The organism is Symmachiella dynata, from assembly GCF_007747995.1.
GTDB classification, from domain to species: Bacteria; Planctomycetota; Planctomycetia; order Planctomycetales; family Planctomycetaceae; genus Symmachiella; species Symmachiella dynata.
In genome coordinates, this window is sequence record NZ_CP036276.1 from 6586140 (window position 1) to 6643810 (window position 57671).

Consider the following 57671-nt stretch of genomic DNA (forward strand, 5'->3'; position numbering starts at 1 on the left):
TTCTTATACACCCACCCCGCTGTGGGAGACGTCGCCGTCGTCGGTGTGCCCGACGCAAAATACGTCGAAGAACTCGCTGTCTGGATCCGCCTCAAACCCGACGCAACATTGACCGAACAAGACGTACAACAATTCTGCCGCAGTAGCCTGGCGCACTATAAGGTGCCACGCTACGTCAAATTCGTCACAGAATTCCCGCAAACAGTGACCGGAAAAATCCAAAAATTCAAAATCCGCGAAACGATGATCGCCGAGTTGGGACTCGATGAGTCTGAAACAGCGTGACTAAAAAAAATCACCACGGAGGCACGGAGGACACGGAGACGGGAAGAGGCTGTAGGCTTTAGTCTGTAGACCATAGGAACGAGTGGGATCTGCCTTTCTAAGGCCTACAGTCTAGAGCCTACAGACTAGATTCCTCCGTGCCTCCGTGGTGAACGATTCCACAACCAAAAACGAATGCCCCTTCCATGATCCTCGGCGACTTTCAACTCACCACAATCTCCGGCGGCGTTTTTCGTATTGATGCGGGGACGATGTTTGGTGTTGTGCCTAAGGTCCTTTGGCAACGCGTGGTCGATGTCGACGCGAATAACCTGATGACTTCAGCGACGAATTGCGTGCTGATCGAAACTGGTGAAAAGACAATCCTCATCGAAACCGGTTATGGGTCCAAGTTTTCGGAAAAGAAGCGGCGGATCCATGGGGCTGAGCCGGGGGATCCGTTGGTTGAAAATTTGGCTGCTCACGGCATCGGCGTCGAGCAAGTCGACATGGTGATCCTTTCGCATCTGCATTTCGACCATGCCGGGGGAGCGACGCAATTGGACGATCAGGGAAATCCGCGCCCGACATTCCCCAATGCAACCTATGTCGCCCAGCGTTTGGAGTGGGTAAACGCCACGGCAAATTTCCCCGAACTGCAAGGCGCGTATCCGCAGGACAATTTGTTACCCCTTGCCGCAGCGGGACAGTTACAGTTGATTGACGGTGACGTGGAGATCGTGCCGGGGATCCGCGCCGAGGTCAACGGCGGCCATACTGCCGGGCATCAGTCGCTGTTCATTGAAAGTGGCGGAGAAACCGCCGTGTTCATCGGCGACATCTGTCCCATGGCGGCGCACCTGCCGCCGCTGTGGTGCATGGCCTATGACGTCGACCTGCTACAAACACGCCGCGCCAAGCCGCAGCTATTGGGCCGCATCGCTGAGCACGGTTGGTGGGCGCTGTTCGATCACGACCCCGAAATCGCCGCTGCCCGTTTGCAGCGCGATGCCAAACGGGGATTCGCCGTCGCTGAAGCATTGCCGCAACTCTAAACCATCGCAGCTAAGCGTCTCATCCGATTGACCAACATGGGTGCCAGTGTTTCGCAAGTCGCGCACTTATTTGATCTCGCACTGGCGGAGCCAGTGGCACCCCAAATATCCGGGTATGAGATCGTGCTACGTTGTGAAAAATCGAGTACTGCTACCGCCGTTCTCGACGATCGGTACGCGGATGGCGGTGGCGCAGCGGGGGCACCAACCGGCATAAGCGTCGCCGGCGGCGTTGGGGTAAATCCGCTGATAGACGTTGCAGCACTTCAGGTGCACCGACAAAAAAGGGCGACCCGTGGCAGCGGATGGTTTTGGCTTTTCATCCATGTTGAGCCTGCGAGATTCAATGAAAACGAATTGAGGAAAGTCGCACGACGGCGTGGAATTGTGCCTACGAAAAAAGCCGGACTCATCCACTCGTCCGGCTCTTCACAGTGTCTCTTGGGGGTTCAGTCGTCTTGAGATTCTTCGTCGATATTTCGCATTTCTTCGAGAACGACCGGATGCCATTCCATGTCCCGATCATCAGCGGAGACAAAGTTTTGCCGTGCCCACGTCCGCAAGCGAAGCTCCTCTACGAAATCGACATCCACCATTGTAGACGAATACATCCTCAGAACCTTTCCGACTAGTGCGACTGAGTTGTGAAAGACCAACTGCCGAGCCGTGCTCGACGTGCCAAACTGCTAACTGTCGTAGCTATTATCGTACCGATTCCGCCTTCACCCACAACCCGATTCCAGGTTTTTCAATCCAATTTCTGGGGAATAATTGACCAACGATTTCGCCGATATTACCGGTTTTGTTGACCTTTTCGCCTTCAAAACCGACTTGGCGCTGCCCGACAGCCGCGTTACGCTCCGTGCCCAACCTCGAACACTGCAACACCCAACCACGGAACCGTTGCTAGTCAACGGAGATCGATATGCGGACTTTTAGCGAATTGGCTGCTTCACGGCGAGACTGGATTGATCGAATTCTCATCCCCTGGTGCAAGCAGGCCTGCCGCCGCGATTTGCTCGCCGCCCTGCAGGATTGGCCCAATATCGCTGGCAAGGTCGATGCGGATAAAACCCTCTGGTTTTGGGCCTGGAGCCGGTTTCCCGATCTCGTCCACGACGAGTTATCCGGGATTGATGAGACAGTCAACATCGTCGTCACGCTGAACGATGGAACCACCGCCGCTGGATTCCCCGACGCCCGCGAAAGCGATCTCGGTCAACTGGTACTGTTAGCGACCACGCCTGACGCGGCGAATCGTGTCGAACAACTGGGACCGTTCTCCATCGACGATGTCGTCTCGATCACACGCCAGTAGCCGAAGGATTGCTCCTACCGGCTGCGGGATACGTCCGCTGGATTAACTCCGGAAAAAGACCCGTTCGGCCGTTTTGCGGAGAATCCATTCGCGGTCATCGGCTGTGAGGAAATTGAGCTGTTTTTCGATCAACTCGATCGATTGCAGGTACGTATGGTCGACCACTTGAAACGGACAATCGGTAGCCCACATCAACCGCTCTGGCCCATACGCATCGTACACCTGCCGAATCATCGGACCGAGATCCTTATAAGGTGGCGTTTTCTTGCCCAAGGCGTAAAACGCGGAAACCTTGACCGTCACGTTTTTGTGAACAGCCATGTCGCACAGGGCGCGCACCTCGGCTTCGCGAATTTTGCCATCGGTGCCGATGCGGCAGAGATGGTCGATGACCACCGGCGTATCGGGAAATTCCCGGCAAGTTTTGTCCAGCGAAGGTAACGCATCCGTATCGATCAGACAGCACATATTCAGATTTCGCTTCGCGCCAAAAGCGAACATCTTCCGCAGTCCCTCGTTGTCCAACCACCGCTCGACCGGTTGGTCCTTGGGATAGATGCGAAAACCGGTCACGCCCTGTTTTTGCAGTCGGCCCATCCGGATTTCCGGATCCTGGGCGTTTTGGTCAATGACCGCGACGCCCACAAACTGATCGGGAAACCGTTCGATCGTGTCCAGCATGTAGTCGTTGTCGTAACCGTAAAACGACATTTGAATCAACACCACGCGATTAACCCCGGCGGGCTTCATCTGCGCCTGTAACTCTTCAACCGTAAAACTGGGAGGCTGCATGTTCGCCCGCCGGAACCCGGCCGCCAACGGATAGTGTGCGGTATCGGGTGTCCAAATATGCGAATGGGCATCGATGTAGTTCATAGCGGCAGCCTATTCTTCAGCACTCGTGTTGTGGAGATATTTTTTGCGGAAATAGCGATCAACCAACTCCGCCGGCGGTGGGGGCGTCATCAGGGTCACGACATAGACCGCAATGAACGAAACGAACAGCCCAATCACCACCGGGTCGAAATCGAAGAGTTGATAAGGGCGGACGTTCTGGAAGAAATCTTCAAACATGAAGATGCCCGCCACATACATCGACAAGTGGGCCACAAAGCCCGCCAGCATTCCCGAGATCACCCCAGGTGCGTTGGCCCGCGGCCAATACAGGGTGAACACCATCGGCCCCAAAAAGCAGGCTGCCAGTCCGCCGCCGGTGTAAACAATGATGTCCTGCAGATACTGCGGTGGATTCAGCGCGCCGAGCATGGCCCCCGATCCCACGACAAACGTGCAGGCATAACTCAGCAGTTTGACCGTCTTTTCCGACGCCTTGGGATTGATGTTCCGCTGATAGATGTCGCGCACCACGGCGGAGGAAATCATCAACAAAAAGCTGTCCACGGTCGACATGACAGCTGCAAAGGGTGCTGCCACCAGCAGTCCCGCCAACCACAACATTCCCACATTTTTCGTCAACAGAATCGCCATCTCGGGCATGATGCGATCGGTCGTCGAGTCCATACCGGGAAGCAAAATCCGTGCACAGCAGAAGATCACCACCAGTGGGAAATAGATGAACGAAAAATACAACGTGACTGTAAAGATCGACCGTCGCAGCGTTGTCGAACTGTTAAACGCCATCAACCGGACCATGCTACTGGGTTGTCCGGCACCGGAGATTGCCCACATAAAGAAAAACGAAATTGCCAGTGAAAGGGGCAAAAATCCGTTTGAGTTGCTTTTGTGCGGACCGGGACCGACGACATACACGCCCCGCTTCCCAGCTCCAAATTCGTATTCGCTGACCTCAATGTCCGCCAGTTGGTATTCCACCGGTAACTGATCGGTGACGGGATCGCGTTCCAATTGGCCGCTGATACGGGCGATTTCCTCGGGTGTGGTGATCTCGACGACATCCACTTCCTGCACCTGGGTTCCCCCTGGTGGAATCGAGGTGTTTTTAGAAACGCGAAATAACCGCTCTTGCTGATCTTCACCCGGAGCCTTCAGCCAAGTTTGTGCCTGCAGTACGAAACTGTCCTGTTGTGGCTCAGAGAGTTGCAATGTCACCGTCCCAATCCGGGGAGGCGTCATTTTTGCCATTTCCTCGGTGGCATGCTGCATGCCGCCCGCTTGCCAAATGGCCAAGGGCAGCATAATCATCACCCCGATGACCATCACGACCCCTTGCATTACATCGGTCCAGACCACCGCGTGAAATCCGCCATAGGTCGTGTAGATAATCACGGCGACCCCGAATGCGAACAAGCAAATCAGATAGCCAGGATCTACAGCAGCCAAAAACGGCACACCAGCTGTCATCGCATTCACACTGGCAGTCGCGTTGTGATAAAGTTCGACATCGCTCAACAACGTCGTCAGAATCGTCGCCCCGGCTTTGAATTGCGCCACCAGGTTGAAGGTCATGAAAAACACGATAAGCAGCGTGGCTAAAATCCCAAACGCCGCGCTGTGAAAACGATCGCGTAATACATCGGGTACCGTAATCGAACCGGAGATGCGGGCGACTTGGTTGATCCGCTTGCCCAACAACCCCATGGCACAAATCGGCACGACCATGTAACTGCCGATCCACAGCGCCAACGTCCACCCGTGGGAATAAATCTTTGATGGAAAACCGGTGAAACTTCCCCCCGAGGCACTCGTTGCAGCAAACGTTAAGGCAAATGCCCACACGCCCAAACTACGACTCCCCAAGAAGTATTCGCTCATAAAGCTTTTGGATTTGAGCAGTTGGTTCGACATTGCCGCCAACCCGAACACGGCCAGCGTATAGGCCAGAAACGTGTACAGGGCTGCATTGGAACCGGCTGCTAAAACCGGTGTGATATTTAGTCCGTCGCTCATGCGTTTGCTCCCTTTTGTTCCGCTTCCATTTCGGAGATTTCCTCAGCGAGGTCACTTCCTTCGTTTGCGACACCGAGGTCGTCGTCCTTCATGTAAAAGAAGCAGAACCAAATCGTAAACACATTCGAGAGCAGCCAAGGAACTAAGATTCCCCAGCAGACCCAGCTGGGAACACCCATGTAGGTCGAGAAGGTCTCCGGATTGAATTCCTCGTCACTCGGCGGATACCCATAGAGGTAGCAGTAGGGAACGGACCAAGCTAAGCAAGCGACCCAGACACCAAATATGATCCATGCCTCGCGGCGGGCATTGAGAAAGACCGGGTCATACGGTTGATCATCGCGAGCTGGCTCGCGGGAGACTGCATTCATAATTATTGTTGGTCCCCGGGACTCTCCTTGGTCGTAGCATCAATAGATTATCAAATGATGATTGTAATGACGCCGGCGCGTAGTTGCAAAAGGGATGAGGTTGAACTTTTTCGCCGAATGGCAGCTCGATCCTCTGCTGTGTTCATGGTTACTCCTAGCATGGCTGGCGGACGGATCGACACGAAAGGTGCATATTTTCAAGTTTTTTGTTGTCATAAGCTGTTATTGTGGTACAAACTACTGCACCTAGCGGTTGTCGGTTTTGACAATGACAGCATGATGTTGTGTCCCATGTGGCACTTCAGATACAAGGACAGTCCTGGAAAGAGGCTCTCCAAAATTGGTTGACCTCTCTCCGATTTCCAACCACGTCGCGATTTTTAAGGTGATGTCTCCATCGCCAATTGCAACGTAAATGAATTCGTTCTGCTCCTGCAAAACGAATTATTTTGCCCGGCTCGCATCGTCCTGCCATCCCGCAATGGGATTGTCCACTTTCTACCTATCTAGTCACCGCCGTTTCAGCGGTATTCCTAAAAGTAGTTTCATAACCCTCTGGCGCGTCTCACAGACACTGATCTGAAAGTTTCGAGAATAAGCGCAACCCGTTTTTGAAACTGGTTTTAGAAAAGTTCGCCGGTAATCTTCCGTAGCGTTCGACGATCATCACATCTCAGAGACAATCTCAACAAAGTTCAAGGATTGAACCTTTGGCGTAGGAGAACCGCATGAATTGCAATCTTTCACAGTTTCATGCGCCCCGTCCGGATTCAAAGTGCCTGGAATTACTCCAGAGCACCGCACCAGCCTCGCACCCGGATTGTGCTGCGATCTACCAAAAAATTTCAGGCATCAAGATCGAATTTGTTGCCTGCGAAATGTTTTCCGTTCCCGCCGCCCAGGAAAAAATTCTAGCGCCGGCCCCACTTGCCCAGGACACGGCCCATGAACGATTCCTGAACGAATCGGTCAAGAAACCCCCGTCCGGCATCCCTCCCTATCTGGCGAGTCTCTACGAGACACCGCTACTGACTCCGGAACAGGAATTCCACCTGTTTCGGAAGATGAATTTCTATAACTTCCGGGCCGCCGAGTTGCGTGACTCCGTCGAAGCCGCACCCGCCACTGCCACTTACCGGCAACTCGATACCATCGAAGGGCTACTGCAGCAGGCACACGCGATTCGCAATCAAATTGTGCAAGCCAACCTTAGATTGGTGGTTTCGATCGCCCGCCGTTTTGTCGATGCGGCCAATTCGTTCGAAGATCTCGTCAGCGAAGGAAACGTGCCTTTGATTCGCGCCGTCGAAATCTTTGACTACACGCGCGGCTACCGCTTCAGCACCTATGCCACTTGGGCGATTCGTAACAGTTTCGTACGGCTCACGCCGCGCAGTCGGCGGCGTTCGGCGCGGTATCTCACCGGGACCCAAGAGTTATTCGACGAATTCTCCGACGCAGGCATCAGCCCGACCGAATACGAACGCGAGCACCGTCAAATGACCACACTGGTCTCCAGCATGCTAGCCAGTCTCGACAACCGCGAACGTTCGATCGTCATGTCCCGTTTCGGCCTCGATGGATCGGGAACCAAAAAGAAGTTCCGCGAAATCTCCAGCCAATTGGAAATCAGCACCGAGCGGGTCCGCCAGATCGTCGCCCGCGCCTTGGCTAAACTCCGCACGACCCTCGCCGAATCCGGCAACGACTGCTTCGATCTCCACTAGTTGATTCGAGGTACAGGTGTGAGGAAATATAGCCTGAGTGAGTGTGCGGCTGTTGGTTATTTTCCGATTCTGAATCGTATGCTGTGATGATTGGAGTTGGGATCATCAGTCGTCCTAGGTGAAAAAGGTGCGTCGCGACGCATCCTGCGGGCTCAGCTTGTGACCTTTCAATTCCCTAGGTACGATTCACTGCGTGCTCTATTTCCTTTCGGCTACAGGTCATTTCTTTGTTTCGCAACGCCATGAACGACGATCGTCCCCACGCTGCCTCGCCGTCCTCTGCCCGCGCTGCTGCCGATTGGCGGAACCGTATCATCGTGATGGTCTTGATTATCGCGGGCTTGGCCGCAGTCAGATATGCCATTTACGTAAGCCAACAATCTCCCAGCAACGAGAACCTCAAACGGGCCACGCTGGCGTTGTTGAATGAAGATTACAACGCCGCCGAACGTCATGCGAACCTAGTGCTGGACGATCAACCGCATTCCGGCCGGGCACTACTGATCGCCGGTGAAGCGGCCGCCAAACTCCGACGTTATGGCGATGCGGTCAATTATTATGGGCGGATCCCAGAACAGGATCCGGCAGCCCCACTGGGACTTTCCGCCGCGGCCGACATCCTCCTCAAGAGCGGACAACTTTCCGAAGCAGCGGCGCGGCTACGTCGTTTGATTTTGATCGATCCTGCCGATCATCGCGCAGCACGGCAGATGGCCTTTGTGCTGGATGTCTCCGGGCAACGTTGGGCCGCGGAACGGTATCTCTTTCAATTGGTGCGAACCGGCAATGCCAACTTGGACGAACTGTTGCTATTAGGCGACCGCCGCACGTTGCTCACCCTACCACGTGACGAGGAAGTCGATGACTCTCGCTCCGCGGTCGATCCCTTCGTCGTACTAGCACTCGCCAAACAGGCGGTCCGCCGACAGGAGTGGGACGTTGCAGAGCCATTGCTGCTGGAATTGATCGTCAACTCTCCCAAGCTGATCGAAGCCCATGCGCAGTTGGGAATCCTGCGGCAGGAATTCTCGCCATTAGCCGCTTGGCAGGCTTGGCAAGCGGCGTTGCCCTCCGAAGCGGACCAACATCCTGATATTTGGGTCGTGCGAGGAAATCTCGCCGTACAAACCGGCAACATACAAACGGCTGCCCGTTGTTACTACGAAGCGCTGCGCCTGGATCCGAATCATCGTCAGGCAAACTACCTGCTGGGCCAAACATTGACCTCCTTGGACCGCGCCTCCGAGGCAGCACCGTTTTTTAAACGCGCCGAACTGGTGCAACAATTGGAACAGGTATTGTTTGAGATCTACCACGCAGCCGACCGCACCGCCGATCCGGAACTGTTGCGCCGTGCGGCCGAACTCAGCACAGCGGTCGGCCGTTATTGGGAAGCGTACGAATGGGCGAACCATGCCGTGGCTGCCGGTGCCCCGTTGTCGTGGGCGACTCCTTTTTTGGAGGAGACTGAAGTCGCGTTGAATACGATTCCCCCCCGAACCCATCGCCCAGCGACACCGGTTTCTGATATCAATCTGTCGGAATACCCGTTGCCCCAGAGCGATGCGACGAACCCCACCGAGGATCGCCGCCCGTCGCTGGCCAACAGTACCGCCACGATCACTTTCGCCGATGTCACCTCAGCAGCCGGCATCCACTTCACGTATTTCAACGGAGGGAACGCCGCTCAAGAAACGAAAAAGATGTACGAATTCACCGGCGGCGGCATCGCCGTGTTGGATTACGATAACGATGGCTGGCCCGACATCTATTTCACACAAGGCTGCACCTGGCCGCCGGTTGCCGGCCAAACCGAATATCTCGACCGCCTGTATCGCAATCGCGGCGACGGCACGTTTGAGGATGTCACCGCTGCTGCCGGGATCGTCGAAGACCGTTTTAGCCAAGGCGTCACCGCGGGCGATTACAACAACGACGGCTACACCGATCTCTACGTTGCCAACATCGGCCGCAACCGTCTCTATAAAAACAATGGCAACGGCACGTTCAGCGAGGTCGACGACTCAATCGTTACCCAGGACGAGGCCTGGACCACTAGTTGCGCAATCGCCGATTTCAACGGCGACGGCCACCCAGACATCTATGCCGTCAACTACCTCACCGCTGCGGACATCTACGACGTGGAATGCGAGTTCCCCTCCGGCTATCGCGGACTATGTCCGCCACAACGATTCGAGGGACAACAAGACCGTCTGTTCCTCGGCACCGGCGACGGGCAGTTTCGCGACGCCACCGACGAGACTGGTATTGGTGTCCCCAACGGAAAAGGTCTGGGGCTATTGGTCGCTGATTTTACCGGGAACCAACGACTGGACATCTTCGTCGCCAATGACGGCGTCGCCAATTTCTTTTTTCGCAACACCACCCCCACCGACAGCCAGAAATTACACTTCACCGAACAAGGACTCGCCTCGGGGACTGCTTTGAATTTCGAGGGGGTTGCCGAAGCTGGTATGGGCATTGCCTGCGGAGATGTGAATGGCGACGGGCAGCTCGACTTGTTTGTCACCAACTATTATCAGGAATCCAACACGCTGTATCTGGGTCGCGGCGCCGGATTTTTTGAGGATGCTACCCGCCGCGCCGGCTTGCATATTGTGAGCTTGCCGTTTCTGGGATTCGGTACGCAGTTTCTCGATGCCGACCTGGATGGTGACTTGGATTTAGTGATCGCCAACGGCCATGTCGACAATCCCCCCGGCGACCCCAAACCGTATCACATGCGTCCGCAACTCTTCCGTAACGACGGCGCAGGCCGGTTCCAGGAATCGGCAGCGGAAAACCTCGGCCCCTACTTTCAAGCCGCACATCTCGGTCGCGCTCTGGCTAAGATTGATTTCGACGGCGATGGCCTGGAGGACATCCTCATCTCTCATCTCGACGCACCGGTCGTGCTGCTTAAAAACACAACCCAGCGTCCCGGCAACTCCCTCCGCCTCCGCCTCCGTGCGACCGGGTCCCCCGTCGACGCCTTGGGGGCAACCGTCATGGTGACCGCGGGTAAAAAAACTTGGCAACGACAACTCACCGCTGGCGATGGATACCAAGCCAGCAACGAACGGCAACTCGTTTTCGGCCTGGGCCGGCACTCGACCATTGATCGCTTACAAATCCACTGGCCCTCCGGCCATGAACAAGTCTTCACGGACATCGCTGTTGGTCAAACATTAGAAATCACTGAAGGCGAAGCTCCCCAACCGATCGCGCGAAAACGTCCCGCGGTTGAAACGGCCAAGTGATTGTTCACAGTGCGCCCCGCCGAGCGCACAAAAAAACCGCTTGCAACTGCAAGCGGCGTTTCCACGATTGTCCCAGCGCGACTACGACGGCGAGAAGCCCAAAAATATCCCGGCTACAATGGGAGCGATCGACGCGATTTGCAACAAAAACGGCCGGCCAGCTTTGTTCCAATGGATGACCAAAAAGAACAACGACACAAACGGCAGAAACAAACAGCCCAAGCCCCACAGGATGTTTTCCGAAAACGCTTCAAACAAAAACCAAAGCCCGCCGACAATGCTGCCCAGCATGCCGAGATAAAACAACGTCATTCCCAAGATTTCCATGCGATGTTCCTAATTGATTAAGAGCTGGAGAGATTTGCCTAGCGAAGCGAGAAAACGGCGCAGCATCTCCTCGCACAAGTCACGCTGAAACGTATGTCGCGGGAGCGTATCCCGCAGAGTTTTTGCGGGATTGGCACGTCACCTCACGGAGGCGAGGAACGGTTATGCGGAATTTCCCGGCAATGCGGTATCAATTGTTGATAGCTCTCGTCAGTCCGGTGGCTGCCTGCCGCAGCCCGAAAGAATTTGGCCGAAGGCCATGTAGACCGCTGGCAATGCGGTCTTGTGAATTTGGCCGTTGGCCAAATCGGCCGAATGGATGTTTAGTTGAATTTATTGCCGGGTTGTGCGACCTCCACGATTGATTTGGGAAGCACTTGTCTTCGCGCGAAGGGGCCCCATAGGTCAGCAATCACAAATATCGATATACAACTCCTTCGAATTCCCGTATATCTAAGGATATGTCAGTAGCGAGCGCCGCCCCGAAACTTCCATTTGGATGAGGAAGAGATGCTGATTAAAACCAAGCGAAAACTGTTATGGATCGCGCTGATCGGCACGATGCCATTCTTAGTTTTTACGATGATTTGGGGTCTGTTCCTATTGAACTGTTTCAACCCCATGCAACTCGCTTTCATCTCAGATTTCGAGATCGAGAATAAAACGCAACAGCCTATCTGGGTCACACCGGTGGGGACATTCAACTCCGGCATCAAGGCTGTGTTACCGCAATCAATGGCGGCTTTCCCAGCGATTCCCGCATGGCATTCTCGTGACCTACCGATCGCTCCAGGTGCGCGCCGCCGTGTCTACTATGATTGGGACGACATTAACTTTTCGGAAATCGTTGTGCGTGACGCGGTCGGTACGGTCGCCGTACAGCTTGTTGATGCCCACCCGCCCACAAAAGATTACTATGCCAACAAAATGGATCTCTATGAGATATCCGACATTGGAACACTTCCGACACCAACTCCCGCTGTGACGAAAGCCGTTTCACCTCCGCCACACCAAACTCTTTTTTGGACTCTTGCCGTGTGCGGGCTGTTAGCCCCATTTCCCTTAATCTGGATCCGGCGACAGTTTCGACGCTTGCCAAAAATGCACGCGTCACCAATCAGTTGAAACTGCGGCGTCGGGAGAACTGTCGATGTTAGTGCTTACCCGCGAGGTGGGGCAAAAGGTGATGTTCAATGGCGACATCGCGGCAACGGTGTCGGTCATCGGACGCGACTTTTGCGACGTAAACATTAGTCATCGCGATGGTCGCCCGATTAGCAACGTGACTCTTCGTATTGGGATGAGCCGCCAGGAATTGGCGCACGGCGTGTGGGGTCACCTTGTCAGACTGACAGCTCAGGAAAAGGCTCATTTCGCTTTTGAAATTCCTGAAGGAGTCACGTTCGCACGCGAAGCATAGGGCCGGACGATCAGATGCAGCCCGGAATAATTTGGCCAAAGGCCTCTTTCCACCTTAGCCTCGGCAACGCCCCAGGTGGAAGAATCAATGGTCCCCGTTTGGCCGAAGGCCATGTTCAACGCTGGCAATCCGGTCTGATGAATTTGGCCGGTGGCCAAATAAATGTTTGGTTGGGATCGCATTCCTGGGACGATGCCCCAGGCTAGGGTGTCGAATGGCCGTTGGCCATTCTTTGCATGGAACGCCTGATGTGCTAAACGACGTGCCTCACACATTATCAAATGACATGTTCATTCCCCGATACATCCGCCGCAACGGAACTGGTTCGACGACCTAAATACTCGCCCATCAACATACAACACGGCGATGTTCCGGTGCGGAAAATCATCGGCTGCGGCGGCGCGATCTGGGCGAGGGATTATCGCTATCAGTGAGCGTCACAGTGACACCGGTAGACGCGCAAATCAACGCGTAACAACCATGAAGAACAGGCGAATCGACGACGCGCTATGTGCAGAGAAGATTGGCTCGTAAACCGCCGCTGTTGGTCGCCATGGGGCGTGGACAGCGAAAAACGATGGTTTTTCCCTGTTTTCTGCGGGAAAAAGGCGGAAATTCGTGTGAGTGTACATTGACAACTTGCTTGCACGAGACTTAACTACTACACCAATGACGCTTGATATTGCGGGCGCAACGGCGAATTGGCCTTGGATGGGCGAGTGGAATTCGTTGCCGTGAAATCAAGACAAATGAGATTACCCACCAGTGTTGCGGTATCCGCTTGACCCCGATGGAATAGGAGCAAACATGGCGAAGAAAGCAGCAACCCTGAAGCCGTTGACCAAGACCGAGATCCTCGCTTCCTTGGCAGAATCAACCGGCTTGACGAAGAAGGAAGTCGGCAGCGTTCTTGAGGAACTTGGCAGTCTGATCGGTTCGAGCCTTGGCAAAAAAGGCCCGGGCGTGTTCAACGTTCCCGGCTTGATGAAGGTCAAGGTTGTCCGCAAACCGGCCACCAAAGAACGCGAAGGCATCAACCCCTTCACCAAAGAACCACAAATCTTCAAAGCCAAACCAGCACGCAACGTCGTCAAGATTTTGCCGCTCAAGGGATTGAAGGACATGGTCTAAGCGACCGTTTGGCAACGTGCCAAACTACGGAATCAACCTGAAAGCCCATTCCGCAACGCGGTATGGGTTTTCTCTTTGGACTGCTGCAATCGACCGAACAGGAACGACTCATGCCCAAGCCGCTGGTGGTCATTAATGTCGTCGGACTGACGCATGAACACCTCGGTCCGCACACTCCCAACATCACAGCGCTCGCTGCCGAGGGATTTGCCCAACCCATGGGGACGGTCCTCCCCGCCGTCACGTGTTCCGCGCAAACCACGTTGCTCACCGGGCTATTGCCCCGCGAGCATGGGATTGTCGGCAACGGCTGGTATTTTCGCGACCTCTCCGAAGTCTGGTTGTGGCGGCAGTCGAATCGTTTGGTGCATGGTGAGCGGATCTACGAAGCAGGCCTCCGCCGCGATCCCGCCTATTCGACCGCCATCATGTTTTGGTGGTACAACATGTACGCGCGGGCCAATTGGTCCATGACGCCCCGTCCCAGTTATCCGGCGGATGGCCGCAAGGTCTTCGACTCGTATAGCCAGCCGCCGGAGTTGCGCGACCGTCTGCAAGAAAAGTTCGGCGTGTTTCCCCTGTTGCGTTTTTGGGGAGCGGGGGCCGACATCACCAGTTCGCGCTGGATCGCCGAGGCCTCCGTCGAGGTGATGACCACACACAGCCCATCACTCACGTTAGTTTATCTACCGCATCTGGATTACAACCTGCAGCGACTGGGACCGGACGACCCCGCTATCGCTGAAGATTTGAAACTGGTGGATGCCGAAGCGGGCAAGGTGATCGACGCGGCCCGCGCCCGCGGCGCGGAGGTCGTGGTCCTTTCGGAATATGCGATTACATCAGCACAAAAACCGGTCCATATCAATCGCGTCCTGCGCGATTCGGGGTATCTGCAAATTCGCATGGAGCCGCTTGGCTGGGAAACGTTGGACTGCGGAGCCTCCCGCGCGTTTGCCGTCGCCGATCATCAAATCGCACACGTCTATGTGGAGCGTCCCGAAGATATTCCCACCGTCAAAAGTCTGCTGCGCACGACCGACGGCATTGAACTGGTACTGGACCGGGAGGAGCAAGCAGAGTTCGGCATCGACAACGCTCGGTCGGGAGAGTTGGTAGCCGTCGCTGCGCCGCAGGCATGGTTCACCTACTACTTTTGGCTGGATGACGAGTTGGCACCTGACTACGCGCGAACGGTCGACATTCACCGCAAACCAGGCTACGACCCGGTGGAACTGTTTCTCGATCCGAAACTGCTTGCGCCCAAATTGCGCATCGCCTCCCGGCTACTCAAGAAAATGCTCGGCTTCCGTTACTACATGGATGTCGTCGGACTGGATGCAAGCATCGTCCGCGGCACGCATGGCCGACTCCCCACGCCTGGACGCGAAGCTGCCGAAGCTCCCGTCTTTATCAGTTCGTCCAAAGCAATTGAACGCAGCGATATCCCCATGACAGCTGTGAAGCAGATGCTGCTCGACCTGCAATTCAAATAGTGCTCTGTTGAAAGTGAAACAATAACGCGCCGGGTGCCACTGGCAGCTTGCCCGCCAGTGCGTTACAGAGGCAATTTCCCAAGCAAACCGGCCGTTCAGAGCAGCATCACTCGTAGTTGTACTTCACCACCCAGGGGTCCTTGGTCTGCTCCTGAAACGTCCGCAGCTTCGCCTGCAACTCTCGCAGCTCATCCGCATAAGCGGGATTGTCCGCGAGGTTCTCGATCTCTTTGGGATCTTCAGCGATGTTGTACAGCTCGTGACGTGGGCGATGCAGATAGGCATCGACGCTCCGACTGCCATAATAGGAATCCTGCCGCTTGAGCACGCCTTGCCACGTCAGCGAGTCATGCAGATCCGAAGCGAACGGAAACGGCAACTGGTGCGCCAGATTCAACACGTACTTAAACTTTTCGGTGCGAATCACCCGCATCGGATAGTACATCGTGATCTCGTGAAACGTGTGCGACCCGAACACCTGATCCCACCCCTCAGGTTGTTCCTCCTCCAACACGGGTAAGAACGAGCGGCCATGCAATGGGTAATCTGGCCCAGCTGCTCCGGTGAATTCGAGAATCGTTGGCACCAGATCGACCCAACTCACCATCGCCTCGGTCCGCACGCCGTGCCGTTTCTGATCGGGAGACCGCACGACCAAGGGTAGATTCATTCCTGGGTCATACAGATTCGTCTTAGCTCCGGGGAAAGGGATGCCGTTATCGCTCAGATAAATCACGAGAGTATCGTCCGCGTGCCCCGTGTTCTCTAAAGCCTGCATCAACCGCCCCAGACCTTGATCGGCGCGATTGACCGCTTGGTAGTACTCGGCCAACTCCGCGCGCGACTCCGGGCTGTCGGGCAGATAGTGCGGCACGATGACGTCGTCGGGGGAGACCTTGTTTTCCTTCACGCCAGGATACTGCCGGTTGTTTGCAAAACCGACGCGGGCACGGTGTGGATCCGCTGTGCAGAAGTAAAGGAAAAACGGCTGGTCATCTTTTTCACGGATGAACTTCTCCGCATTTTCCGCCATCTGCACGGTGCTCCGCGCGCCGCCGTTGAGTCCTTTGTTGGCATACGTCTCGAAGTGATACGTCGCTTCGGGCTGCACGTGGTACTTGCCGATTGAGCAAGTGCGATACCCCGCCTTGGCCAACAGGACCGGCAGGCTTTTCACGAATTTCAACGTATGGAAATTGTGGTAGCTATGTTGATGCCCGTATTGCCCGTTGGCGTGATTGTGCAATCCACTGAGAATCACCGACCGGCTGGCGCTGCAACTGGCGGTCGTGCAAAATGCCCGAGTGAACAATGTCCCCTCAGCGGCCAGAGCATCAAGATGTGGGGTGGCAATTTTATCGTTGCCATAACAACCCGCATCCAATCCTTGATCGTCTACGACCATCATCACCACGTTACGTAGCGGTGCAGCGACAGCGGTCGAACAGCTCAGCACAATCGTGATTGCAACCGCGGCGATCAATCGAAGCATGAACGGGCCTTTCCAAAAACCTGACGGCAATAATTGCTCGCATTGAATGGCGGTAAGTTTCCTACTGAGTCGAATGCGATCACAGTTTGTCCCCCAAAATGGGTGCCACTGCTGGCTTGTCCAGCAGTGCAAATAGCACAACTAGTAAAACACTGCTGGCAAGCCAGCAGTGGCACCCGATTACCGGGCAATTTCTAGTTTTTCGAACGATTGTTAGCCGTTCGGCTTAAGCGTTCAAACGTGCTGAAATCTCGGCGACAACGTCGGCCAATGGAATTCGAGATTGTTCCAACGAATCGCGATCCCGCAGTGTCACGGTGTTGTCCTCGGCCGTTTGGCCGTCCACGGTGATGCACCACGGTGTGCCGATTTCGTCTTGCCGTCGATACCGCCGGCCGATGGCCGCCTGTTGGTCGAACGTGCAGGCGATGCCGGCTTGTTTCAGATCGCGATACAGCGCAGCAGCCGTTTCGGGCATGCCGTCTTTTTTGATCAACGGAAAGACGGCGACCTTAATTGGGGCCAATTGCGGATGAAATTTCATATACACCCGCGTTTGCATCTTGCCCTTTTCGTCCGGCTGCTCGTCCTCTTGATACGCTTCGCAGAGAAACGCCAAGGTCGCTCGGTCCGCACCGGCGGCCGGTTCGATGACGTGCGGGACAAATCGCTCACGGGCCTGATCGTCGAAGTACCGCAGGTCCTTGCCGCTGCCGCGATATTTCGGTTGGCCATGCTCATTTTGTTCGACAACCAACTCTTGGTTTTCATCGAGCACCAACTTGCCTTCCATGTGAGAACGCAAGTCAAAATCGGCGCGGTGTGCGACGCCCTCCAGTTCGCCATATTCGCCATCGCTGAGGAACGGATAGGCATATTCGATATCCGCAGTCCCCACCGCATAGTGCGCCAACTCTTCGGGCGTGTGATCCCGCAAGATCAGACGATCCCCCGCCAGGCCGTATTTCACATACCACTCGTACCGTCGGTCGCGCCAATATTCGTACCATTTGCGTGAATCATCCGGATGGCAGAAAAACTCCATTTCCATCTGTTCAAATTCCCGCGAGCGGAACGTGTAATTCCGCGGCGTGATTTCGTTGCGGAAACTCTTGCCAATCTGGGCAATGCCGAAGGGCACCTTGACCCGGCCGCTATCGACCACGTTTTTGAAGTTCATAAAGATGCCCTGCGCCGTCTCGGGCCGCAAAAAGGCGGTGCCTTCTTCACCCGCCATTGCGCCGACGGTCGTCTTGAACATCAGATTGAATTCGCGGGGGGGCGTCAATTCACCACGACATTTTGGGCAACCGGCCGCCGGTCCCCCCAGAGGCGCTTCGTGCAAATACTCATCCAGGCTCATCGTCACCTGTTCGCACTCAATATCGTCGCCAAATTCCTTTTTATATTGACCCACCGCTTGATCGAGCCGTTTCGACTGAGTTTTGGACAACCCGGTGCCTGTTTCCGCATCGACGATAAACGTTTCACAAGCGACCGGTTTTTTATCACCAGTGACTCGCCGAACCGCCACCGTCACATGATCCACGCGAAAACGGCTTTTGCATTCTTTGCAGTCGACCATGAAGTCGTGAAATAGATCGTAATGCCCCGAGACCTTCCAGACCTGCGGATGCATGATGATCGAGCAATCCAAGCCGGTCATCGAAAACGACGACGGGGCCCCCTCCAGCACGCTCAATTCGTCGTGCCGCGTAATCATATCCTTCCACCACGCCTCTTTGACGTTGCGTTTCAATTCCACGCCGAGCGGACCGTAATCCCAAAAACCGTTCAGCCCACCATAGATCTCCGAAGACTGAAAAATAAAACCCCGCCGCTTACAGAGGGCGACAATCTTGTCCATTTCCTTGGCCATGCTGATCTTTCTGTCTCGAAATCGTTTGCTACGCTGATGTACGGCAGTGGTCCACCACGGAGGCACGAAGCTACAAATAGGCTGTAGACTTTAGACCCTAGGCTTTAGGAAAAGCATAAAATGCCAACCCTAAAGCCTACAGCCTAAGGCCTATAGTCTAGTTTGCTCCGTGGTGAATTTTGTTTGTTTAAACGGCCCCAGCCCACATTCTAGTGCGGTCGGGCGGATTCACAAGCACTCGTTGGCGGGTGGATTAATTCGCTGGTTTCAAACCGGAGGGCAGATGCCACAGCGAGTTGAAAACGTCGGCGAATACGGTCTCTTCCTGGTATTGGTCGCCCTCTTCGTCCCGCGTGAATTTTTGCACGGCAATATCTCCCAATCGCGGAAACAACCAAGAATTGGAAGATTTGAAATCCTTTTCGTGCATCGTGTGGCCGGAATTGATGACAACGTAGCGCCGCGGGTTCAACGGGTTGGGATAGACCAACGACAGCCCGTGCAGGTTCGGGTCATAGTCGACACCCTCGACCGTAATTTTGTCCTCAGTCCATTGAACCGGTAGTTTGGCAAGCACTTTTGCCAATAGGGAATTCGAACCGGGATCGCCAAAGAGCACCAGGTTTTTGTTCGCGATCATCTCCTCGGTGACCTGTGTGTCGTCGACGATGAGCACTTTGCCCCGCAGCCATTTGTCGAACTCCGCTGAAAACCGGTCCAGCGTCCAGGTGGCCCAATCATGATTCGCTTGCGACCATGGCTTGCCGGTACCCCGCACGCAGACAAACGGTTCCATAAAGGCGTCATCAATCGGGCCTTGCAGATCGTGGCGTTTGTGCAGATCAGGATTTTCCGCAAACCTTGCCGCTTGGTCCGCGGTCAGTTTTCGCCATTGCCCCTCCTCGAGAACCAGCGTCGCCCAAACCACTTCGTCGGTTTGCGGCGGCTCGAAGCTGATGGAACTGCCGTCGATGATCAGATTCGGCGAAATACGGGGATCAACTCGCAGCGCGCTGACGTTGGTCGTGGTGACCTTCAACGTGTCGTCGGCAACGATTTCGGAGGTCACAGTCGCCGGTTGATAAACCAGCGGCATCTCCTCAATCGTCAGCCATTCGCAACGATTGTATTTCAGCGAATAAGTAATGAAGCGGATCTCCTTTTGTCCCGGCAGTGCAGGGCGGCCTGTTTGGGAATGCAGGCGATGAAACTCCATGAACTTCTTCAGGCTCTCCGGATCAAACTTGTGCCCCATCCCCGGGCCGATCAATTGCGCGATGTTCACCCCATACTTCTTGGCGGCTGCCACGCACATTGTGCTGGCGAGCAACTGCGCGTCCTTTTCGCCGCCATAGGTGATCACCGGCACATTGTCGGCATTGAGCGCATAGTCGACGGCATCATAAATGTGCAGCAGATAATGTTGATGGGGTGGCCGGAGTTCGGTTTGTTTTTGGTACGTATAGAAATCCACAAACCCCGCACCCGCTCCCACGGAGGACCACAGCGACGGATGATGCAGGCCCAAATGCCATGCGCCCGCTCCCCCCATCGAAAACCCCCACAACGTGATGCGGTTGTCGTCGATGTTGTAGCGGCTTTTCACGTCGGCGATCGCCTCGAACACATCAGTCTCACCCGCCCAGCGATAGGCGTTGTTGGTTCGCCCATAGACGTCGAGTTGAATCCAATCCTGCCCACTCTCCGGCGGACGGTTGTCGTGTTGCTTGATGAATGAGACCTCATTCATCCGGCCATTGCGGCCGTGCAATTTGACGTACAGCGGCCATGCTTTGTTCGATCCGGGGGTATAATTCTGCGGCATTGACAAAGCATACGGTTGGACCGACTCGTCCACACGCGAAACATAACCCCGCGCCGTCGTGCCGATTTTGGTCATCCAAGGCGATTTGCCTGCTGCCAGTTCACGGACCCGCTGTTGGCCTAACTCGAGCACCGCCAACGTCTGTTTGGCGTAGTTCTCACGATAAAACTCACTGTGCCGCGCGATCCAGTCCGCCGCCTTAGAATAAATTTGCACATCAGCCATCAATTGCGGACCAATTTTTTGCGCATCGAGTTCAGCAATGCTCTTGTCCAATGCCGCCCGTTGTTCGCGGATCTTGGCGAGATCCTCATCCGATGCGGACTGTGCGAAAAGCGGAGACGCCGCTGCGACAACTAATAACAAAGCGATTAGCAGCCCGCGGACCGAACGTATTTTATAATGGTTCATCATGTTTGTTTTCGTCAAATTCCCAGGTGATCAATTAAACAGCCATTCCACTAAGAGCCGGATCCCTCCGCTTCAAACCCGGCCTGCTTATGCGCGCCGTCACAAAACGGCCGGTTCGCCGTCTGTCCGCAACGGCAGAGTACAAAATCAGCGCGGTTGCCGACGTCGATTTCGTTTCCTTGTGAATCAACCAGCTTGACCGGTCCACTGACCAGATACGGTCCGCGATCGCGAACCTTGATGGTGACCGATTCCGGCATCGACTTGTTCTCTTCGCCGAGATTACTCATCTTGGATGTCTTCAATCCGTTTTCGGCAAGCATCGATCTCCCGTTCCACGCGAGCGACCTCATCCGGTTCATCCGTCTGTTTTCGTGCAGATGTCAGGACCTGTTGTAGCTTGGACAATTTTTTACGCTCGACGTCCAACTGTTTCTTCTGCTTCTTATTCAAAGCCATCGGTGATGCCTTCTTGGCAAAATTGTGATCAAAACGAACACCCTGTTTTTTGACGTGCTGCTTTGAGCAGTTCGGTTCACAACACGTTGCTTCAATTCTAACACCACAGACGACTTAGCTCCACACCCCCGCTCCAAGAGCTAAGGGCGGCCCGTTCGCATTTTCAACCGGCCATTGGTATCGTCGTAAAAAACATCCCCCCGTTGACGTTCGGGAGAAACCACCATGCTTGTCGGCTATGTCAGCAACGAACGCTATGTCGCACTGTGCGACGTCGCATTGGAATTCGCCAACGATTCGATCACCCTGCAGGCTCGCTCCTCCGCCACCGGAGCCATCCATGCCGACATCCCGCCGGGAACCTACCAGGTCGCCCTCCAGCATCCCGGCTACGGGTCGAAGCGGGTCACGATGACTGTCAATCCAGACCAACCGTATCATTTCCGGTTGCTCACAGATTGTCTGTTGGGCTACATGTGGCCCAAAGCGGCCGCTGCCGGGGAAACCTCGGAATTTCGTGTCCATGCGGTCGAAGAGTACCGCCTGGAACTGTGGCGGTACGGAGCGGAGAAACAATTCATCCGCCGCATTGGCACCTTCGATGAACATGGTCCGCGGGCCACGATGCAGATTACCCCCGACGGCGACTACACACAAACCGGTGTCCAGTGGAACGACCAGGGCTACAATCGCGTCGCCCAAGGCCAACACCTCAAGGCTCCCGATCATAGCGGACTGTACTACTTGCACGCCCGCACGAAATCAGGCGACTTTTTTTCCTTCCCATGGGTCGTCTCCCCGGCGAAACCAAAATCCGCTGTCGCTGTGTTAGCCAGTGACTTGAACTGGAACGCCTACAACAGTTTCGGCGGCCGCAGCAATTACATCATGCCGGACGAATTTCCCGCCGTGCCGATCGTCAATTCCCGCCAAGAATTGGAACGGTATACCCGCGCGGACCATTTCAATTATGGCAGCGAAACGTATCAACCGTTGTCGCTGGATCGCCCCGAACCGTACAACCACATCGACGAACGGGAACAACTCGCCGATCCGGTCGAAAGCCGCCAAGGCTGCCATCTCGCGCCGACGGAATGGCGGTTTTTAGGGTGGATGGAACAGCAGGGACTCGATTACGACCTGTACAGCGAAAGCCAATTTCATTTCGATCGCTTCAACCTAGATGACTACCGCACGTTAATCATCACCACGCATCCGGAGTATTGGACGCGGCACATGTACACCACGCTCAAAACCTGGGTCTACGAGCGGGGCGGGCGGCTGATTTATCTCGGTGGCAACGGTCTGAATTGCGAGGTGGAGTTCCAGGGGGACGACCATCGCGTTGTGCATCACAACGGCGTTTGGCATCACCCGCCCATACTCGTCGAGCATTTCGGCACCCCGGAGATGCCCTACGAAAGTCGCATGCACGCGCGACTGGAATCCGAGGCGAACCTGCTGGGTGTCGTATTCACCTTCGACGGTGCCATGGGAGCAGCCCCCTATCGCGTCGTCGACGAGACGCATTGGTGCTTTGCGGGGACGGGCCTAAAAAACGGGGACACCTTCGGCCACGAAAGTCAAAACCGCCGCGTTCCCGGCGGAGCGTCAGGGCACGAAACCGACAAGGTCTCCCCCAGTTCGCCGAAGAATTTGAAGATCCTCGCTCAAGGGACCAACCCAGGTGCCGGCGGGGCGCACATGATTCATTATGAAACTCCGACCCACGGTGAGGTCTTTTCAGTCGGCAGCATCACTTGGCCGGCGAGCCTGCTGATGGACGAACAGGTCTCCACCATCACCGCCAACGTCATCCGCCGCTTCGCACAGGCGTAAGTCTTTGCTGCCGGTGTAATATAAAATTAGCCACAGATTGAACACAGATCAAACACAGATTTTGTGAGCCGTTCATCCAAGGTAAGGTTGCCCCCTCATTTGGATCAACGCGCGTCGCCCCCCTAAAAAATAACGGGACGCACACCCACTTTTTCTCTGCGTTCTATCCGTGTTCCATCTGTGGCTAAGAATTCAAACAGCTAACGGTGGCCATTAGTGCCAAGTGCCGTCTTTGCCGAGTTGAATCTTGTACTTCGCGGCCGGGTCGCCCAGGTCGAGTTTGTCTCCCACTTCCCATGCCGGTCCGGTGGAATAGGAATTGACTCCCCGCGGCGGGTAATGGATGCGGTCCAGATTGACGTGCGGACGGTACCCATATTCGTACCAGGCTCGCTGGTCCAGCCAATAGGAATCCAAATCTTGTTGCTTAACAATGGCTCCCAGGTCGCGCCGTCCCAGAATATTTTCTTTACCGGTGACGTTTTGAGCATCGCCGAAAGCGCCGGTGACGTCTTGCGCATCGGCGGTCGCAGCCAACGGCGCGACGGCCAAAATGCCGGCAATCACCCATTTGATTTGCAGAATATTTCGCATTGAACTTCTCCGAAAAGGTGTCTTTTTCAGTTGAGTTGATTTTGCTTATCAGAAACTCGAAAGCAGGCGTTATTTTTTCAACGCTTTGACTTCCGCCCGCAATTCTTGAACTTCCTTCAAAACAGCCTGCATGGTGATTTCCAGGCGTTGATTCTGTTCCATCAACCGCCGGAACATTTCGGCGTTCATGTCTTTGGCACTGACGCCGGCGAATTTGGCGGAGTTCGGATCGCGCGGGTCGCGGCGCATCATCTCGTGGATATAACTTTCGTGAAACTCCCGCAAGCTCCCCACGATGGCGGCCAGCTGCACTTCGTTGTCCCCACGCATCACCGTAATCGTCAACGCGGAACCCGGTTTGGATTTTTCAACAGCTTCGATCAGCATTTTGGGTGATGTCAATTTTTCATCGCCCACACTGACAATTTTATCGCCAACGCGAACCCCCGCACCCGCAGCCGGACCACCCGGAAAGACCTTCTTGACCAGGGCTCCCCCTTCAGCTTTCTCATCCAGCACCACACCGATCCAACCAGCGCTGGGCGCTGCTGCAGGTTTCGACCCCTTGTCGGCCGCGACACCCGTTGAACTTTGCCCCAAAGCCAGTCCCAAGAGCACCAGCAAGGTTGCGGCACCACCCCATTTGAGCATTGACATCATTGACTCCTAACCTCGATTAGTAAGCTTTAACCTGGTTTTCATGAACAAAAAGACCTGTTTCGCCCCGATTCTCCACCAGCAGTGAAGTCAATATACGTCAAAAACGTGGTCTGGGCGATGTTTGAAATTGTATCCTACTTTACGGCGTTTTGCAGCAGTTTTCTTTGATTCTTCCAATGCGCAGCCGACTGCAGGCCCGTCTGGAAAGTCTCTGCAGGCGCATGGGCTCAATGCGATTTCCAGAACGAGGGCACAAAGAGGACCAGAATTGCGAACAATTCCAACCGTCCCAACAACATACAAACGGTCAACAGTAATTTTCCCGCCCCGGAAAACGCCGCATAATTTTCGGTGGGACCGACCACCCCGACACCGGGACCGATGTTGTTCAGCGTAGCGGCAACGGCGCTGGCACAATCCAACAATTTCTCCGCTCTATGTGGTCGATGTTCATCTGCCATTTCCTCGACGGTCAATGTCGTATCGCGCCATTGGTCGTCCGTTTCGATCGCCGCCAGCAACATCCAACTGCCGATGTAAATGGTGAGAATCAAACAGAAATAAACCAAAACATCATGCCGCAACGAATTGTCCAACGTGACCCCCGCAATTCGTAATGGCCGCACCACATTCGGACGAAACGCCTGCTCGATCTCCAACCGCATGATCTTCGCAAACAATACAAAACGAATCACTTTCAGCCCGCCCCCGGTCGAACCGGCGCAGCCTCCCACAAACATCAACAACAAAAGCAGGCCCTTGGAAAATTCGCTCCACCGATCGAAGTCATCCGTACCAAACCCGGTGGTTGTCATGATACTGACGACTTGAAAACTTGCGTTACGAAATGCATCGAGCACACTTTGATAATGCTCGATCCAAAGCAAATCCATGGTCAATATTATCGTGGCGACAAAAATGATCGTCAGATAGGCGCGAAATTCCACGTCGCTAAAGAGAGGCTTAAATCGCCCCCACCACCCCTCGCCGTACAACGGATTCCGACGGTGTAAGGTGACGAGATAAAACAACGTAAAGTTGGTCCCGGCGGCAATCATAAAAACGATGATCGTGTATTCAATCAGCGGACTATTGAACCCGCCGACACTCCCATTGAGCGTACTAAACCCGCCGGTGGCCATCGTGGCAAACGTATGGCACAGCGAGTTATAAATGTCCATTTTTTGAACACCGGACATTCCTTCCAACTGCAGGATGCCGACCAAGATGGCGCTGAGAACGACGTAGATCACCCACATCACGATCGCCTGTTCGCGGACGCGGGGCCGAACCGATTCAGAAATCGGTCCAGGGACCTCCCGCCGCATCAGCGCCTTACCCGCTGCTCCCAGTTGGCCCAGGATGGCGACGAACAGCACGATGATGCCCATCCCCCCCAACCAATTCGTAAAGCACCGCCAAAACATGATGCAGCGCGGAATCTCCGCAGGGTCTTCCAATTCCGTCAGCACTGAGGCTCCGGTCGTCGTAAATCCCGAAACCGACTCGAAGACCGCATCAGGGATCGACATCGGCGTCTCGGCATCCCGCATGGTGCCGGAGAATAAGTAAGGCAACGCGCCCAGCAATCCAGCCAAGATCCAGCCCAGCCCCACGATCGCCAGGGCCTCTTTGCGTAGAATCGTGCCGTGTTCTTTCCGCCCTAGGAACGAGAGTGTGCCCCCCACTCCCAAACTGACGGCAATCGCCGAAATCAGTCCCCAAAAACCACGGTACTCAAACTCCGTCGTCTGGCCAAACTCGGGAAAAGCCCAGGGCAAGCTGAAGACCATCGACCCGCCGACCAACATCGCCAACAAGCCCAGCATGCGACACAGAAGCAGCCAATTCATAGAAGTTGATCTGTCGTAAACTGAGTAGTTGAAATACCGAAAGGCCGTCCGCAAGCAGGCAACCGTTTCCGCCTAAGCCGCAAAGCGCAATAGTTTAACCGGTCGCCAAGCATCACAACAGCCTCGCTCACAAGCAGAGCCAGCAGGCCACGAATCCACGCTGAATTCGCAGTTGTTGCTGCATTTTCAGCGATTGATTTCGTATGATTCGCAGAAAAGTGGCCGATCCGTCGAAAATGAAAGCAAACCGTTATGTCTCCCTCAGCCCTATTATCCGCCGAGCAATTTGCCGATCGCAAGTTCGATTTTCCCGAAGGAGGACGCTGGACGGAGTTGCACGCCGGCGAAGTCGTCACGTTGTCCCCTCCCGATGAACTGCATGGCAACGTGGTGCTCAATTTCACCAAGGCACTCGCCACACATGCCCAACAAGTCCAAGACGGCTATGCCTGTTTCGAATTGGGCCTGATCGTGGCCCGTGCTCCCGATACCGTCTACTGCCCGGCAATCAGTTACTTTCAATCAGGCGAGCGCTTCGCTGAATTGGAGAATCTCGTCACCGAGACCCTTCCTGCATTGGTCGTGGAAATCGCCTCCACAAACGATCGTCGACGCAATATGGCTGCGCGGATTGAAAACTATCTGAACTGGGGCATCGGCCACGTCTGGTTGGTCGATACCGATAGCCAAGAAATCCACCTTTTTCAACCCGGCATTTCCCCCATCAAACTCAGCAGCGACGAAGTGCTACACGGCGGAACGGTCCTCAGCCAATTCCGCAGTCGCGTCGAAGACCTCTTCGCCAAACCCGCATGGTATTGAGAAGAAGCCGTAGGGCAGGCTCCCGCCTGCCACCGCTCAACATTTCGATCGCAATTGCAAGCAAACATCACACACAACGTCCACGCGCATCCACCGGCCAAATCTCAACCAGCGTGTCGCCCCGCACACAATGATAATGGTCAAAGAGATTCACTGTCGGATCACAATGCGACGTGACACACAACACTTGGTCCCCCACGGTCGCCCGGTACGCTGCATCGGCATACAGCAGGTGGCCATGTTCGTCACCGCGAAATTCGTATTCCGTATCCAGCGGCGCGCCGGCGGCGATCGCCGGTTTCGGACCACGGGGGAAGAAGCATTTGTAACCCGCGTCGACCGTGGCCAATCCAGGGTGATTGGCGCTGACGATGGTCGCCAGCACAAACAGGCTAGTCTCGAATTGTAAACGTTCCTCCGGCGAAGCCGCGACCGCGTTGTAGTCGGAGTCCATGAACAAATACGACCCGCATTGCAGTTCGTTGAACACATCCAACGACGCATCGAACTCAAACGTCCCCGTGCCGCTGCCTGTCACAATCCGCGGTGTGAGGTCAGCGGCATCCAGTGCGTCGCACACGACACGCAACTCAGCATTCGTCGCCAGCGCCGCCGCCCGCCGCTCGTCGTATTCGATAATGTGCTGTAGTTGCCCCGCATAAGCATGCACGCCGTGATACTCCACGCCGTCGGTCTCGCGAATCAATCGCGCCAACTCAATCGCCGATGCGGGACTGGCAACCCCCATACGGTGAATGCCCAAGTCGATTGCGACCAACACTTTTAAGACCTGCCCAGCAGATTGTGCTGCCGCAGCGAGATCCCGTACGTTTTGCGGTTGATCGGCCACCACCAGCAAGTCGTCCGCCTGCGCGTTGATCGCCAACAGCCGTTGAATTTTCCTCGGCGCGACGAGCGGCGATGTGATCAGTACATTTCCGATCCCCGCACCAACCATGACTTCGGCCTCGCCCAACGTCGTACAACAAACGCCAACGGCTCCGGCAGCAATTTGCCGCCGCGCAATTTCGACCGACTTGTGCGTCTTTGTATGAGGCCGCAATGCATGGGACCGCCCGGCAGCGAAATCCGCGAGTTTTTGCAGATTGCGTTCAAAGACATCCAGATCCAACAGCAAGATCGGAGTCTCCAGCAATTCGCGCGAACCGGCTTGCCCGATCAAATCGGCGTTGGGTAAATCAGCACTGGTCAAATTGGGCATGGGCATAGGGCCTATCGGGATTCAAAGACGATGTGAGTAGCGCACCCAAGATAGCGGGCAGACCTCGTCGGAATCAACGACCAGCCGCCGCTATTGATAAAACCCACGCCCCGCCGCCGCCAACGCTTCGATCTGCCGTCCCGCCACATACCGCGGCCCTAACCGCCGCAGCGGACGCAGCATTTCCAGAATCGTCGCCATGCCCACACCATCGGCCCAACGCAATAATCCGCCGGTCGCTTCGGGAAATCCAATGCCGTGAATCAATGCCTCGTCGATATCGTGCGGACTGGCAACCAGCCCTGCTTCCAAAACCAACTCCGCCTCGGTCAGCATCGGCAGAATCAGCCGCGCAGTCAATTCGTCGCGGGAGAACGCGCGTCGTTCGCGGCGCCGTTCATGAATCAACTGTTCTGCAGAATGTGAAAGGGTCCCACCGCCCACATTCCCGTCGTATTGAAAAAAGCCACTGCCTGTCTTTTGGCCAAACTGTCCGGACTGAAACAGCATCAACAACAGTTCCGATGTCACAACCCGTTCAGGAAATGCGTCGTAAATCGTGGTCCCGGCTCGCAAGGCAACGTCGATGCCAATCGCATCAATCGCTGTGAGCGGTCCGACCGGCATGCCGAACCCGGACGCGACGGATTCAATCGCACCGACCTCCGCCCCTTCTAATAACAACTCCAACGCTTCATTCAAGTACGGCGTCAGCAGCCGATTCACGACAAAACCCGGACTGTCACCCACCACCACCGGACGTTTACCAATCGCGCGAGCATAGTTGATCGCGACGGCAATGGTTTCATCGCTCGTCTGTTCGCCACGCACAATTTCCAACAACATCCGCTCCGCCACCGGATGACAAAAGTGCAGTCCCACGAAATTCTGTGGTCGTGCTAATTTCGCCGCTATCTCGGTCACGGGAATACTGGAGGTATTGGAGGCAAAGATCGTCTGCTCATGAGCCAGCGGCTCGAGTTTTTTAAAGACACGACGTTTGACCGGCAGCCGTTCGATAACCGCTTCAATCACCAAATCCGCCGCCGCCAACTCTTCCGCTGCTTGGCTGCCGCGAATCAAATCCGGGTTCACTTGCGTTTGAAGATCAGCAACACCATGGGCGAGCGCATCCTCCGAGGTATCCGAGAGTGTCACTGCGATTCCGTGCTGCGCATTGGCCATGGCAATGCCGCGCCCCATCACTCCCGCCCCGATGACTGCGGCAGTGTTGATCGCGCGCGTTCCTGCTGCATTCGTACCGCGATGTTCCGCCAGTCGTGTAATCCAGGAAGGCGATTCCGCAGTGCTGAGAAATTCGATGGGCATGGCGTTGTCGCTTTTTATCATCCGAATTCTGGGTGACACTGGCGACTCGTCCGCCAGTGCAAACTAAGTTTGACGTGGATTACACCGAAATGCTTATTGGTAAATCGCACTGGCGGGCAAGCCAGCAGTGGCACCCGTTCAACAGCAGCTTGATCGTTAAGCAGCCCAGCGGACGGTGGCGGTGGATGAGGCTTCGTCGAAGCGTGAGAGCACCAGGGCCGCGTTTTGGCCGCCAAATCCGATGCTGTTGCTCAACACGTGTCGGCAATCGATTTCACGAGCGATGTTGGGGATATAATCCAAATCGCATTCCGGATCAGGTGTCGAATAGTTGATCGTCGGGGGGGCGACACCATGTTTGATTGCCAACAAACAGACCGCTGCCTCGATCGCGCCGCACGCGGTGGTCGCGTGTCCTAGCATGCTTTTTGTGCTGGAAATCGGCACCGAATGCGCCTGACGGCCAAAGGCCCGTTTGACCGCTAATGTTTCGATCTTGTCGTTCAGAACCGTGCCGGTCCCGTGCGCGTTGATGTAATTGATGTCCTCGACATTCAGTTCCGCTTCGTACAACGCCCGTCCAATCGCTGTCGCAATGCCGCGACCATCGGGATGGGTATCGGTCACACGGTAAGCGTCTTGCGAGGACCCATAACCGTCGACCTCTCCCCAAATCTCTGCTCCGCGCCGCCGCGCGTGTTCCAATTCTTCCAGGACGAAGACGGCTGACCCTTCGCCGATCACGAAACCATCCCGCTCCCGATCAAAGGGACGGACGGCTGTTGCCGGATCGTCGTTCCGGGTACTCAACGCAGAGAGCCGTTGAAAACCGGTTACGCCAAACGGATGTATCGTGCTGTGCGACCCACCGGCCAACATCACATCTGCATCGTCCCGACGAATCAACCGGGCCGCTTCACCGATGGCTTGCGTACTGGAGACGCAAGCGGCGATGCAATTGAAATTGGGGCCTTGCGCGTCGAACAACGATGCCAGATGACTCGCCGGCAAGTTCGGTTCATATTCACATTCTGCATGGGGATCAAAAATCCGCAGCGCCGTGCTATTGAATTCGCTGGTTGTATCTCCGCCAACCGTGGCTCCACTGATCGACTGTGTGAACCGGTCAAAATCCGCAAAGGCCTCGCCGCAACCTAAATAGACCCCCATGCGCACCGGATCAATCCGGGATGTCTCCAGCGACGCAGACCGTCCTGCTTTGAGACCGGCACCAATAGCGAATGTCGTCTGTCGCGGACAATGTTCCCATTGCCGTGGGTTTTCGCCGACATCCCACAAATCCCAATCACGAACTTCGGCCGCAATCCGCACGGGAAAATTATCAGCATCGAACAACGTCAACGGCCCAATCCCCGATCGGCCGGCCGTTAATCCCTGCCACAATTCCTCCGTGGTCGCCCCCAGAGGGGTCACGCAACCAACACCGGTGATCACAACGCGTCGTTTCATGCCCATGCTTCCATTCCTGGACCCGCAATCCATTTCTCCCTTTCCCACCAGGAAAGGGCCGCTTCGATTCTGACCCCCTCTCCCTCTGGGAGAGGGCCGGGGTGAGGGCCGCACAACAACTGACTTCCCCACCCACTAAAAAAACTTCAATCACAAGCCCCCACCGCCAAACAACTCGCTTGACCCTGGGCGACGATGCTTAGATTCACAAAACTTTCCCCCGCCTCACAATCGGTCGAACGGACCGGCGCGACCGGACATTGCGGGTCGGGTTCTTCATAATTCAACACCGGAAACAGTCGCCCTTTTTTGAGCGCCAACAAACTGGCCACCAACTCCAAAGCGCCGCTACCGGCACCGGCATTGCCCGTGTTGCTCTTGGCAGCCACGACCGGTAACTTCGATGTCCGATCGCCGAACACCGTGCGAATCGCCGTGGCTTCTTCAATATCCGAGCGATGTGTGCTCAACCCGTGTGCGTGCACATGGCCGATGTTGTCCGGCGATAGATGCGCTTTTCGCAGTGCAGCACCAATTGCGTTGGCCAAAGCCTTATCCCGCTGCGCCACCCGGCCCGGACTGACCACACAGGACGAACCGACACCCAGGATCTCGCCAAATATCGTGGCGCCGCGATCCAGAGCAGTATGATATTCCTCCAACACCAACGCCGCCGCCCCTTCGGCAATGACCGCTCCCTGCCGAGCGCGATCAAACGGCCGGCAGACGGCATCGGGATGTTGTGTGTCGAGTGCGACTTGCCCTTCGAGTTCCGCATGCAATCGATTGAACGGCAGAATCGTCGTGCCGGTGGCGCCGCTGACCATCGCATCGGCAGCGCCTTCTTGAATCGCATAACACGCCTCAGCTACCGACAGGTTTGCCGCTGCTTCGCGCTGCGTGATTGAATTGTTCGGACCGCGCAGATCGTTGTAGATCGCCATGTAACAAGCAGGCATGTTCGGCAAACATTTCAGTAACCACAACGGCGCAATCTGATCAAGCCCTTCGCGCCCCCACCGCTGAAAATCAAAGCCCGCCGCATCGCTGCACGCACGGACGCCCGCTTCGAAGTCCTGCGGCATCATCGAGACGTTGCCCGCACCAAAACAAACCCCAACACGCTCCGGCTCATAACCCACGCCCAGCAACTCGCTGTTATTGAGCGCCTGTTGCGCGGCTGCGACTCCCATCTGGGTTTCGCGGTTCATCAGTTTGAGCGCTTTGCGGATGGTCTTTTTGAGGCCCTTTTCCAGCGGACCAAAATCATCGATCGCCCCTGTGAAATCTCGGGCGACCCCGGCACACATGGGGACCTGCGGCGAGGGTTCTTCAGCGACAATGCCGCTACGGCCATCGACGAGCGCTTGCCAGAATTCGTCCACCGAATTACCAAGCGGACTGACAACTCCCACGCCAGTCACCACGACGCGTCGTTTCGTATCAAAGGCGGAAATCACGTATGCATCCTTGCATGAATTGCCGCGAAATGGGAAAGGGAAATCCCGTTACTTTCGAGAGGCGGAAGAATACGGAAATGCCCCTTTTCTGTCGAGGCGAGTTTTGAGTTGATCGCTGCCCGTTTTGAGATATTTTGAACCGCCCCACACCGCCGTCCGTTGGCTATTTGGCGGCGGCGGTCCAACGTGGTACAGTCGCAAAAAGTTATCTCATTTCTCATTCACTTCACGACAGCACGAAACCATGAACTCCTACCGGGCGTGTCATTGTTGCGGACTGATTCATAGCTTGCCGGATTTGGTTGCCGGGCAAGTCGCCGCCTGCACGCGCTGTCGCGCCACCATCTGCCGTGCGGGAAACGAGCGACGCTCAGCGCAGCGTACCGCAGCTGCTGCCTTGGGCGCGTTCGTGCTGTTTTGGCCGGCGATCTTTCTACCAATTTTGGAAATCGAAAAACTCGGCCATCATCACGAATCGAGCCTGATCGGCGGCATCATCGAATTGTTCGCGCACGGCAATTTCTTCGTCGGTGGAATCGTGTTGTTGTTCTCTGTGATCTTTCCACTGACCAAAATTGTCATGCTGCTCGAATTGAGCTTGCTGGAATCACTGCAGCGCAAACACAAGGCGGTCACCTACCGCATTATGGAGACGGCTGGTAAGTGGAGCATGATGGACGTGTTGTTGTTGGCATTTCTAGTGATGTTGGTCAAATTGGGCAGCCTCGTCGAATTTCATTTCGGTCCCGCCGTGTTTGCGTTCGTCGCTTGCGTTGCCATGAGCATGCTGGCCTCCTTATCCTTCGATCCACATGAAATCTGGGAGGTCAGCGATGAGTGAACAGCCCGCAGACACCAATCCGTCCTCTGCTCCGGAAAAATTTCCTCAAGCAGAAATTCGCGACGCCGCCCATTCCTGGTGGCGCCGCGCCGCTGCCGGACATCTGTGGTGGCTAACCGCTGCTTGCCTGATCTTGGCCATCTATTTGATTGTCGCCACCGTTCGCGCGCGGGGACCGGAGATTGCGATTCATTTTCAACAAGGACACGGCATTAAACCGGGGGACCTGTTGCGACATCGCGGCATTGCCATCGGCGAAGTGACTTCCGTTGAATTAGACAAGGAGCTGTCCGGTATTACCGTCCGCGTTGCGATGGAGCCCCGCGCCATCGGCCTAGCCCGCGCTGGAAGCCGTTTCTGGATCGTCCGGCCCCGCATCAGCTTGGGACGCGTGAGTGGCTTGGAAACGGTTGTCGGAGCCAAATATATCGGCGTCCTGCCCGGTCCACCCGATGCAGAAAAACAAGTCGAATTCACTGGCGCCGAGTCGCCGCTAATGATGCTGGACACCGAAGTCGTCGACATCACGATTCGCTTTCGACAGGGATACGGACTCTCCGTCGGTGATCCGATCAAGTACCGCGGCATCGAGGTCGGCGAGGTGACCGCTGTTGAACTCAACGAGGATCAAAACGGTGTGGATGTGGCGGTGCGACTCTTGGCCAACGCCAGCCGTTTGGCGCGCGTCGGCAGCCAATTTTGGGTCGCCCGCCCCGACATCGACCTGACCGGCATCCGCGGCTTGGAGACGGTCGTCAGCGGCCGGTATATCGCTGTGCTCCCTGGACCGGAAGAAACGGAACCGTTGACAGTCTTCCACGGCTTGGATTCCGCCCCTCCTTCCAGCGAACGGGAACCGGGTGGATTGGAAATCGTCCTTTACACCCCACATCGCGGCGGCCTGCAACGCGGGGTGCCGGTGATGTACCGCGGCATCCGCATCGGACACGTAATGACTGCCGGCCTCTCCAGCGATGCAACCACCGTCGAAGCCCGCGCCTATATCCAACCCGCCTATCGCGAACTGGTGCATGAAAAAACCGTCTTCTGGAATCAAACCGGCATCGATTTCCATTTCGGCGTCACCGGTGTCGACTTCAAAGCCGATTCGCTCTCCAGCGTCGCCCTCGGCGCGGTGGCGATGGCCACGCCCGATTCCCCGGGCCAGCGCGTCACCACCGGGCATCGGTTTTTCTACCATGCCGAGGCAAAGGACGAATGGCTGACATGGCAACCCAGCATCCCGGTCGGCTCCGCCTTGCTCCCCGAAGGCATGTCCCTGCCTCAACCATTGCGGGCAACGTTACTATGGCAGGAGCGGACTTTGGGAATCAAACGTGACCAAGAAAAGCTTGGCTGGGTGCTACCATTGGCCGACAATCGACTCATCGGACCGACGGATCTTCTCACCCCCACTGCCGATGCCGTCGAGAAACAAGCCATACTAGAGGTCGCCGGCCAAAAGTTAACGATCACCGCTGACACAACCCGCAGCCACGGTGCACTGGCGGAAATCGCTGTCGACAAATCATTCCCCACCGCCTGGCCAATCGACCGCCTTCGCGCCCCTACGGCCATCGAAGAATGCCTGATCGTCGGGGCGACTCAGGAAGACCGCATTCCCCTCCCTGCAGCGCGGCTGGAGGCAGAGGAAGGAAATTGGAAAATCGATCCCTCGCTCCCCATCGATCCTGACTGGCACGGAGCCAGTGTCTTGGCCGTCAGCGACGGAAAACTGATCGGTGTCTTAACAATCAATCAAGCCAGCGCCCAAGTCACACCACTGACTGAAAAGTTGGTCTTCAATGACCCGTAGTCAGTGGCTAGTTAAACCATCAATCGCGCAGATGAAACAACCGGCGGAGCGCGTCCATCAGACCGTGCGGGGTGCCTTCGCGGGCTTCTTCTTTGAGTGCTTCCAGCGGCGGGTGCAGGAGTTTATTCACCAGCCGGTTGACCCATTGCTCCACGATTTTGCGTTCGCGGTCGTCCATGTCGCCCAACCGGCCGAATAGCCAGGCGAGTTCTTCGTCGGTCACATCCCGCCATTTTTCGCGCAGGTTGCGGATGATCGGTCCAGTCGCACGGTGGTAGACCGCATGCATGAACTCGTCGGTCTCTTCATCGATGATTTTCTGTGCTGCGGCAATCTCTTTTTGGCGGACTTTGCGATTGCGTTCGCAGGTCTCTTCCAGATCATCGATACAATATAAAAACACGTTGTCATCGATGTCGCCCACGGACGATTCAAAATCGCGTGGCGCGCCCAGGTCGAGAATGAAGACCTGTTTGTATTCGCTCTGCTGGCGAACAGCGGCAAACCGCTCGCGGGTTACGATGGGACGATCCGCGCCGGTAGTGCTAACGATAATATCCGCCGTCGCCATCAACCGGTCGAGTTGGTCATACTCCACGTACGTGCCACCCCACTCATCGGCCAACTCCCTTGCGCGATCGACGCTGCGATTCACCACCACCAGTTCGCGAACCCCTTCCTCCTTGAGATACCGCAAGGTTTCGATCGCCATTTCCCCCGCCCCGATCACCAACACCTGTTTGTCGTCGAAACGGTCGAAGATGCTTTTGCCGAAATCCCCCACAGCCACGCTGGCAATCGAGATCCGTCCTTCTGCCAAACCGGTTTCGGTGCGGATGCGTTTGCCGACCTTTAAGGCCCGCTCGAACATCGCGTTGGCCATTGGCCCTGATGCCTGATTGACACGTGCGGTGGCGTAGGCTTCGCGAACTTGGCTGACGATTTGTGGCTCCCCCACCACCATGCTGTCGACACCCGAAGCGACGGAGAACAAATGCCGCACCGCATCGGCCCCGGTCCGTTCCAGCAGATTGTCGAAGAACTCGTCGACTGGAATGGCATGAAAATCGGCAAAGAAACCGGCCAGTTGTTGGTGGGTGGGAATATTCTCTTTGGACTCTTGGGCGGTATAGAGCTCGACGCGGTTGCAAGTCGACAGCACGACGAATTCCGAATCCGGAAATTGGGAACGCAGATGGTCGTAAGCGCGGACCTTCTCCTCCTCCGAGATGGCGAGCTTCTCGCGCAACGTCAGATCCGACCCTTGGTGGCTACAGTAGACAACTTGCAGGTTCAACGCCGGCTCCAGAATTTCATCGTAAGTGTCGGCCGCGCCGAACACGCCTTGGGTTCGCGTGAGTTTAATCGCATCATTTGTTGCAGCTAGCTATGCCAACTGTCCATATTCAAGACCTGCAAGCCCACGATCGTGAGTAGCAAAAATCCGCAGCCCCAGATCGTCATCCATGCGACCTGTTTTCCCGCCGCTGGTTTGGCACGCAGCAACCAGCCAAACAGCACGGCCATCACCAACCAAACCACGCCGTAGCCGATAATCACCGGATCGAGAAACTGCACCGGTTCAGGCGTCCTTTTGGAATACAGCCCCAATCCGACACCTGTCAGCATGCCAGCGGTCAGCAGCGGAAAGCTCAGCATGACGCACAGACGATTCCATCGCGCTAGCCGCGCTAAACTGGGCATGCTCAACCCGGTCGTCTGACCATGTTTGCGTTTGAGACGTCGATGCTGCACCAGATACATCATGCCAATCACAAAACCGATGGTCACCCCGCCGATTCCTATAACAAGTAATCCGGCATGCACCATCTTCAGGTTTTGTTGCGACGCCAATAACGGTTTGGGAGCATCCCCGACCAGATACGTTGCAGCCACAACCAATAACACCACCGGCAGGATAAAGACGCCCCATGCCGATGTCTCATCCAAAAACGTGAAGACCAAGTAGAAAAGCACCATCAACCAGGCCAGCACCAGCATCCAATCTTGTTGCGATCCAACCAACGGCGGCAGGTTAGTCGCCCGGCTCCTCACGAGAAGATAGATCGTATGCGCGCACAAACCGGCAGCAGCAAAAAGCAACACGAACAACCGGTTCGCTTTACTGCGGCCCCATAGTCGTGTGGCTTCTAGCACAAACGCCACCAGATAACTGGCGAGGAAACAGTAGATGCCGACATTCGCAAAATTCATAATGTCCGATATCAAATCGTTGAACCGGTTTCGTGTGGGACCGTAATCGTCGACCCCGTTTCTGTTTGCACTCGACTGACCAGCTGCTCATTCCAAACTGCGCTCTTTAGGCGAGTTATGCCTCACAATTCACGCGAGGGAAGGTCACCGGGGGTAAACCCTGTGAAAATCGAATTGATTCTTCACATTTATTGATTATACGATAACGCCCATGGCTGAAACAACTTGGCGATCCGAGACGACGCGGAAAACCATCCGATAGGGAGACATCCGCTTCCCGGCGGGATAAGGCGATGGAACACGACCTCGCGATTATATTCGCAGCCACAATCATTCTCTCATTGCTACGATTGTTGCCCGAATTCCGCATCTGGATCACACCAGTCGTCATTCGCTGTTCCGGCGAAACTCTCAAAGGGCACGAGCGGTCAGTGGAGTACTACTTCCGCACGGTACTGGATTACCCAGGAACCTTGACGGTCACCGGGCGGCACACACAAAGCGGACGGCTCAAATTGCGGTTTCGCGGAAAGATTTCCGATAGCGACCGCCAACTCGTCTCAGCCTTTCTGACCGCAATCACCTACTGACCGCCTTGCTAGCGCGGTCAGGTCTTCTCGAAAACGCCAGCCTAGCTCCGTCCCTCATAGGCGAGTCCGTCGATGAATTTTCGAGCGGCGATGTAGTCGGCGCTCGGCATGCTGGAAACTTGTTGCTTGAGCGTTTCTCGCATGGAAGCCGTCGTCGACTTAATCTCATCGCTCGTCTGCGATCCCACGGCGCCACCTGTCAACGTGAGATGTTCAAAGAGGTCGTCAAGTTTGGCGCGGTCTGCTTCAAAATCGGGCGTCTGCAAAACTTCTGGCCAGAGAATCTTACCGGTGACTGAATCAAAATCGTCAGGACCGAGCCCCTGATACCGGGGACCGGAATTGGAGCTTTCGAGGTTCGAACGGTTCTTCGCGCGCCGTTCCGCATCGCGTTGATATTCCTCTTCCTTTTGCTGACGATACCGGTCCTTCATTGCCCAATAGGTATCGGCCGCCTTTTTATTGTTTTCGATATTCTTGGTGCGGGCCTCTTCGCGCGTCAATTGTGCTTGCGCGTTGTCTTTGTTCGCTTGGCCTTGGGCGCGAATCACTTGCGACATTCCCTCACCATAGCCGCCGGCAACAGTACTGGCGCCGGAATTCCAACCCCAGCCTCCATATCCGTAACCGCCATAACCGTAACCGTAGGGCCGATACCACCGCGCACCTCTACCGACCCGCACTCGATATTGGGCTTCCGCGGAGTTTTCACTCCAGAGCATGGCAACGCTCGCAACACTGGTCGCGAGCAGCAAAACGAATGAGGTACTTTTCATTGGGCCTCTCCCAGAGCGATACGGTCCGAATTCTGTTTTCGAAATCCGCTGGCGAAGTCCCCGGCGAATGGAAAAAACAGGTTTCCTCCGACGCATCCCTGATTGTGAAAATCAGTAGATCGCCGTCAACTTAATTTTTCACAACACTGAAATACGTGAAAACAATACTGTAAATTGGCGCGTCGCTGAGTAGAATAAACACACACCGTTTACGTATACATATTATGGAACTTTGGCGGCCAAGGCAATCACCTTACTTCGGATTTGGCAAGCGGAGCGAATAATGAGACGATTTTTGATGTTTGGCGTCGTGGCGATCCAATTGGCAGCCTGCAGCGTCTCGCACGCGGAAGAAGCCAGTATTGCCGACTTGTTACGCGATCTGAAATCACCAGAGCCCTCCGTGCGTGCGGCTGCGGCCATCGAACTCGGCCAAAGGCCCAACGTTCCGCCGGAAGTCGTTTTGCCCCTAGCGGCTGTGCTGCGGGATAAGGACCGCACGGTGGTCGAAGAAGCCCTGATTGCCATCCAACGCATCGGCCCCGAAGCGCGGGCCGCTGTTCCCACGCTCATTAGTCTCCTCAACAAGGAAGATCCCGCCCTCAATCACGAAACCCTGCACGCCTTGGCGGCCATCGGACCGGCGGCGACAAAAGCGATACCGGGGATCCAAAAATTCCTGGATAGCCCCAACAAACGCTTGAAAATTGTCGCCTCCATCGCACTGTGGCGGATCAATCCCGAAGACACAGAACCGCTGCAAGCGATTCTTCCCGATGCCATCGCCGCATTGGGTTCGGGGGACGAACACCTATCCCGCCAAGCGGTGCGACTGTTATCAACCATGGGACCAGTCGCTGTTGCCGAACTGGTCAAAGCTGTGGAAGCGGGAGACCCCGCCGTCTGCTGGCGGGCGAGTGATGCGCTGGCCAACATCGGACCAGATGCCCAAAGCGGCGTGCCCGCTTTAGCAAAACTGGCTGCGGCTGAAGATGAACGAGCCTGTTGGCACGCCATTCGCGCCATCGGCGAAATCGGTGTCGCTTCGCCCGTGGCTGTAGAAAGCTTGACGACGGCACTCACCAATGAATCACCCATGGTCCGCGCGCATGCCGCGACCGCTTTGGGAAAACTGGCCCCCGATTCCAGTTCAGCAGTGCCGGCACTCATCAAGGCTTTGTCCGACGACGAGTTGAGTGTTCAAATCAGTGTCGCCGATGCTTTGGGAATGCTGGGACCCGATGCCGCTGACAGCGCCGACGCATTGGTTGTCGCCGTGCAAACCGAGGAACCAGCCGTCGCTATTCACGCAGCCAATGCCCTCTCCCAGATCGGCGCACCGGCAGCACCGGCCGTCGCTAAATTATTAGCCGATGAAAACTCACGGCAGTTGGCCGCTATGATTCTCGGTGAAATGGGACCCGGCGCGAAACCGGCTGTTGACAACTTGATTCAAGCAATGGATGAGAAAAACGAAATCGTCAAACGAGACGTGATCGTTGCCTTGGCACTCATCGGTCCCGATGCCAGCCCGGCCTCGGACAAACTCATTGCCCTGCTGGACGATCCCGACGCCGCCGCGCGGCCGGCCGCCGCATTTGCTTTGGGAAAAATCGGTGCAAAACAAGCGATTCCCATTTTGGAACGGACCGCCATCGTCAAAGACAACGACCGCCTCCGCCTGGCTAGCGCTCACGCACTGATCACATTGGATCCGAACAACGACAAGTACATTCAACTCGCCGTCCCCCGCTTGACCAAAGCTCTTTCCAGCGAAATGCCCAGGGTCCGACGGGAAGTGGCTGCTGCCTTGGGACGTATCGGCGCGAAAGCGAATTCAGCGGTTCCCAAACTGTCCGAACAATTGGCCATCGAAGAAGACGAAATGGTCCGCGATCAACTGTTGGTCACGTTAGCCGAACTCGGCCCAGCAGCCGGTCAGGCTGTTCCCACGATTGTCGGTCTGCTAAACGATGATAACACCGCCAATCGCTATACCGCTGCATTCGCTCTGGGTAAAATCGGCCCCGACGCCAAACAGGCCATTCCGGAATTGCGAAGAAACCTCCGGGAATCTGACCGCTTTCTGCGGTTGGTCAGCGCCTGGGCCTTGGTGCAAATCGAGCCGGACGATTCCGATATCGGTCGTGAGGCTGCTCCCATTCTGCGGACCGGTCTCGATCACGCGAACGCGCAGGTCCGCGTGCAGGTGATCAATGCCCTGGCAGAAACCGGGAGAACCGATCCGTTGGTCATGCGGGCCCTTCGTAAAGCGGCCAAAAGCGACGACGAAAACGTCCGCAAAGCCGCTCAAGACGCTCTCAAAAAACTCAAAACCGAAAAATAGTACCGGCATCCGCCGCGTTCTGACATGATTTGATTCCACCTCCGGCGCTGCCGGGGGGCGGACTCTTTTCTTTCCCCCCACCGTGCCCCGCCACATTCCACACAAGCCGAATTGTTGACACTATGACGACGTCCATCCAGTTCCCCGGTGAAGAACACTCCAACGAAAACCGCGCCACGGTCGATGCCTATCAACCAGCCGCGCTCAAGACATTCACCCCCAGCCAAGCCGTGCTCGCCAAATCGGCCGGTTGTTTTCACTGGACCCCCGAAGGCCGACGGCTGTACGACTACTCCTCCGGTGTGCTCGTCTCCAACCTGGGACACAACCCGCTGCGTTGGCAACAAAGTTTCGCCCGGCATCTCGGCTGGTCGCCGGAACACCTCACTGCTCCCACAGCCAACGCCGACCAACCCGATACCTTCTTCGAAGCGCTGCCGCTGACCGCCTATAATGCATTGACTCCCGTCGAAGCGGCCGCTGCCCAGCGACTCGTGGCCAATGCGCACAATTGCCCCGGCGGAGAGCGGATCAATGCCGTCATGTGGGCCGCCTCGGGTTCCGAAGCAATTCAAAAAGCACTCTGGGCCTGCCTGCACCGCGATGAAAACCGCGATCTCATCATCGCCACCCGCTACGGCTTCCACGGCAAAAAAGGTCTGGCCGGAGCGGTCACCGGTTGCGAATCCGACGCCGACCGCGATCCCCGCGTGAAGTTCATCAGCTTTCCCATGCACGAAATCGACGACGTCAGCAAATACGGCGACGACATCGAACTCGACACCTACCGCGATGAGCTGGAAGCGCTCTGGAATGAGTACGGCACACGGCTAAATTGCTTGGTCACCGAGCCTTACTTGGGAGGCGGCGGCAGCTACCATCCCCCCGCGGCCTATCACCATCTGTTGGAAGAATTCTGCCGCGCACACGACATTCTGTTGATCTTCGACGAAGTCCAAGCCAACTTCGGCCGCACCAAGTGCATGTACGCCTTCGAAGCCTACGGCATCGAGCCGGACTTGGTTGCCCTCGGCAAAGGGCTGGGCAACGGCGTACCGGTCGCCGCTGTCGTCGGCCGCCGGGATGTGATGGACAGCTTGCACTACGGCGAAGCCTCGGACACCTGGAGCGCCAACCCACTATCCTGTGCAGCTGTATTGGCGACGCTGGATGAATTTGAAAACGCCGGCGTCTTGGAACATGCCGGTGGAATCTCCAAAATCATGTTCGCCGAACTCGCCAAGCTCAAAGAGACCCCCGTGATCGCCAAAGTCCGCGGCGAAGGGATGGTATTCGGCATCGAATGCGCCGCCGTCGGAGACTTAACCGCCGAGCAAGTCGCCAACGCCATCGTCGAAGCCGCCTATGTAGGAGACGGTGGCGACGGCATCCACCTATTAGGCCCACTAGCCGGCAAAGTCATCCGCATCAGCCCGCCACTGACCATCAGCGAGGCCGAAGCAACCACATCGCTGCGGCTGTTGCAAGACATCTGCGCCCAAGTCGCCGAACGACTACAAGGCGTCGCAGCAAACTAATCACGCCAGCGTAGGGTGAGTCGCGACGCACCTTACGATGCAGGACGAGTGATCCGCCCACCAATTCCGGCAAAGCACACGTGATCCCCCTGGTAGTCCTGGTTCCCAAACTCCGTTTGGGAACCCGATTTCTCGAAGCTCTGCTTCGAGTGATCAGGGCAATGGCAACCGTACTGTCATTTCAACCAGCGAAACGGAGCTTGGGAACGAGTTAAAACGAGTGTTCACGTAACTCGCTGTTTGACGACGTATCGGCCATTCGCTTTGAAGATCTCGACCCAAGGTTCTGAGTCGAGAAACGTGCATGCGATCAATTCAGCGTCGGCGAATTCATACCAATCTCCATCAGGCCATGGAATGTGCCAACCACCTGAAACTAACGAGATACCCGGTCGATACAATGGGCATTTGGTTCGCCAATAGCGATCGTATTCGACGGGGATTGAATCAGGGAAATTGTCATTGAACGGCTCATCCCGTGGCCATTCGTAGTGCCTGAGATAGTCGTCGACTGCGTCTGTTCCGCGAAAAAAGATGGCGTCTACCGGAGGAAGCGATGTTTCGGGTTGGGCGTACAACCGAATATCAGATTCACTCGCTTGCGAACCAGTTTCAACCGTGCCGCCAGACGAGTCGTCACCCAAGACGACGTTGAGCCATTGCTTGTCATGCAAAATGGAAAGACACAAGCCCGGCTCGACACCATGCCAGAAAGCTGAAGGTGTTCCCATTCCGTCTTGCTTATAGACAGTACAGGAACGTGACAAACTGGCAGCTTCTGCTAAGAACGTTTGCGAGTCCATATCACGCTATCAAAAGACAAAAAGTAGGTTGGCGACGTTTGCAGGAATGGGTACCTCTCTAGCCGCGTCATGCACAGCATGACCTACCGTCGATTGTCCATCTCAAAGACCGGCAATGCAAGCAGAATCATCAGACCAGCCCAACTGCCAAACCCTACTTCAGCGAAATCCGGCGACGTACCGTCACGCCGTATTCCAACTCACCAGCGGGTGAATCGTTACCAGCTCCGCTGTAGGACTTGATCGGAATCGCCGGTAGATTGAGGACCGGTTCGTCCCCTTCAGGAACGTCGATTACGATCCAATCGATATCGTCGATGTAGAATTCCCGTTCTTTGATCACGTCGCCATCGGCATCGCAGACCGACACCAGGATCTTGTCGATCAGGCCATCTTCGTACAGGTACGTCAAATCAATCGTATCAAATGGATTCGTGCAGGTGATTTCCAAGACGCCGTCGATGAGTTCCACTTCGGCGGCCATTAAGCGCGGGTCGTCCAGGCAATCAAATCGGATCTTTTGGTCCATGGTGGATGTCAACATTTTGCTATCCTTTGGAATGAGGAACAATTTCGTATTCGATATTTGAAAGTCATGAACAAACAAGGCTCTATTAGGAAATGCCCAACGGCTGAATCAAAAGGCCACAAATAAGTTCGAATTTCTGAAAAAACGCGATTTCCAAACCGAATTCCGGCAAACCCAGAAATAGGTTTGCGTCGCAAGTTGTTTCCGGATAGTGTGTTAAGGGCAATTTTCTGCCAAAGGAAATAGGTCCATGAGCAACAATTTCTCGGCCGATGATTCCGTCGTAGGATGGATCGAGGGGCTGAAGCAAAAAGACGAACATTCCGCACAACAACTTTGGGAGCGGTACTTCTCGCGCTTGACCGCCTTAGCCGGTAGCAAACTTCCCGGGCATATTCGCCGTGACTTCGATGAGGAAGACGTGGCGCTCAGTGCGTTTCACAGCATGTGCCGCGGAGTGCGACAGGATCGGTTTCCCGACCTCAAGGACCGCGACAACCTCTGGTCCCTGCTGGTCGTGATCACCGCCCGCAAAGTGTCCCATCAATTGCGTGAACGGTCGGCGAAAAAACGGGGCGAAGGCGCGACCCGCGGCGAATCGATCTTCGAGGTCGACGTCAATGCAATGATGGCGGGAATCGATCGCGTGATTGGCAACACCCCCACGCCGGACTTCGCCTTACAGGTCTCCGAGGAGTCCGAGCGATTGATGGGAATGCTGCCCGATGATTCGTTTCGCGAAGTCGCGCGGCTGAAATTCGAAGGCTATTCCAACGAAGAAATTGCGCAACTCAGCGGGCAAAGCCTACGAACGGTTGTCCGGCGGATGAGTTTGATCCGCAAACTGTGGAACAGCGAATTCGAAAGTGAAATGCCGGCCGAATGACCGAACCTCTGCCGCAAAACGAACTCAGCCTCGAACACGAGTTGCAACTCGATACGCTGTGCGTTCAATTCGAGAACGCTTGGCGACACGGCCACACCACGGCGATCGAGGAGTATTTGGAACAGTCCGACACGGTCCTCCGTCCCGCATTGCTCAAGGAACTGTTGTTGATCGAACTGGATCGACTGCGGCAAAAAGGCATCGCCACTGATCCGGGAGATTACCATCGACGTTTCCCACAGTGGGCCGGAATTGTCGATGCCGCTTTCCAAGAAGCCTCGGCGACGGACAACCCACCGGGCGAGAGCGCCACTCCCACCGAATACCAAATCATTTCCCAGCTCGGTACCAGCCGCGAGGGCTTGAGTTATCGCGCGATTCGTTCCGGCGACGGCAGCGAGGTCGACATTGTCGTCCTCAATCAACTCGAACCGACTGAAGCGGACCGCGTTAAAAAACGTGTGCGGCTGGCGCGGCAATTGACGCATCCCTCGGTAGCACGCGTACTCGAATTGAACTTGGATGGCGACGAGTTCTCCGTGGTTCTCGAACCAGCAGCTCAAGAGCGCCTCTCCGACGTGGACTTGCCCTCGACCAATGGCGATTCGCACCAATTGATTGACTATAGCTGTCAAATCGTTTTAGCCATTTCGGCCGCACATCGCCTGGGTTTGGCACACGGCAATTTGACGCCTGCGTCGATTCGCGTTCGCTCCGACGGCAATCTGCAAATCGATTTTGTCCGTCCCTCGTCATTAGCGGATCGGGCCAACGACGAGACCGTGGATACACAAGCACTCACCAAGGAGGTCAGCCCTCCTGCTGAAGCGGACATCGCTGACGATGTTTACAGTCTTTCCGCCATGTTGGTCTGGCTATTCACTGGCGAGCAAGATCAACCCATCGAGCGTGTGGACCAATTCCGCGCCAAATTACAACAATGGATTCCCCAGTCCGCGCAGTCCGAAACGTTGATCGACGGGCTGTGCGAAGCGGTCGAACACGCGTTGAATTCTGATCGCAGTGAGCGCGGGACCGCGTTGGACATCTGCCAACAACTGGAACTGGTGGCTCGCGCAGCCGGCATAGCGTGGCCGGTGGAAGTAGGCGAGAAGCCAACGTTCCTTGATGGTTCCGCTGGATTGTCTCCCCAACAGCAGGCAGAAGAAACGCTGGACGACAATCGATCCTCAAGAGGTCGTGCTGAAAAACATCCTGAGCAAATTGGCCGGTTTCGCATTGTGCGAAAAATTGGCGCCGGCGGTATGGGCGATGTGTTTGAAGCCGAGGATTCGTCCGATGGAACGCGTGTGGCGATCAAACTCCTCAGCCAACGTATTCTCGATCATCCAGATGCCATTCGCCGATTCTATAAAGAAGGACGATTGCTCGGCGAAATTAACAGTCCCTACGTGACGAACCTCGTCGAAGTGAACGAAGACGTCGGGCATCATTACATCGCCATGGAATACGTGGCTGGCACAGACCTGCGGCAACTGATTCGCTATCGTGCTCCGCTGGAAGAACGCGTTGCGCTCTCGCTGATCGCCGATGCCGCACGCGGACTGGTCGGCGCCCACGAACTGGGCATGATCCATCGCGACATCAAACCAGCCAACATCTTATTGGCTTTCGAGGGCGGCAATGAACATTTCGATGCCAGTTTGTTAAATCCAACTCCGCAGACGGTCAAGCAACTACGCGTCAAACTCTCCGACTTCGGTTTGGCGCGGCAGATCGACCAAAGCGAATCGATGCGGATGACGCACACCGGCGCGCTGCTGGGCACGCCGTCTTATATGTCGCCCGAACAATTCGCCAATCTCGGCGATGTGGGGCAGGCGACCGATATCTATGCGCTGGGCATCACGCTGTTTGAAATGCTGGCCGGCAAACCCCCTTTCGAAGCGGGGGATGCCGCCAGTTTGATGAACATGCACTGCAACGAACCCGCTCCGCCACTGCAACGATTCAACCCCGATGCCAGCGAAGCCACCTGCGCGATCATCAATCGCGCGTTGGCCAAGAAACCGCAAGACCGTTATGCCGATGCCGCGCAGTTTCTGCACGAGGTCGACCGCCTCCTGCGGGGTGACGCGACTGCCATCGAAGTCCATCCGCACCTTCCGCCGCACGACCCGAAAAAAATCTTCGAAGAAGTCTTCGAATGGGACCTGAAAGGCTCCGCGGAGGATCTGTGGCCGTACGTCTCCAATACCGACCGTATCAACTGTGCTGTCGGCGTGCCATCGGTCGTTTATCAAACCGGCCGGGACGAGCGAGGACGACTCCGCAAGTACGGCGAATTTCGCATGGCCGGTCTACAGATCGGTTGGGAGGAACATCCATTTGAATGGGTCGAGGGGCAACGGCTGGGCATTCTCCGCGAATTCAGCAAAGGTCCTTTCGAGTGGTTTTTGAGCATCGTGGAACTGGTTCCACTGGCCTCGGGCGGCACAAAACTGCGGCACACGGTGCGGATCAATCCACGAGGCTTGGTGGGTCGACTCGTGGCCACCATGGAGGTGACCGTCAAAGGTAAGCGAGCTTTAGATCGTGTCTACGGTCGCATCGATCAATCCGTCACTGGCCAATTGAGCAACGCGCCCACCACAGATCCATTCATCGAACCCCAGCGACTCAGCAAGTCAGGCCGACAACGTCTGGAGACCCGCCTGGATGCCCTGGCAAAACATGGCATCGATCCGGTAACGATCGAGCACTTCACGGAGTTCCTCCGCGACGCCCCCGCCCAGGAACTCGGTAGGATTCGACCGCTTGCCGTGGCCCGCAACTACGGATTGGATGGCCAGCAATTCGTTGTCAGTTGCCTGTATGCCGCACGGGAAGGCTTGTTGAATATCGGTTGGGACATCCTTTGTCCTACTTGCCGGATCTCCGCACGCGTCACCGACACGCTGAAAGAGATCCAGCAGCACGAGCGTTGCGAGGTATGTGATCTCGATTTTGAAGTCGACATGGCGAACTCATTGGAGTTGATCTTCCGCGCGCACCCGGAAATTCGTGCGGCCGACGTGGGGACGTATTGCATCGGCGGCCCGGAACATTCACCACACGTCGTCGTACAAATCCGTTTGGCGGCGGGCGAACGATCGGAACTGTCGCCGGTTTTATCCGAAGGAGAGTATGTCCTGCGCAGCGCGCAACTCGACTCAGTACATCGCTTGCGCGTCCTTCCGCTGAAAGGCCCCACCCATGGAGAAATTGGCTTGTCTCCTGAAGTGATCGGCCCCTCCGCGCACCACCTCCGTGCGGGGCGCATCGTGTTGGCAATCACCAACGACTATGACCACGAGATCGTTGTCCGCTTAGAACGCCGCATCCCCCTGATGGACGTTTTCACCGCCGCTCAGGCAGCCGCGCTCCCTGCGTTCCGCGATCTGTTCCCAGAAGAATCATTCCAATCGGGCCGGTTGTTGAACGTCGCAACGGTGACACTGTTAGCTGTCGACTTGGCCGAGGTGGACCGCTTGTTCGACGAACTGGGTGATGCGGAAGTTTATACGCGGGTCGAGCGGTTTCAACAACTGGTCGATCACAACGTCCGTTTACACTCTGGCGCTCTCGTACATTCACTCGGCACCGGAGCATTGTGCGCATTCGACGCGCCGCAAGATGCGATTTCTGCCGTGTTGAGTCTCGACAAAGACCTCCATCGACCGACCAACCGTGACCTGCAACTGCAAGCTGGGATTCACCGGGGAACGGTGTTGGCAACGTCAGAGTCAGGACGCTTGGGATATTTCGGAGCGACCACTCGCATCAGCGAAGCACTGGCTCGACAGGCACAGCCGGGTGAAGTGTTGCTCACCGAAACCATCGCCGCTGACCCGCTAGCAGCTGCTTTGATGGAGCAATCTCACCTTGTGAGTGAAATCCTTGATCTGCCATTGCCCACCGCTCAAGGGCACCGCTGCCGTAGGATTCGCTTGGACTGACCGTCATCTCAAATCCTGATTTCGCGTGCACGGTCCTCCTCCCCGAATACGCCTAGGTAATTGCCCTGCACATTCCGCAAAATCCGCAAAGTCGACAAAAACAACCCAAGCCACCCAACCAACACAGCCGATACTTGGTAAGTCGGTAAACATATCTCACATCCACAGCAGAGATTCTATCTGCTCAGCCTGGCATGGGGCGCGAAGATGAAATTAGCTGTTCCTCACACGCACAATTCGGCGTGCATCAGCAGCATTGCCATGGTTGCGGCCGTTATCCTATGCGGTCGGGCAGCGATTGCCGGGGACGCGGATTACGGAAATCCCTCACCGGCGCTGACGTTTGGAGTTCACTCATACGGAACGACAGACGAGACCCAGGCGAAAACCAATGAATCTTCGACCACAAGTGCTGAATACTATCGCACCCAGGACAAGGCGAATTCCATACAAACCGTCTCGCACGAGGTAAGTTGCGACACCTGCGATTCCGGCCAACCGTGCGAATGCGACTCCGCGTGGTATGACAACCTCTCGATATTCGGCGGGTTGGATGGCTCCAAACAGCCACAAGATTTCGGCGTGAACGCCCAATTCGGCGGCCGCTTCCACATCAACTTGGGACTTCCACTGTGGGAAGAACAAGGACTCGGCGTGCAAATCGGAACGGCATTGAACTACACGGACAACGCCGTGCAAGTCTTTGAACGCGTCGACGGTACCAAAGATCGATTTCAAAACTATACGACGGTTGGATTATTTCAACGGACCGAGTCGGGATTTATGTGGGCCATCGGGTATGACTTTCTATACCAGGATTACTACGACGACTTCAATCTGGGCCAATGGCGCGGCGACGTCGGCTACACCTGGGACGATGAGAATGAATTCGGCACCTGGTTCACCATTTCCAACCAAAAAGACAGCGGTCACTACCTCACGATCCCGTTAACGCTAGATCCGATCACCCAAGGCAACCTCTATTGGCGACGCACTTGGGAAAATGACGCGCAGACCACCTTTTGGTTGGGCATCGCCGAGGGCCATGGCGAAGTCAATCTTGCGTTGGGCGACCTGCGTCCGACGAAGGAACGGTTGGTGTTCGGAGCGGACGTATTCGTCCCGCTCAGCCCCTACTTGGCACTGTTCGGACAAGCGAACTTCATCACACCGGCTGATTCGGGAACCGTCGACGCGTTTTTGGGAATCGCCTTCTATCCCGGCGGATCACACGGCGCCCGCAACCGCCGCTTCGCCCCGCGACTTCCCGTCGCCAACAACACAACGTTTGCCACGGACCTGTCTCGGTAACGCATTCGTAGCGGTCGTTCTAACGATAACTGTCAGACCACGGTTGGCCGGGGACGGACGAAGTCCGCCCCCAGTGAGTTGGGCGCAAGTTTGTCAAACGACCTGGGGGCGAGTTAGCACTCGTCCCCAGCCACCCAGCGCTGTCACGGACCAGAGTCGCCGTCAGTAGCGGTCAGTCCCAGTCCAGGTTGCCGTCCGACACGGCACTTTCCGGTGGGGCCGATATATTGTCGCCCACCGCGCCGCCGACGGTATTGTTCCGCACGAGATTGTTTTTGCCACCGCGAATGCGAATCGCTTGTTGCATGCTCGGTTCTTCACGGCGATCGATGATGTGATTGCCCGTCACGCGGCAGCGTGTGCAATTCTCCAACTCGATTCCGCGATGCCGCGGATCGACGATGTTGCAATCGCTCACGGCAAAGTCGCTGCAATCGACAAGCGTCACAGCGGCGTCTGCTTCCGGCGATCCACTGCTCAAACCGTGCGTCACCAACCCGGACAGCACACCGTTGTCGCACTCTTCGATACGAATGCCATCGCGGGGCGGGTCTTTGGGCAAACCTTGCCAAGCAACCGTATTGCCTGACATCGACAGCCCCGAACAATGTTTCGCAAACAACGACAAATCGGGAGCCCCATAAATCGTGTTACCCGCAATGGTGACGCGTTGCGCTGAGAACAGTTCAATCCCGCGCGTCTGGCTGCCCAGGATATTGCCGGTGATCGCCAACAGCCGCGCACCATACGGAGCTTGCTGTCCGGAACCATGAATGCGAATATTCGCGCCACCCGGTTGCACGGTCGCTTGAATCGTGTTGCTGGCAATCGTGACCTCGCTGATCACGCCATCGGGCGCTTCGAACCAAATCTCCGCACCGGTCGGTTCACCGTTCGGTGATTTGTCGACGCCGGGATGATTGTTGTACTCGATGTCATTGCCGGTGATTTGCAGATTGTGTACGTCGCCATCGAGCGACTTGATCCCGGCACGCTTGTTGTAGCTGATGTGATTTCCCGTAACGTTGATCTGATGCAGATTACAACGATCGAGAAACAGCCCGTATTCGGCATTGTCATAAATATGGGAATCGCACAGCAAAAAGTTGCGGTTGCGTTCGACCAAATGCACCCCGTATTTGCAATTCCGCACGAGCACTTTCGAAACGGTCATTTGCATCGTTTTGCGCAACTGAATACCGATCGCCTCGGGATGTTCGCCGAGAATTTCGATTCCGCTCACAATCGGAAACCGCTCGTTTTCCCAAGTGTGCTGTTGAACCGTATCCGGCAGAGCGGTGCCGCGATGATCCCCCAAGACTTGAATCGCCGGTCCCGGTCCCGCCATGACGATCCGCGCTGTTCCGCCATCGCCGAGAATGGCGGCGTACCCTTGTTTCGTGAGGTCAAACACTAACGGTTTTGTAATGCGATACGTTCCCTTGCTCAGCTTGAGCACGCCACTTCCTTCTTCGATGGCATGCTTGAGGGCATCAGTATCGTCGGTCACTCCGTCAGCAGCGGCGCCGAAATTGTAGGCGTAAGGCATGGTTTACCGTTTCTTAGTTGTGGTCATTCAATGTTGATTGTCTTCCTCAATACTAATGAAATGACGGCATAATTAAAATCACCCCCAGCTGAAGTTGACTAACCCCAACTTGACCCTCGCCCCGGACCCGATACACTCAAGCCAACGGAATGCCACCCCACACGGAAACGCCACGGACTGAAAGGCCCGACCAGTGAGTGAGACACAATTTGTTGATGCCGCCGTCCGGGCTGCGCGATTGGCCGGGGCTGTCTTGCAGGAGTGGGCTGACAAATTCACGGTCAAGCACAAATCCCACGCCGCCGACTTGGTGACGGAAGCCGATTTGGCTGCGCAAAACGTGATTTACGACGCGCTGCACGGTCAATTCGCCGATCATGGCTTTCTGGGCGAAGAAGGTTTGCAACACGACGGAGGGGCCTCAGCCTATCGCTGGGTCATCGATCCACTGGATGGCACCTCCAACTACGTACACGGTTATCCCGCCTATGCGGTTTCCATCGGCTTAGAACACCAAGACGAACTGATCGCCGGTGTCATTTTTGATCCGAATCAGGACGAAATGTTCACCGCCGCGAAAGGGCAGGGGGCAGCCCTAAACGGCAAGCCGCTGCAAGTTAGCGACACCGATCAACTGTCAAAATCGATGTTGGTGGCGAGTTTTCCCCCCGGTGTGCAGCGAGACGGACCAGAGATCGCTCGGTTTTTGAACGTTTTACCGCAGGCGCAAACCATCCATCGCACCGGTTCAGCGGCTCTCAATTTGGCGTACATCGCCGCTGGGCGGATGGAGGGATATTGGTCAACCAGTTTGAAGCCGTGGGACATGGCAGCTGGTGTACTGATTGTCCGAGAAGCAGGGGGACAAGTGACCGCCTGCAACGGTCAACCTTGGGTGTTAGAAGATGCTGACCTGCTGGTAACGAATGGCACGGCAATTCATGCGGAATTGATTGAATTGCTAACGTGATGCGGAATTCGGTCGTGTTATCAATTTGGTGCTTTCCCCACCCCAATTTGAGGGGTAGAATGAGGGAAAAGATATTGATCGTGCACGTAGCGCAGGTGCGTCTAGGTGCATTTTGGGTCTAATTCTATAGGTCTTACCGGTTTTCCGGCATTTTTGACGCAAGAGTGCAGTCTGGGTCAACTCTCGTCAGTGTCGATCACCGCCAAGAACGCGCTGTCGGAAGGACAATTTTCTCCGGCAGGCACAAGTTTCGTTGAAAAAACGGAGTTTTCTCAACGAACGGCTGAAAGTCAATTTCCGCCGCATTTTCGATAGCATTTCTATTCTGGGTCCCCGTCCGAATTCGCTTTCAATAAGAAAAGTCTCGTGGTCAACGCTACCGCGCATCGTCGCTGGAGAATTGGACCGATTCGTTTCCTTCGAATGCGGATACTTTGCGCGCTTGGTTTGGCAATCTTCTGGGGTTTCACGTCGCAATCTGTCAGCGCACAGCCACCGACTGATGGAAACAAGACGCCCTCCACAGCCACGCAGCCCCAATCACGCTCCACCTCGACGGCCCCCAACGAATCGTCTCGCAGGGTCATTTATTGGATCGACGAAACGGGAAAACGAATCCCCGTACTGCGGGCCGAACCGGGTGAGACTTTAGAGCAGGCGCTCGACCGATTAAAGACAGACGAAACCGCAACGAAACCTCCAGCGCCGCAAACAGCGACGATTACTCGCATTGATCTTTCCGGAAAAGTCATCGGCGAACGCGCCGCATTGACTGCCGAATACACGGTACAGGTCCTGGCTGAGGATGCGTTCGTGCCGATCCCACTACGAATCCCCGAAGCAACGATCACCGGCGACGCAAAACATACAGGCCCCGGCGAGTCAATCCCCGGTGGCTTGAATGGCAATGACGGATACACGTGGTGGCTCCGCGGGAAAGGCGAACATCAGCTGACGCTCGATCTGAGCTTGCCTGTTGAAGCTCGCTCTCCGAAGTTGCGGCTCAAACTCACGCTGCCACCGACAGCGGTCAGCAAGTTCAGTTTGCAAGTCCCACAGCCGCAGGTCTCGGCGACGGCTCAAAACAAAGATTCCCGTTCGCAGCCGGTGATTTCGGAGATCGACGGATCGCAAATTGTTGTTCTCGGATTGGGAACAGCATTTGAATTGACCTGGCAACCCACCAGCGCTGCCGAGCCGGGCAATTCTGTGCTTGAAGTTGATAACACGATATCCGTCGATGTCGACAACGAGGCGGTTTTTGTCAAAGCGCAACAAGACCTGAAAGCCATCGTCGGCACAGCCACGTTTGATGTCGTGCGAGTCGATTTGCCAGCAAATGCCAAACTGCAAAGTTTGCATGGTCCGAATGTGGTCGGACACGCTGCCGATCCCGCTGCACCACAAACCATCATCATTCAACTGGCCAAACCGACACTCGGCCCAGTGAAATTGAATTGGCTTGTGGAACTCGACCATCCGCAAAGTACGTCATCGCTGTTGGTGGAAGGCTTCAACGTGCACGAAGCGGTCCGTCAAAGCGGGCTGATCGGAATGCGCAGCGACGCCGATCATCGCCTGGATATCGACGCCGATGCCTCTAAATTCGTCAGACGAATTGATGTCGCCACTGTCAAGAATTACTTCGACTTCGAAGCAGCTCCCGATTCGGCGTTTCGTTTTAGCAAACAGCCGTTTCGATTGGACACAAAGATCCGCAAGGTGGAACCGCAATTGACGGTCACACCGCAGATCTTGCTTTCTTGCTCGGGTAGTTCGATTGACCTGGAGGGCACTTTTCAGTTTCGAGTCACCGGCGGCGAAATTGAAACGGTGGATATCAACTGGCCCGACTGGCAACGGAATGGGTGGACGCTACAACCCTTTGAACCTCAGGGGCAAGTCGCGGAGCGGTCCGAAGAAGGAAATCGGATCACGTTTCGATTGAAAAAGCGGACCGGTACGGCGTTCACGGTCCAACTCAAAGCCCAGCGGGCGATTCCCGATGAGAAGGAACCGCTTGATTTTGATTTGCCTGCGGCCGAGGCCTCAAGGCACCAGACAGCTGTTGTGATTGTTGCTATGAACGACAATGTGCAAATGCAGTTTGAACCCGAGGGAGGAGAAACTGTCGCGCGTCTGCTTTTAGAACCGCTGCCCGTTGCCTTACGGCTTCCTGAAACGGTGCGTGATCGACGGCATATTATTTACGAAGTGGAATCGATCTCGCGACGATTTACTGGACGGTTATCGACACACAAGAAAATTGTGCAGACCAGCACGATTGTTAAGTTGATTCCCACAGCACCACAAATGACCGTGCGGCAGACCATCTCCTACACGGTCGCCTGGGGCCGACAAGCCACGGTATCGTTGCTGGTTCCCAATTCCCTCAAAGGCCGCGTGCGGTTTACTTCAGATACCGATGACGAATTACTGCCCACTCCGTCACAGGCCCCGTCGAAATCCGATTATCACCAAATCAATCTTCCGCTCAAAGCGCCCGGCACGCGGCGATTTCATGTGATCGCTGAATATAATATCGACGACGTTGCGGTCGCAAAGCCAAGCGACCAAGCGACAGTCATGCTGCCGTTTATTAAATCGCTCGACGGCGCTTTTGCCGAAACGACATTCGAGACCGAACAATCGCCCAACGTCCAAGTGCAATTTGAGCAGGAAGGCTGGCGACTGCAAACCGACGCAGCCGGGAAATCTACCTGGAGGACCAACCGCGACGTCATATCGATTCCGGTCTCAACGCGCCGCATTGGTGGGCCGCTGGATCAACCAGGGGTCGTGATCACAAAAGCATTAGCCCGCACTGAGATCGATGCCACTGGCACCGCTGAGACGCAACTGGTCTATGAGCTACAACAGACACCCGACCGAATTGAAATCACATTGCCGACTGGGCAAACACTCGTCGAAGTCCTCTGGAACGGTCAAAAGCTACAACGTGAGTCGGTGGATTCAAATTCTGAAGCACTGGATCGTTATGGATACAAAATCCAACCGACCACTGACCGCGATGAACGACGGCTGTTGATTCGCTATCGGGCTTTGACCAGCCAACCGTTGGCATTCACTGGATCGTACCGGCTATCGATTCCCCGCATCACCGGCGAGGTGTGGGCAGGGCAATCGGTTTGGGATGTCCAATTGCCACGCGAGCAGATCCTGTTTATTGATCCCGTCGGTTTCACATCACAAAACCAGTGGACCCGCAGTGCGCTAGGAGGACTGCTCTGGCAGCGGACGCCGCAACAGACACCGGCGGAATTGCGGCAGTGGCTCAACTTTAGCGAACCATCCGATGCCCCGTCCCCTTCGGGCGGAGGACACCGTTATCAGTTCGCGCGGTTGGCGCCGCTACGGCAGTTGAGTGTGCAGACCATCAGTTGGCCCATGCTGATCGGCATCGGGTCCGGCCTTTCGTTGATCCTGGGTTTGATGTTTCAATACGTCCCCGCCTCTAGAAACGTATTGGCCTTACTCGTTATTGGCTGTGCTTTAGCAGTCGTGGGAATCTGGTATATGACGCCCGTGATTCTGTTATTGCAGGCTTCGGTCTTGGGAATGGTCTTGGCATTCGTCAGCGCTATGATCCAAGCCTCCATCCGTCGCCGCCGCTCAACAGTGGTTACGATGTCCTCGGGAAGCGGTATCGGATCGATTACGGGATCCTCATTCGAGCAGGATGTGATTGGTACTTCCGGATCCCAAACGCTGATTCGCCCCCCCTCGGCATCGGGTAGTTCTCCCGGCCAATCGATTCCCTCCTCGACCATTTCAGGAGCCTCCGAATGACAACGCCGCGATATTCTGGCGTTGTCTGCAGCTTGCTCGGCCTGGGAATGCTGTTGCTCGCCGGTCGTTGGGAAAATAGCTCACGCCTATTCGGCCAAGAGGGCGAAGTGGCGGTTCCCAATATTCAATGGAATTTAGTTCCGCTGAACAAACGCAGCGTCTGGCCGCCGGGCGATTGGCAACCCATTCGGCGGGATCGTCTCGAAAAACAACAAACCAAGGACGGCAATCCAGTTGCTCAAATGCCGCGCGAATTCCCCATTCGCCACGCGGTTTATTCCGCCAAGCTCACCTCAGACAACGCCCTGGATGGCGGACTCGTCTTGACGGTCGATCAACCGCAAGATGGCCCGGCAATGATCCCCTTGGATCCGCTTACGCTGCCGGTGCATAAATTATCTTGGCCCGACAGAGAAGCAGTCTGGGGTTCAACGCCGCAGGGGCAACTTGTCGTGAAGTCCCGTCCCGATCAGAAAACGTTAACCGGACGTTGGAAACTCCGCGGAGAAAAACGACCCGGGGGCTTGCTATTCGACGTGCACGTTGCGAAGGCAGCCGCATCGCAGCTTATGTTGACATTGCCAGAAACCTACGACGTGCAGTGTGAAACCGCCGTCGTCGATGCACCGGTCGCAGCCGATGTGCCCGGCTGGCGAAACTGGAAAATAGAACTCGGTCGCCAGACACGCTGCCGTGTGGTGCTGTATGAAACCGCGCCGGATGAAACTCCTCTGCCGCTGATTGTGCTGAGCGATAACCGCATTAAATACACGTCGGCCCCCGAACAATTTCGAATCCAAAATCGGATGCAGCTCGACATCTTAAAAGCTCCGGTGTCCGATTTGGAGTTTGTCACCGATTCCGATGTGCAAATTCACGCCGTCCTCGCTGGCGCTGCCGCGTTGCCGATGGAGCAAAAAACCACCGAGGGCCATCGGACCGTGCGTGTGCATTTCGACCCTCCGATCTCCGGTCCGGGGCACGTGCTGCAATTGCAGGCAACGGCTCCGCTGACCATGGAACGCCAAATTCAATTGCCGCGCATTTTGGTTCCCGGTGCCGTTACCGGCGGGGGGCGGATCGACGTCATCGTCCCCGCTCCGTTTGAGCTTCAAAAAATCACCACACCCCCAGGGTATCGACAAGAAGACGCTTCAAGCGGCGGAAATGCAGTCGCCTT

Annotated in this window: 46 protein-coding genes and 1 pseudogene (2 of these 47 cut by a window edge); 23 read left to right on the forward strand and 24 right to left on the reverse strand. The window is 55.8% G+C overall.

Annotation, left to right across the window (positions count from 1 at the left end):
• Together Mal52_RS25080 and Mal52_RS25085 are read left to right on the forward strand one after the other, a co-directional pair.
• A protein-coding gene (locus tag Mal52_RS25080; protein ID WP_145379273.1) for an AMP-binding protein crosses the window boundary here: on the forward strand, positions 1 to 285 show its final stretch. 1392 nt of this gene lie to the left of the window's left edge; only the last 285 of its 1677 coding nucleotides appear in the window; its start codon lies off the left edge, out of view; its stop codon occupies positions 283 to 285.
• A gap of 185 nt (positions 286 to 470) precedes the next feature.
• Complete coding sequence (locus Mal52_RS25085; RefSeq protein WP_145379274.1) at positions 471 to 1319, forward strand: MBL fold metallo-hydrolase; 849 nt, start codon at positions 471 to 473, stop codon at positions 1317 to 1319.
• A gap of 126 nt (positions 1320 to 1445) precedes the next feature.
• Here the strand turns inward: Mal52_RS25085 and Mal52_RS25090 are convergent, their stop codons facing one another.
• On the reverse strand, positions 1446 to 1646 hold the full coding sequence (locus tag Mal52_RS25090; RefSeq protein WP_145379276.1) for a hypothetical protein: 201 nt from the start codon (positions 1644 to 1646) through the stop codon (positions 1446 to 1448).
• Between the two features lie 122 nt (positions 1647 to 1768).
• Complete coding sequence (locus Mal52_RS29985; protein ID WP_197533469.1) at positions 1769 to 1930, reverse strand: hypothetical protein; 162 nt, start codon at positions 1928 to 1930, stop codon at positions 1769 to 1771.
• A 314-nt stretch (positions 1931 to 2244) separates the two neighbouring features.
• Here Mal52_RS29985 and Mal52_RS25095 point away from each other — a divergent pair, with 314 nt between their 5' ends.
• Positions 2245 to 2637: a hypothetical protein gene (locus tag Mal52_RS25095; protein ID WP_145379278.1), complete on the forward strand. Its 393-nt coding sequence runs from the start codon at positions 2245 to 2247 to the stop codon at positions 2635 to 2637.
• Positions 2638 to 2679: 42 nt separating this feature from the next.
• On the opposite strand, the gene Mal52_RS25100 is transcribed toward Mal52_RS25095, so the two are convergent.
• The 3 genes from Mal52_RS25100 to Mal52_RS25110 are packed head-to-tail and all read right to left on the reverse strand — an operon-like array spanning position 2680 to position 5876.
• Positions 2680 to 3513 carry an amidohydrolase family protein gene (locus Mal52_RS25100; protein WP_145379280.1) on the reverse strand — a complete coding sequence of 278 codons (834 nt, stop codon included), beginning with the start codon at positions 3511 to 3513 and terminating at the stop codon, positions 2680 to 2682.
• 9 nt (positions 3514 to 3522) lie between these two features.
• Entirely contained in the window at positions 3523 to 5505 is a 1983-nt protein-coding gene (locus tag Mal52_RS25105; protein WP_145379282.1) for a sodium:solute symporter family transporter, read from the reverse strand.
• Positions 5502 to 5876: a DUF997 family protein gene (locus tag Mal52_RS25110; RefSeq protein ID WP_145379284.1), complete on the reverse strand. Its 375-nt coding sequence runs from the start codon at positions 5874 to 5876 to the stop codon at positions 5502 to 5504. Before Mal52_RS25110 ends, Mal52_RS25105 begins: the two co-directional genes overlap by 4 nt.
• Positions 5877 to 6604: 728 nt before the next feature.
• Here Mal52_RS25110 and Mal52_RS25115 point away from each other — a divergent pair.
• From Mal52_RS25115 to Mal52_RS25120, 3 genes and pseudogenes are all read left to right on the forward strand, one after another.
• Entirely contained in the window at positions 6605 to 7603 is a 999-nt protein-coding gene (locus Mal52_RS25115; RefSeq protein ID WP_145379286.1) for a sigma-70 family RNA polymerase sigma factor, read from the forward strand.
• A gap of 320 nt (positions 7604 to 7923) precedes the next feature.
• Positions 7924 to 8184 (forward strand): annotated as a pseudogene (locus Mal52_RS30625) (hypothetical protein); the annotation flags it as partial.
• Positions 8185 to 8706: 522 nt separating this feature from the next.
• Positions 8707 to 10863 carry an FG-GAP-like repeat-containing protein gene (locus tag Mal52_RS25120; RefSeq protein ID WP_420824960.1) on the forward strand — a complete coding sequence of 719 codons (2157 nt, stop codon included), beginning with the start codon at positions 8707 to 8709 and terminating at the stop codon, positions 10861 to 10863.
• A gap of 81 nt (positions 10864 to 10944) precedes the next feature.
• On the opposite strand, the gene Mal52_RS25125 is transcribed toward Mal52_RS25120, so the two are convergent.
• Positions 10945 to 11190: a hypothetical protein gene (locus Mal52_RS25125; protein WP_145379289.1), complete on the reverse strand. Its 246-nt coding sequence runs from the start codon at positions 11188 to 11190 to the stop codon at positions 10945 to 10947.
• Positions 11191 to 11685: 495 nt separating this feature from the next.
• On the opposite strand from Mal52_RS25125, the gene Mal52_RS25130 reads away from it, so the two are divergent.
• From Mal52_RS25130 to Mal52_RS25145, 4 genes are all read left to right on the forward strand, one after another.
• On the forward strand, positions 11686 to 12315 hold the full coding sequence (locus Mal52_RS25130; RefSeq protein ID WP_145379291.1) for a hypothetical protein: 630 nt from the start codon (positions 11686 to 11688) through the stop codon (positions 12313 to 12315).
• Positions 12316 to 12340: 25 nt separating this feature from the next.
• Positions 12341 to 12610 (forward strand): hypothetical protein, encoded by a 270-nt coding sequence (locus Mal52_RS25135; RefSeq protein WP_145379293.1) that lies wholly within the window; start codon positions 12341 to 12343, stop codon positions 12608 to 12610.
• Positions 12611 to 13417: 807 nt separating this feature from the next.
• Positions 13418 to 13741, forward strand: coding sequence for an HU family DNA-binding protein (locus Mal52_RS25140; RefSeq protein ID WP_145379294.1), 324 nt, complete (start codon positions 13418 to 13420; stop codon positions 13739 to 13741).
• A gap of 110 nt (positions 13742 to 13851) precedes the next feature.
• Entirely contained in the window at positions 13852 to 15237 is a 1386-nt protein-coding gene (locus tag Mal52_RS25145; protein WP_145380775.1) for an alkaline phosphatase family protein, read from the forward strand.
• Between the two features lie 106 nt (positions 15238 to 15343).
• Here Mal52_RS25145 and Mal52_RS25150 read toward each other — a convergent pair whose 3' ends face one another.
• The 5 genes from Mal52_RS25150 to Mal52_RS29990 all read right to left on the reverse strand — a co-directional run bounded on the left by Mal52_RS25150 (position 15344) and on the right by Mal52_RS29990 (position 21303).
• On the reverse strand, positions 15344 to 16729 hold the full coding sequence (locus tag Mal52_RS25150) for a sulfatase family protein (protein WP_145379296.1): 1386 nt from the start codon (positions 16727 to 16729) through the stop codon (positions 15344 to 15346).
• Between the two features lie 226 nt (positions 16730 to 16955).
• Entirely contained in the window at positions 16956 to 18608 is a 1653-nt protein-coding gene (locus Mal52_RS25155) for a glycine--tRNA ligase (protein WP_197534456.1), read from the reverse strand.
• Positions 18609 to 18861: 253 nt separating this feature from the next.
• Complete coding sequence (locus Mal52_RS25160) at positions 18862 to 20847, reverse strand: prolyl oligopeptidase family serine peptidase (RefSeq protein WP_145379298.1); 1986 nt, start codon at positions 20845 to 20847, stop codon at positions 18862 to 18864.
• Positions 20848 to 20894: 47 nt separating this feature from the next.
• Positions 20895 to 21134, reverse strand: a complete 240-nt coding sequence (locus Mal52_RS25165; RefSeq protein WP_231962439.1) for a CDGSH iron-sulfur domain-containing protein — start codon at positions 21132 to 21134, stop codon at positions 20895 to 20897.
• A complete protein-coding gene (locus Mal52_RS29990) occupies positions 21127 to 21303 on the reverse strand; it encodes a hypothetical protein (RefSeq protein WP_197533472.1) in 177 nt (58 codons plus the stop codon). The genes Mal52_RS25165 and Mal52_RS29990 overlap by 8 nt, the downstream gene beginning before the upstream one ends.
• Positions 21304 to 21528: 225 nt before the next feature.
• Here Mal52_RS29990 and Mal52_RS25170 point away from each other — a divergent pair, with 225 nt between their 5' ends.
• Positions 21529 to 23142 carry a N,N-dimethylformamidase beta subunit family domain-containing protein gene (locus tag Mal52_RS25170; RefSeq protein ID WP_145379300.1) on the forward strand — a complete coding sequence of 538 codons (1614 nt, stop codon included), beginning with the start codon at positions 21529 to 21531 and terminating at the stop codon, positions 23140 to 23142.
• A gap of 213 nt (positions 23143 to 23355) precedes the next feature.
• On the opposite strand, the gene Mal52_RS25175 is transcribed toward Mal52_RS25170, so the two are convergent.
• From Mal52_RS25175 to Mal52_RS25185, 3 genes are all read right to left on the reverse strand, one after another.
• Complete coding sequence (locus Mal52_RS25175; RefSeq protein WP_145379302.1) at positions 23356 to 23736, reverse strand: hypothetical protein; 381 nt, start codon at positions 23734 to 23736, stop codon at positions 23356 to 23358.
• A gap of 69 nt (positions 23737 to 23805) precedes the next feature.
• A complete protein-coding gene (locus Mal52_RS25180) occupies positions 23806 to 24396 on the reverse strand; it encodes a PDZ domain-containing protein (RefSeq protein ID WP_145379304.1) in 591 nt (196 codons plus the stop codon).
• Between the two features lie 227 nt (positions 24397 to 24623).
• Positions 24624 to 26249, reverse strand: coding sequence for a TrkH family potassium uptake protein (locus Mal52_RS25185; protein ID WP_145379306.1), 1626 nt, complete (start codon positions 26247 to 26249; stop codon positions 24624 to 24626).
• Positions 26250 to 26501: 252 nt separating this feature from the next.
• On the opposite strand from Mal52_RS25185, the gene Mal52_RS25190 reads away from it, so the two are divergent.
• Positions 26502 to 27071 (forward strand): Uma2 family endonuclease, encoded by a 570-nt coding sequence (locus Mal52_RS25190; protein WP_145379307.1) that lies wholly within the window; start codon positions 26502 to 26504, stop codon positions 27069 to 27071.
• Between the two features lie 67 nt (positions 27072 to 27138).
• On the opposite strand, the gene Mal52_RS25195 is transcribed toward Mal52_RS25190, so the two are convergent.
• From Mal52_RS25195 to Mal52_RS25210, 4 genes are all read right to left on the reverse strand, one after another.
• Positions 27139 to 28293, reverse strand: coding sequence for a DSD1 family PLP-dependent enzyme (locus tag Mal52_RS25195; RefSeq protein ID WP_145379309.1), 1155 nt, complete (start codon positions 28291 to 28293; stop codon positions 27139 to 27141).
• A gap of 90 nt (positions 28294 to 28383) precedes the next feature.
• Entirely contained in the window at positions 28384 to 29622 is a 1239-nt protein-coding gene (locus tag Mal52_RS25200; RefSeq protein WP_197534457.1) for a 3-hydroxyacyl-CoA dehydrogenase NAD-binding domain-containing protein, read from the reverse strand.
• A 156-nt stretch (positions 29623 to 29778) separates the two neighbouring features.
• Complete coding sequence (locus Mal52_RS25205) at positions 29779 to 31092, reverse strand: beta-ketoacyl-[acyl-carrier-protein] synthase family protein (protein ID WP_145379313.1); 1314 nt, start codon at positions 31090 to 31092, stop codon at positions 29779 to 29781.
• Between the two features lie 146 nt (positions 31093 to 31238).
• Complete coding sequence (locus tag Mal52_RS25210) at positions 31239 to 32552, reverse strand: beta-ketoacyl-[acyl-carrier-protein] synthase family protein (RefSeq protein WP_145379315.1); 1314 nt, start codon at positions 32550 to 32552, stop codon at positions 31239 to 31241.
• Between the two features lie 244 nt (positions 32553 to 32796).
• Between Mal52_RS25210 and Mal52_RS25215 the strand changes: the two genes are divergently transcribed.
• Both Mal52_RS25215 and Mal52_RS25220 read left to right on the forward strand, forming a co-directional pair.
• Complete coding sequence (locus tag Mal52_RS25215) at positions 32797 to 33393, forward strand: paraquat-inducible protein A (RefSeq protein WP_145379317.1); 597 nt, start codon at positions 32797 to 32799, stop codon at positions 33391 to 33393.
• Complete coding sequence (locus Mal52_RS25220) at positions 33386 to 35209, forward strand: MlaD family protein (RefSeq protein ID WP_197534458.1); 1824 nt, start codon at positions 33386 to 33388, stop codon at positions 35207 to 35209. Before Mal52_RS25215 ends, Mal52_RS25220 begins: the two co-directional genes overlap by 8 nt.
• A 19-nt stretch (positions 35210 to 35228) precedes the next feature.
• Here the strand turns inward: Mal52_RS25220 and hemA are convergent, their stop codons facing one another.
• Both hemA and ccsA read right to left on the reverse strand, forming a co-directional pair.
• Entirely contained in the window at positions 35229 to 36551 is a 1323-nt protein-coding gene (gene hemA / locus Mal52_RS25225) for a glutamyl-tRNA reductase (RefSeq protein ID WP_231962440.1), read from the reverse strand.
• A gap of 41 nt (positions 36552 to 36592) precedes the next feature.
• Positions 36593 to 37423 (reverse strand): cytochrome c biogenesis protein CcsA, encoded by an 831-nt coding sequence (gene ccsA, locus Mal52_RS25230; RefSeq protein ID WP_145379321.1) that lies wholly within the window; start codon positions 37421 to 37423, stop codon positions 36593 to 36595.
• Between the two features lie 293 nt (positions 37424 to 37716).
• Between ccsA and Mal52_RS25235 the strand changes: the two genes are divergently transcribed.
• Positions 37717 to 38013, forward strand: a complete 297-nt coding sequence (locus tag Mal52_RS25235; protein WP_145379323.1) for a hypothetical protein — start codon at positions 37717 to 37719, stop codon at positions 38011 to 38013.
• 41 nt (positions 38014 to 38054) lie between these two features.
• Here the strand turns inward: Mal52_RS25235 and Mal52_RS25240 are convergent, their stop codons facing one another.
• The gene (locus tag Mal52_RS25240) at positions 38055 to 38789 is read right to left on the reverse strand and encodes a hypothetical protein (protein ID WP_145379325.1); all 735 of its coding nucleotides are present in this window, start codon (positions 38787 to 38789) and stop codon (positions 38055 to 38057) included.
• A gap of 283 nt (positions 38790 to 39072) precedes the next feature.
• Here Mal52_RS25240 and Mal52_RS25245 point away from each other — a divergent pair, with 283 nt between their 5' ends.
• Both Mal52_RS25245 and Mal52_RS25250 read left to right on the forward strand, forming a co-directional pair.
• Positions 39073 to 41136 carry a HEAT repeat domain-containing protein gene (locus Mal52_RS25245; RefSeq protein WP_145379327.1) on the forward strand — a complete coding sequence of 688 codons (2064 nt, stop codon included), beginning with the start codon at positions 39073 to 39075 and terminating at the stop codon, positions 41134 to 41136.
• A 122-nt stretch (positions 41137 to 41258) separates the two neighbouring features.
• The gene (locus Mal52_RS25250; RefSeq protein WP_145379329.1) at positions 41259 to 42674 is read left to right on the forward strand and encodes an aspartate aminotransferase family protein; all 1416 of its coding nucleotides are present in this window, start codon (positions 41259 to 41261) and stop codon (positions 42672 to 42674) included.
• A 224-nt stretch (positions 42675 to 42898) separates the two neighbouring features.
• On the opposite strand, the gene Mal52_RS25255 is transcribed toward Mal52_RS25250, so the two are convergent.
• Positions 42899 to 43405, reverse strand: coding sequence for a hypothetical protein (locus tag Mal52_RS25255; protein WP_145379331.1), 507 nt, complete (start codon positions 43403 to 43405; stop codon positions 42899 to 42901).
• A gap of 226 nt (positions 43406 to 43631) precedes the next feature.
• Positions 43632 to 44021, reverse strand: coding sequence for a hypothetical protein (locus Mal52_RS25260; protein WP_145379333.1), 390 nt, complete (start codon positions 44019 to 44021; stop codon positions 43632 to 43634).
• A 235-nt stretch (positions 44022 to 44256) separates the two neighbouring features.
• Here Mal52_RS25260 and Mal52_RS25265 point away from each other — a divergent pair, with 235 nt between their 5' ends.
• The 3 genes from Mal52_RS25265 to Mal52_RS25275 all read left to right on the forward strand — a co-directional run bounded on the left by Mal52_RS25265 (position 44257) and on the right by Mal52_RS25275 (position 50162).
• Positions 44257 to 44892: an ECF-type sigma factor gene (locus Mal52_RS25265; RefSeq protein WP_145379335.1), complete on the forward strand. Its 636-nt coding sequence runs from the start codon at positions 44257 to 44259 to the stop codon at positions 44890 to 44892.
• A complete protein-coding gene (locus Mal52_RS25270; RefSeq protein WP_145379336.1) occupies positions 44889 to 48851 on the forward strand; it encodes a protein kinase domain-containing protein in 3963 nt (1320 codons plus the stop codon). Before Mal52_RS25265 ends, Mal52_RS25270 begins: the two co-directional genes overlap by 4 nt.
• Positions 48852 to 49058: 207 nt before the next feature.
• On the forward strand, positions 49059 to 50162 hold the full coding sequence (locus Mal52_RS25275; protein ID WP_145379338.1) for a DUF6666 family protein: 1104 nt from the start codon (positions 49059 to 49061) through the stop codon (positions 50160 to 50162).
• Positions 50163 to 50334: 172 nt separating this feature from the next.
• On the opposite strand, the gene Mal52_RS25280 is transcribed toward Mal52_RS25275, so the two are convergent.
• Positions 50335 to 51711, reverse strand: coding sequence for a right-handed parallel beta-helix repeat-containing protein (locus tag Mal52_RS25280; RefSeq protein ID WP_145379340.1), 1377 nt, complete (start codon positions 51709 to 51711; stop codon positions 50335 to 50337).
• A 193-nt stretch (positions 51712 to 51904) separates the two neighbouring features.
• On the opposite strand from Mal52_RS25280, the gene Mal52_RS25285 reads away from it, so the two are divergent.
• The 3 genes from Mal52_RS25285 to Mal52_RS25295 all read left to right on the forward strand — a co-directional run.
• Positions 51905 to 52681 carry an inositol monophosphatase family protein gene (locus Mal52_RS25285; RefSeq protein ID WP_145379342.1) on the forward strand — a complete coding sequence of 259 codons (777 nt, stop codon included), beginning with the start codon at positions 51905 to 51907 and terminating at the stop codon, positions 52679 to 52681.
• Positions 52682 to 53047: 366 nt separating this feature from the next.
• The gene (locus tag Mal52_RS25290; RefSeq protein ID WP_231962441.1) at positions 53048 to 56491 is read left to right on the forward strand and encodes a hypothetical protein; all 3444 of its coding nucleotides are present in this window, start codon (positions 53048 to 53050) and stop codon (positions 56489 to 56491) included.
• Positions 56488 to 57671 carry the 5' portion of a hypothetical protein gene (locus Mal52_RS25295; RefSeq protein WP_145379346.1) on the forward strand. Its footprint extends 5539 nt past the window's final position, so the window shows 1184 of its 6723 coding nt (coding positions 1-1184); it begins with the start codon at positions 56488 to 56490; the stop codon falls past the right edge of the window. The genes Mal52_RS25290 and Mal52_RS25295 overlap by 4 nt, the downstream gene beginning before the upstream one ends.

Bases quoted from the DNA above. Each gene is read 5' to 3' on its own strand.
- Mal52_RS25250 (WP_145379329.1), top strand. From the start codon at position 41,259: ATGACGACGTCCATCCAGTTCCCCGGTGAAGAACACTCCAACGAAAAC.
- ccsA (WP_145379321.1), bottom strand. From the start codon at position 37,423: ATGAATTTTGCGAATGTCGGCATCTACTGTTTCCTCGCCAGTTATCTG.
- Mal52_RS25155 (WP_197534456.1), bottom strand. From the start codon at position 18,608: ATGGCCAAGGAAATGGACAAGATTGTCGCCCTCTGTAAGCGGCGGGGT.
- Mal52_RS25115 (WP_145379286.1), top strand. From the start codon at position 6,605: ATGAATTGCAATCTTTCACAGTTTCATGCGCCCCGTCCGGATTCAAAG.
- Mal52_RS25270 (WP_145379336.1), top strand. From the start codon at position 44,889: ATGACCGAACCTCTGCCGCAAAACGAACTCAGCCTCGAACACGAGTTG.
- Mal52_RS25125 (WP_145379289.1), bottom strand. From the start codon at position 11,190: ATGGAAATCTTGGGAATGACGTTGTTTTATCTCGGCATGCTGGGCAGC.
- Mal52_RS25255 (WP_145379331.1), bottom strand. From the start codon at position 43,405: ATGGGAACACCTTCAGCTTTCTGGCATGGTGTCGAGCCGGGCTTGTGT.
- Mal52_RS25090 (WP_145379276.1), bottom strand. From the start codon at position 1,646: ATGGATGAAAAGCCAAAACCATCCGCTGCCACGGGTCGCCCTTTTTTG.
- Mal52_RS29990 (WP_197533472.1), bottom strand. From the start codon at position 21,303: ATGGCTTTGAATAAGAAGCAGAAGAAACAGTTGGACGTCGAGCGTAAA.
- Mal52_RS25220 (WP_197534458.1), top strand. From the start codon at position 33,386: ATGAGTGAACAGCCCGCAGACACCAATCCGTCCTCTGCTCCGGAAAAA.
- Mal52_RS25215 (WP_145379317.1), top strand. From the start codon at position 32,797: ATGAACTCCTACCGGGCGTGTCATTGTTGCGGACTGATTCATAGCTTG.
- Mal52_RS25110 (WP_145379284.1), bottom strand. From the start codon at position 5,876: ATGAATGCAGTCTCCCGCGAGCCAGCTCGCGATGATCAACCGTATGAC.
- Mal52_RS25135 (WP_145379293.1), top strand. From the start codon at position 12,341: ATGTTAGTGCTTACCCGCGAGGTGGGGCAAAAGGTGATGTTCAATGGC.
- Mal52_RS25280 (WP_145379340.1), bottom strand. From the start codon at position 51,711: ATGCCTTACGCCTACAATTTCGGCGCCGCTGCTGACGGAGTGACCGAC.
- Mal52_RS25095 (WP_145379278.1), top strand. From the start codon at position 2,245: ATGCGGACTTTTAGCGAATTGGCTGCTTCACGGCGAGACTGGATTGAT.
- Mal52_RS25150 (WP_145379296.1), bottom strand. From the start codon at position 16,729: ATGCTTCGATTGATCGCCGCGGTTGCAATCACGATTGTGCTGAGCTGT.
- Mal52_RS25105 (WP_145379282.1), bottom strand. From the start codon at position 5,505: ATGAGCGACGGACTAAATATCACACCGGTTTTAGCAGCCGGTTCCAAT.
- Mal52_RS25180 (WP_145379304.1), bottom strand. From the start codon at position 24,396: ATGATGTCAATGCTCAAATGGGGTGGTGCCGCAACCTTGCTGGTGCTC.
- Mal52_RS25195 (WP_145379309.1), bottom strand. From the start codon at position 28,293: ATGCCCAATTTGACCAGTGCTGATTTACCCAACGCCGATTTGATCGGG.
- Mal52_RS25260 (WP_145379333.1), bottom strand. From the start codon at position 44,021: ATGTTGACATCCACCATGGACCAAAAGATCCGATTTGATTGCCTGGAC.
- Mal52_RS25265 (WP_145379335.1), top strand. From the start codon at position 44,257: ATGAGCAACAATTTCTCGGCCGATGATTCCGTCGTAGGATGGATCGAG.
- Mal52_RS25275 (WP_145379338.1), top strand. From the start codon at position 49,059: ATGAAATTAGCTGTTCCTCACACGCACAATTCGGCGTGCATCAGCAGC.
- Mal52_RS25205 (WP_145379313.1), bottom strand. From the start codon at position 31,092: ATGAAACGACGCGTTGTGATCACCGGTGTTGGTTGCGTGACCCCTCTG.
- Mal52_RS25200 (WP_197534457.1), bottom strand. From the start codon at position 29,622: ATGCCCATCGAATTTCTCAGCACTGCGGAATCGCCTTCCTGGATTACA.
- Mal52_RS25175 (WP_145379302.1), bottom strand. From the start codon at position 23,736: ATGCGAAATATTCTGCAAATCAAATGGGTGATTGCCGGCATTTTGGCC.
- Mal52_RS25160 (WP_145379298.1), bottom strand. From the start codon at position 20,847: ATGATGAACCATTATAAAATACGTTCGGTCCGCGGGCTGCTAATCGCT.
- Mal52_RS25170 (WP_145379300.1), top strand. From the start codon at position 21,529: ATGCTTGTCGGCTATGTCAGCAACGAACGCTATGTCGCACTGTGCGAC.
- Mal52_RS25085 (WP_145379274.1), top strand. From the start codon at position 471: ATGATCCTCGGCGACTTTCAACTCACCACAATCTCCGGCGGCGTTTTT.
- Mal52_RS25165 (WP_231962439.1), bottom strand. From the start codon at position 21,134: ATGAGTAATCTCGGCGAAGAGAACAAGTCGATGCCGGAATCGGTCACC.
- Mal52_RS25190 (WP_145379307.1), top strand. From the start codon at position 26,502: ATGTCTCCCTCAGCCCTATTATCCGCCGAGCAATTTGCCGATCGCAAG.
- Mal52_RS25240 (WP_145379325.1), bottom strand. From the start codon at position 38,789: ATGAAAAGTACCTCATTCGTTTTGCTGCTCGCGACCAGTGTTGCGAGC.
- Mal52_RS25245 (WP_145379327.1), top strand. From the start codon at position 39,073: ATGAGACGATTTTTGATGTTTGGCGTCGTGGCGATCCAATTGGCAGCC.
- Mal52_RS25140 (WP_145379294.1), top strand. From the start codon at position 13,418: ATGGCGAAGAAAGCAGCAACCCTGAAGCCGTTGACCAAGACCGAGATC.
- Mal52_RS25145 (WP_145380775.1), top strand. From the start codon at position 13,852: ATGCCCAAGCCGCTGGTGGTCATTAATGTCGTCGGACTGACGCATGAA.
- Mal52_RS29985 (WP_197533469.1), bottom strand. From the start codon at position 1,930: ATGTATTCGTCTACAATGGTGGATGTCGATTTCGTAGAGGAGCTTCGC.
- Mal52_RS25235 (WP_145379323.1), top strand. From the start codon at position 37,717: ATGGAACACGACCTCGCGATTATATTCGCAGCCACAATCATTCTCTCA.
- Mal52_RS25185 (WP_145379306.1), bottom strand. From the start codon at position 26,249: ATGAATTGGCTGCTTCTGTGTCGCATGCTGGGCTTGTTGGCGATGTTG.
- Mal52_RS25100 (WP_145379280.1), bottom strand. From the start codon at position 3,513: ATGAACTACATCGATGCCCATTCGCATATTTGGACACCCGATACCGCA.